This is a genomic window from Marinobacter sp. CH_CUG1437-1, from assembly GCF_037029655.1.
Classification (GTDB): domain Bacteria; phylum Pseudomonadota; class Gammaproteobacteria; order Pseudomonadales; family Oleiphilaceae; genus Marinobacter; species Marinobacter salsuginis.
Map to the genome: position 1 here is coordinate 689,262 of NZ_JAYMEW010000002.1, position 41,234 is coordinate 730,495.

General features: G+C 59.7%; 39 protein-coding genes (1 of these 39 only partly in view). 11 read left to right on the plus strand and 28 right to left on the minus strand.

Going from position 1 to position 41,234, the window contains the following annotated elements:
- Together mfd and WA411_RS08525 are read left to right on the plus strand one after the other, a co-directional pair.
- Positions 1–2,263 carry the 3' portion of a transcription-repair coupling factor gene (mfd, locus tag WA411_RS08520; protein ID WP_291906851.1) on the plus strand. It extends 1,271 nt beyond the left edge of the window, so only the last 2,263 of its 3,534 coding nucleotides appear in the window; its start codon lies off the left edge, out of view; its stop codon occupies positions 2,261–2,263.
- 29 nt (positions 2,264–2,292) lie between these two features.
- Complete coding sequence (locus tag WA411_RS08525) at positions 2,293–3,120, plus strand: CsiV family protein (RefSeq protein ID WP_291906847.1); 828 nt, start codon at positions 2,293–2,295, stop codon at positions 3,118–3,120.
- Here WA411_RS08525 and WA411_RS08530 read toward each other — a convergent pair.
- The 5 genes from WA411_RS08530 to WA411_RS08550 form a co-directional block, all read right to left on the minus strand.
- Positions 3,095–3,883: an S-methyl-5'-thioinosine phosphorylase gene (locus WA411_RS08530; protein ID WP_291906844.1), complete on the minus strand. Its 789-nt coding sequence runs from the start codon at positions 3,881–3,883 to the stop codon at positions 3,095–3,097. The genes WA411_RS08525 and WA411_RS08530 overlap by 26 nt on opposite strands.
- Positions 3,880–5,091 carry a mechanosensitive ion channel family protein gene (locus WA411_RS08535; protein ID WP_153633583.1) on the minus strand — a complete coding sequence of 404 codons (1,212 nt, stop codon included), beginning with the start codon at positions 5,089–5,091 and terminating at the stop codon, positions 3,880–3,882. Before WA411_RS08535 ends, WA411_RS08530 begins: the two co-directional genes overlap by 4 nt.
- A gap of 24 nt (positions 5,092–5,115) precedes the next feature.
- Positions 5,116–5,580 (minus strand): L,D-transpeptidase family protein, encoded by a 465-nt coding sequence (locus WA411_RS08540; protein WP_370686080.1) that lies wholly within the window; start codon positions 5,578–5,580, stop codon positions 5,116–5,118.
- Between the two features lie 84 nt (positions 5,581–5,664).
- Positions 5,665–6,342 (minus strand): TetR/AcrR family transcriptional regulator, encoded by a 678-nt coding sequence (locus WA411_RS08545; RefSeq protein WP_069183234.1) that lies wholly within the window; start codon positions 6,340–6,342, stop codon positions 5,665–5,667.
- A 60-nt stretch (positions 6,343–6,402) separates the two neighbouring features.
- Positions 6,403–7,296, minus strand: coding sequence for a hypothetical protein (locus WA411_RS08550; protein WP_222464836.1), 894 nt, complete (start codon positions 7,294–7,296; stop codon positions 6,403–6,405).
- 157 nt (positions 7,297–7,453) lie between these two features.
- Here WA411_RS08550 and WA411_RS08555 point away from each other — a divergent pair, with 157 nt between their 5' ends.
- Complete coding sequence (locus WA411_RS08555; protein WP_291906837.1) at positions 7,454–8,074, plus strand: riboflavin synthase subunit alpha; 621 nt, start codon at positions 7,454–7,456, stop codon at positions 8,072–8,074.
- A 13-nt stretch (positions 8,075–8,087) separates the two neighbouring features.
- Here WA411_RS08555 and WA411_RS08560 read toward each other — a convergent pair whose 3' ends face one another.
- The 5 genes from WA411_RS08560 to WA411_RS08580 all read right to left on the minus strand — a co-directional run bounded on the left by WA411_RS08560 (position 8,088) and on the right by WA411_RS08580 (position 16,502).
- Complete coding sequence (locus WA411_RS08560) at positions 8,088–9,236, minus strand: class I SAM-dependent methyltransferase (RefSeq protein WP_291906835.1); 1,149 nt, start codon at positions 9,234–9,236, stop codon at positions 8,088–8,090.
- A 165-nt stretch (positions 9,237–9,401) separates the two neighbouring features.
- Positions 9,402–10,448 carry a class I SAM-dependent methyltransferase gene (locus WA411_RS08565; protein ID WP_291906832.1) on the minus strand — a complete coding sequence of 349 codons (1,047 nt, stop codon included), beginning with the start codon at positions 10,446–10,448 and terminating at the stop codon, positions 9,402–9,404.
- Between the two features lie 124 nt (positions 10,449–10,572).
- Positions 10,573–10,746, minus strand: a complete 174-nt coding sequence (locus WA411_RS08570; RefSeq protein WP_167352692.1) for a hypothetical protein — start codon at positions 10,744–10,746, stop codon at positions 10,573–10,575.
- A gap of 120 nt (positions 10,747–10,866) precedes the next feature.
- Entirely contained in the window at positions 10,867–11,550 is a 684-nt protein-coding gene (gene can, locus WA411_RS08575) for a carbonate dehydratase (protein ID WP_069183229.1), read from the minus strand.
- A 65-nt stretch (positions 11,551–11,615) separates the two neighbouring features.
- The gene (locus WA411_RS08580; RefSeq protein ID WP_222464839.1) at positions 11,616–16,502 is read right to left on the minus strand and encodes an NAD-glutamate dehydrogenase; all 4,887 of its coding nucleotides are present in this window, start codon (positions 16,500–16,502) and stop codon (positions 11,616–11,618) included.
- Positions 16,503–16,665: 163 nt separating this feature from the next.
- Between WA411_RS08580 and WA411_RS08585 the strand changes: the two genes are divergently transcribed.
- The 6 genes from WA411_RS08585 to WA411_RS08610 are packed head-to-tail and all read left to right on the plus strand — an operon-like array spanning position 16,666 to position 23,627.
- Positions 16,666–17,628 carry an AAA family ATPase gene (locus tag WA411_RS08585; RefSeq protein WP_291906825.1) on the plus strand — a complete coding sequence of 321 codons (963 nt, stop codon included), beginning with the start codon at positions 16,666–16,668 and terminating at the stop codon, positions 17,626–17,628.
- 37 nt (positions 17,629–17,665) lie between these two features.
- Positions 17,666–18,607, plus strand: a complete 942-nt coding sequence (locus WA411_RS08590; RefSeq protein WP_069183226.1) for a DUF58 domain-containing protein — start codon at positions 17,666–17,668, stop codon at positions 18,605–18,607.
- Positions 18,604–19,074, plus strand: coding sequence for a DUF4381 domain-containing protein (locus tag WA411_RS08595; RefSeq protein ID WP_291906821.1), 471 nt, complete (start codon positions 18,604–18,606; stop codon positions 19,072–19,074). Before WA411_RS08590 ends, WA411_RS08595 begins: the two co-directional genes overlap by 4 nt.
- Entirely contained in the window at positions 19,068–20,099 is a 1,032-nt protein-coding gene (locus tag WA411_RS08600; protein WP_291906818.1) for a vWA domain-containing protein, read from the plus strand. Before WA411_RS08595 ends, WA411_RS08600 begins: the two co-directional genes overlap by 7 nt.
- Positions 20,089–21,897, plus strand: coding sequence for a VWA domain-containing protein (locus tag WA411_RS08605; RefSeq protein ID WP_291907386.1), 1,809 nt, complete (start codon positions 20,089–20,091; stop codon positions 21,895–21,897). Before WA411_RS08600 ends, WA411_RS08605 begins: the two co-directional genes overlap by 11 nt.
- Entirely contained in the window at positions 21,891–23,627 is a 1,737-nt protein-coding gene (locus WA411_RS08610) for a BatD family protein (RefSeq protein WP_291906815.1), read from the plus strand. The genes WA411_RS08605 and WA411_RS08610 overlap by 7 nt, the downstream gene beginning before the upstream one ends.
- A gap of 3 nt (positions 23,628–23,630) precedes the next feature.
- On the opposite strand, the gene ccmI is transcribed toward WA411_RS08610, so the two are convergent.
- From ccmI to ccmA, 9 genes are all read right to left on the minus strand, one after another.
- On the minus strand, positions 23,631–24,899 hold the full coding sequence (gene ccmI / locus WA411_RS08615) for a c-type cytochrome biogenesis protein CcmI (RefSeq protein WP_069183221.1): 1,269 nt from the start codon (positions 24,897–24,899) through the stop codon (positions 23,631–23,633).
- Between the two features lie 68 nt (positions 24,900–24,967).
- A complete protein-coding gene (locus WA411_RS08620) occupies positions 24,968–25,441 on the minus strand; it encodes a cytochrome c-type biogenesis protein (protein ID WP_209396889.1) in 474 nt (157 codons plus the stop codon).
- Complete coding sequence (locus WA411_RS08625) at positions 25,441–25,977, minus strand: DsbE family thiol:disulfide interchange protein (RefSeq protein WP_291906810.1); 537 nt, start codon at positions 25,975–25,977, stop codon at positions 25,441–25,443. Before WA411_RS08625 ends, WA411_RS08620 begins: the two co-directional genes overlap by 1 nt.
- A complete protein-coding gene (locus tag WA411_RS08630; RefSeq protein WP_291906807.1) occupies positions 25,974–27,980 on the minus strand; it encodes a heme lyase CcmF/NrfE family subunit in 2,007 nt (668 codons plus the stop codon). The genes WA411_RS08625 and WA411_RS08630 overlap by 4 nt, the downstream gene beginning before the upstream one ends.
- Positions 27,981–28,017: 37 nt before the next feature.
- Positions 28,018–28,488, minus strand: a complete 471-nt coding sequence (gene ccmE / locus WA411_RS08635) for a cytochrome c maturation protein CcmE (RefSeq protein WP_136629808.1) — start codon at positions 28,486–28,488, stop codon at positions 28,018–28,020.
- 14 nt (positions 28,489–28,502) lie between these two features.
- Positions 28,503–28,733: a heme exporter protein CcmD gene (gene ccmD / locus WA411_RS08640; RefSeq protein ID WP_069183216.1), complete on the minus strand. Its 231-nt coding sequence runs from the start codon at positions 28,731–28,733 to the stop codon at positions 28,503–28,505.
- 3 nt (positions 28,734–28,736) lie between these two features.
- Entirely contained in the window at positions 28,737–29,480 is a 744-nt protein-coding gene (gene ccmC, locus WA411_RS08645) for a heme ABC transporter permease CcmC (RefSeq protein WP_069183215.1), read from the minus strand.
- Positions 29,481–29,511: 31 nt separating this feature from the next.
- The gene (gene ccmB / locus WA411_RS08650) at positions 29,512–30,237 is read right to left on the minus strand and encodes a heme exporter protein CcmB (protein WP_209396886.1); all 726 of its coding nucleotides are present in this window, start codon (positions 30,235–30,237) and stop codon (positions 29,512–29,514) included.
- Positions 30,227–30,865 (minus strand): cytochrome c biogenesis heme-transporting ATPase CcmA, encoded by a 639-nt coding sequence (ccmA, locus tag WA411_RS08655; protein ID WP_136629812.1) that lies wholly within the window; start codon positions 30,863–30,865, stop codon positions 30,227–30,229. Before ccmA ends, ccmB begins: the two co-directional genes overlap by 11 nt.
- Before the next feature lie 132 nt (positions 30,866–30,997).
- Here ccmA and fliK point away from each other — a divergent pair, with 132 nt between their 5' ends.
- The gene (fliK, locus tag WA411_RS08660) at positions 30,998–32,380 is read left to right on the plus strand and encodes a flagellar hook-length control protein FliK (RefSeq protein ID WP_291906800.1); all 1,383 of its coding nucleotides are present in this window, start codon (positions 30,998–31,000) and stop codon (positions 32,378–32,380) included.
- Complete coding sequence (locus WA411_RS08665; RefSeq protein WP_291906797.1) at positions 32,377–32,694, plus strand: EscU/YscU/HrcU family type III secretion system export apparatus switch protein; 318 nt, start codon at positions 32,377–32,379, stop codon at positions 32,692–32,694. The genes fliK and WA411_RS08665 overlap by 4 nt, the downstream gene beginning before the upstream one ends.
- Here the strand turns inward: WA411_RS08665 and WA411_RS08670 are convergent.
- The 9 genes from WA411_RS08670 to WA411_RS08710 form a co-directional block, all read right to left on the minus strand.
- On the minus strand, positions 32,680–33,783 hold the full coding sequence (locus tag WA411_RS08670; RefSeq protein ID WP_291906794.1) for an ATP-binding protein: 1,104 nt from the start codon (positions 33,781–33,783) through the stop codon (positions 32,680–32,682). The genes WA411_RS08665 and WA411_RS08670 overlap by 15 nt on opposite strands.
- Complete coding sequence (locus WA411_RS08675) at positions 33,780–36,062, minus strand: ATPase, T2SS/T4P/T4SS family (protein WP_291906792.1); 2,283 nt, start codon at positions 36,060–36,062, stop codon at positions 33,780–33,782. The genes WA411_RS08670 and WA411_RS08675 overlap by 4 nt, the downstream gene beginning before the upstream one ends.
- 26 nt (positions 36,063–36,088) lie before the next feature.
- Positions 36,089–36,481: a DUF2802 domain-containing protein gene (locus tag WA411_RS08680; RefSeq protein WP_291906789.1), complete on the minus strand. Its 393-nt coding sequence runs from the start codon at positions 36,479–36,481 to the stop codon at positions 36,089–36,091.
- Positions 36,482–36,548: 67 nt separating this feature from the next.
- Complete coding sequence (locus WA411_RS08685; RefSeq protein WP_008173094.1) at positions 36,549–37,037, minus strand: chemotaxis protein CheW; 489 nt, start codon at positions 37,035–37,037, stop codon at positions 36,549–36,551.
- 134 nt (positions 37,038–37,171) lie between these two features.
- Positions 37,172–37,981: a chemotaxis protein CheW gene (locus WA411_RS08690; RefSeq protein ID WP_153633603.1), complete on the minus strand. Its 810-nt coding sequence runs from the start codon at positions 37,979–37,981 to the stop codon at positions 37,172–37,174.
- Positions 37,974–38,771 carry a ParA family protein gene (locus tag WA411_RS08695; protein WP_069183207.1) on the minus strand — a complete coding sequence of 266 codons (798 nt, stop codon included), beginning with the start codon at positions 38,769–38,771 and terminating at the stop codon, positions 37,974–37,976. The genes WA411_RS08690 and WA411_RS08695 overlap by 8 nt, the downstream gene beginning before the upstream one ends.
- A 197-nt stretch (positions 38,772–38,968) precedes the next feature.
- On the minus strand, positions 38,969–39,751 hold the full coding sequence (motD, locus tag WA411_RS08700; protein ID WP_064228817.1) for a flagellar motor protein MotD: 783 nt from the start codon (positions 39,749–39,751) through the stop codon (positions 38,969–38,971).
- Between the two features lie 18 nt (positions 39,752–39,769).
- Complete coding sequence (locus WA411_RS08705; RefSeq protein ID WP_069183205.1) at positions 39,770–40,510, minus strand: flagellar motor protein; 741 nt, start codon at positions 40,508–40,510, stop codon at positions 39,770–39,772.
- Positions 40,510–41,234 (minus strand): chemotaxis protein CheB (locus WA411_RS08710; RefSeq protein ID WP_336119308.1); only part of this gene is annotated, 725 nt, incomplete at its 5' end. The genes WA411_RS08710 and WA411_RS08705, both read right to left, overlap by 1 nt.

Consider the following 41,234-nt stretch of genomic DNA (forward strand, 5'->3'; position numbering starts at 1 on the left):
TGGCGAACAGGGCCTTGAGCTGAAAACCCTGGCCGGCTGGCAGGCTTTTCTGGACGATCACGAAACCCCGCTGGCCATTACCATTGCCCCGATGGAGCAAGGCCTGGTACTACCCGAGCATTCCATCGCCCTTATTACAGAAACGGCTTTATTTGGCGAGCGGGTATTGCAGCGACGTCGCCGGGAGAAGCCCACAGAAACCGACGATGCAGGTTTTCGGGACCTGTCGGAATTGCGGATCGGTGCACCGGTGGTTCACATCGACCATGGGGTGGGCCGCTATCTGGGCCTCGAAACCATAACCGTTGAGGGCGAGGCCAGCGAGTTTCTGATGCTGGAGTACGCCGGTGGCTCCAAACTCTATGTGCCGGTGTCCAGCCTGCATCTGATTTCCCGTTATGCCGGCAATGACACCGAGCACGCGCCACTGCATAAGCTGGGCACGGATCGCTGGAGCACAGCGAAACAGAAAGCCCTTGAGAAAATCCGCGATACCGCCGCAGAGCTTCTGGACGTCTACGCCCGCCGGGAGGCGCGCAAGGGTTTCAGCTTCGAGGATCCGAAGGAGGCGTACCGAGCGTTTGCGGCCGGCTTCCCCTTCGAGGAGACGCCCGACCAGCAGGTGGCCATTCAGTCGGTATTCGAGGACATGACCAGTGAGCGACCGATGGACCGCCTGGTCTGTGGTGATGTCGGCTTCGGGAAAACTGAGGTCGCCATGCGCGCCGCCTTCCTGGCCACATGGTCCGGCAAACAGGTGGCGGTTCTTGTGCCCACCACCCTGCTCGCCCAACAGCACTACGAGTCCTTCCGGGACCGCTTCTCAGACACCCCCGTGCAGGTCGAACTGCTCAGCCGATTCCGTACCGCCGGCCAGACCAGCAAAGCCCTCGAGGCGGTGGAGAATGGCAAGGCCGACATCGTGATCGGCACCCACAAACTGCTTCAGGGTGACATCAAATTCAAGAATCTCGGCCTGGTCATCATTGATGAAGAACACCGGTTTGGCGTCCAGCAAAAGGAAAGATTGAAAGCGCTGCGGGCCGAAGTGGACATGCTCAACCTCACCGCGACTCCGATCCCGCGGACCCTGAACATGGCCATGGGGCATCTGAGAGATCTCTCGATTATCGCAACACCTCCGGCCCGGCGACTCTCGGTGAAAACCTTCGTGCGCCAGAAAGACAATGCCATGGTCAAGGAAGCCATCTTGCGGGAAATTCTCCGCGGCGGTCAGGTGTACTTCCTGCACAATGATGTGGCAACAATCGAGAAAACCGCCGAGGATCTGCGGGCACTGATTCCCGAAGCCCGCGTGGGCGTCGCCCACGGCCAGATGCGGGAGCGGGATCTCGAGAAGATCATGTCGGACTTCTACCACAAGCGCTTCAACGTGCTGGTGTGCACAACCATCATTGAGACCGGCATCGACGTTCCCAGCGCCAACACCATTATTATCGAGCGGGCAGACAAGTTCGGCCTGGCCCAGCTGCACCAGCTTCGGGGTCGCGTTGGCCGGTCGCACCACCAGGCCTATGCGTATCTGCTGACGCCACCGCCGAAATCGATTACGACCGACGCCAAAAAACGGCTGGACGCCATCTCGGAGGCGCAGGACCTCGGCGCTGGCTTTATGCTGGCCACCCATGACCTGGAAATCCGCGGCGCCGGTGAGCTGCTGGGCGAGGAACAGAGCGGGCAGATCGAAAGCATCGGCTTTACCCTCTACATGCAGCTGCTGGACGAGGCCGTCAAGGCTATCCGGGAGGGCCGGACACCCAACGCCGACCTGCCCCTGAGCCACGGCACCGAGATGAACCTGAGAATTCCGGCATTGATTCCAGAAGATTACCTGCCGGATGTTCATAACCGCCTGATGCTCTACAAGCGAATCGCCAGCGTCGACAGCCCGGATGCATTAAAAGAACTTCAGGTTGAAATGATTGACCGGTTCGGATTGTTACCGGATCCGGCCAAGAATCTAATCCGCCAGACCGAGCTTCGGCTCCGGGCAGAAGGCCTGGGTATCGTGAAAGTTGACGCTGGCAAGGAATGGGCGCGCCTCGAGTTTGGCAGCTCGACGCCGGTGGACCCTCTGGTTCTGGTTAAAAAAGTGCAATCTGCACCGGACCAATACCGGCTCGAAGGTGCCAACAGCTTCCGTTTTCGGCTGAAGGATGCCACAACCGGTGGTAAACTCGACGGCATTTCCCGGATGCTTGGCGAGCTGGAGCCTGCGAAAAGTCACGCATCCGGCTCATGAACGGCCGACCAACATGTGGAGTACGACCCTTGCAGACTGACGGAATTCGCTGGTGCCGATACCCGACCCGGGCCTTCCTGGCCGCCCTCCTGCTGAGCTTCGCAGCCACAGGGGCTGCCCAACAGCCAGACCGGGCAACACTGCCCCTGGAGCCCGGCACCCCCATTCCCGACGATTACTACCGGGCCGAGTTCGTGATTCTTGAGCGGATTATAGAGCCCGAGGCCGTGAATGAGCGCATGTCTGGCCGCACGGTAGAGGAGCCGATAGAAACGGAGGAGGTTCTCTGGTCTGCGCTGGAGGATGGCACCACGGAAACCACCCTGGAACTGGCGCCCCGGGAAGACCTTCACCTTGCCAGCGCGGCGGCGCGACTTGAGCGCAGTGGACGGTACCGTGTGCTCCTGGCTGCCGGTTGGTATGAGGCGTTCCCGCCGGATTACGAGGGCACGCCCCTGCAGGTGGAAATTGGTGATTGGATTGACAACGCCCGTACCAGGGAGGTTGAAGGCCACATTACCATCGACCGGCAACGCTACCTGCACGTGAACGTTCACCTCAACCACTGGCAGCTGGCGGAAGATGCTCAAGCCCTGCCTGAAGACGAGACGACCGAGTTGTCACAGGAGACGCCCCCGCCTGCAGGGGCGACCGGCGCTGAAGACACCGCACCCTCTTCAACGACACTCGACGAATCTGCCGCTCAGCCACTTGCTGCAATGGCTGAGCCCGCCCCGCTGGAGTTATTGACCTGGATCCGGGAAACCCGGCGTATGCGCAGTGAGGAAATCCACTTCCTGGACTCCCCCACGATCGGCGTACTGGTGTTCTTCAAGAAGATTGAGGCAACGGAGTAAGCACTCCAAGGCCGGCCATCGACACTGCGAGAATCCGTTTAACACCGGACATTCCCTGCTCGATGGCCGCCTCGATCTCTTCCATCGTGATGATGTGATCGGATTTGCCAGCCGCCCAATTGACCACCAGCCCCAGACAGACATAACGCATCCCCAGTTCCGCTGCCAGCGCGGCCTCCGGCATGCCGGTCATGCCCACCAGGTCGCATCCGTCCCGTTCCATCCGGATGATCTCGGCTGAAGTTTCCAACCTTGGCCCCTGGGTTGCGCCATACACCCCGAAACCGGAAAACGGCACGCCCTCTGCGCCTGCGGCATCAATCAGGATCTGACGGGCACTCTCGTCATAGGGCCAGGTGAAATCTATATGGGTCACCGACTCCAGGTCACCCTCGAAAAAGGTGCTGGCACGCCCCCAGGTGTAATCAATAATCTGATCGGGAATAACGACGTGGGCAGGCCCCATATCCGGGTGGATACCACCGACGGCGTTGACACCCACTACCGTCCGGACACCGGCATCGTAAAGGGCCTTCAGATTCGCCCGATAGTTCACCTGATGGGGTGGAATACGGTGCGGATTACCATGTCGCGACAGGAAGATAACGGGCTGATCGCCAAGCCGCCCTTCCACCAGCGGCGCCGATGGACTGCCCCATGGCGTGCCAACCTGCCTTTCACCGGTGATTTCCAGGCCCGAAAGGGTGGTCAGGCCGGTGCCGCCAATAATGCCAACAGGGTGCATTTTCTCCGGTGACGTCATTCTGCCTCTCCTGAATCTTCTACATCTCCAGTGGTCTGGCGATTCTGCGACTTGCCGGATGAATCCGCCGCGCCCTTGTCTGACGAACCCTCGGACTGTGATCCGGACAGCCTCACGCCCTCCGGAAGATGCAATGTGCGGGTCGGGAAAGCCACCTCGGCACCGTAACCCTCAATGATGTCACTGATTTTCAGCAGCACATCCTGCTTCACCTCGTGGAACCGGACCCACTGGGTTGTCTTGGTAAAGGTGTACACCATGATATCCAGCGAGGAGGCATTGAACGCGAGGAAGTTCACGATCAGGGTCTCATCGCTGTCAATCTCTTCATGCTCTTGAAGCATGGCCTTGATGTCATCAACGATGGACGCCATCTGCCCGACATCGGCATACCGAATGCCGATGGTTTCGTAGATCCGGCGATTGGTCATGCGCGATGGGTTCTCCACCGCGATGGTGGTGAACGCGGCATTGGGCACATAAAGCGGCCGTTTATCGAAGGTTCGGATGGTGGTGAGGCGCCAGCCGATGTGCTCCACCGTACCCTCGATATTGCGATCCGGTGAACGTACCCAGTCCCCTACCTTGAACGGCCGGTCCAGATGGATAATAAAGCCGCCGAAAAAGTTGGCCAGCAGGTCCTTGGCAGCAAAGCCAACGGCAATACCGCCCACGCCGCCGAACGCCAGGACACCGGAAATGCTGTAGCCCATGGACTGCATCGCAATAAGCACTGCAGTAATGATGACCACCGCCCGGGACAATTTGCTCACCGCGTTGACGGTGGTGTAGTCCATGGGCTGCTTCATTTTCAGAGGCGATACCAGTATCCCCTCAGCTTCCTTGATCAGCCTAAGAACGGCCCACACCAGAACAAAGATGAAACCGATCTGAAGGACGGACTCGTTCGCCTTAAATATCTCTGCTTCCGAGTATTTATGAGCCACTTCCGCAGCCCAGTAGACCCCTTGCAGCCAGACAAACGCTACAACCGGTTTGCGGGCCGCGTGCAATAACGCATCGTCAAACAGGTTCTTGGTCTGACTGAATTTACGCTCCAGGGCAGCGATGATATGGCTGGCGATATACGCCACCGTGGCTGTCCCGAAAACCAGCGCAAACACGACAATTCCGACGCGCCAGGCTTCAGACAGCAGCCCGAAATTCTCGATCCAGCCATTCACCATGGCCATAACATCTCCGATCATCGGATCCCTCTGGTCTCGAAAGGTTTATCGAATGGAAACGGCCGTTCCCGGCGCGACGCGATCAAACAGATCAATAATGTCTTCATTGCGCATCCGCACACAGCCGTGGGACAGCGGCACTCCCATCGGCTCACTGTCCGGCGTGCCGTGAATGTATATGAAGCGACGGAAAGTATCGACACCCGGCCCCCGGTTTTCGCCCCACTGGCGGCCGCACAACCAGAGAATCCGGCTCAGGATCCAGTCGCGGTCAGGGTGCTGACGGGCAAGTTCGGAGCTGTAGATTTCTCCGGTGGGGCGCCGTGCCCGGAATACGGTTCCAACGGGAAGTCCTGCCCCGATACAGGCCCGGACATAGTGCTCTCCCCGGGGCGTACAGCCACTGCCATCGCTCTCTCCCGGCCCGTTCAACGCGGTGGAAACCGGATAGGAAGCAACAAGCTCTCCGCCTGCGGTTTCAAGCCGCAGGCGCTGGAGGCTCAGATCTATATCAATGCGGACTGATGCAGGATGCGTCAAAACCGGCCAGGCTCCCTTGGGGTAAAGGAGGAAGCCTAACCGAGAGAGTGGAACTCAGGCAACCGAGACCTTGCTGCCAACCGGTGGAACCAGCATGGCATCTTCCGCCTGCATGCCGGCGGCCAGGAAGGGGACCAATCGCGCGGCAATTTCCTGAACTGTGGTTTCCACACCCAACTTGTTCTGAAGGATGTCTCTCAATGCATCGCTGCTGGACATGGTGAAGGCTGTTGCTCCCAACATGAACTGGATGCGCCAGTATCTATCCACCGACGACAGCTGGGGAGTCGCTTCCTTGAGCAACCGCATGAAACGGCTGAAGGGCTCGCTGTATTCCTGTTCCAGGAACTTGCGCAAATGCCCCTGGGACTGGGTGTAGGCAAGCCCAAGCAAGCGCATGAAGATCGAGATGCCCTTCTCGTTGCGTTGAGGCATGCGCACCGCACTTTCGGTAAGCGCCCAGAGCGTCTGATTCAGCGTTGGCGGTTTGCCGTCACAGCGTTCCTCAAGCTCATCAAAGGCGTTCTCCAGGGTTGCAGAAAACGGCGTCAGAAAGCGTGCGAAAACGGCGTGAATCAGGGCGTTCTTTGAACCAAAGTGGTAATTGACAGCGGCCAGATTTACTTTAGCCTTACTGGTAATCATTCGGAGCGAGGTTTCCGAAAAACCCCGGTCGGCGAACAGCTCTTCGGCTGCATCGAGAATCCGGTCAACGGTATCAGACTGCGCCATTTTGTTATCAATGCCTCTAGCAAACGTCTGTTTGAAACATACGTTTGAAGCGCATCCGTGTCAAGTTCTGGGCTCAGGCTCTGCCGCCACTTCCTCCCAACCCCGGTCAATTGCTTCCTGGTTACCCTCGAAAAAGGCCTTCTGGACGCGGCTGTACGCCTTCTCTGCTTCCAGCAGATAGATCAGGTACAGACGCACATGCTCCCTGCGCGTCAACTGCCGGGACAGAACCCGGCTCTCGGACAACTTCAGGAGATGACTGAACCGGGTATTCTTCAGCGCAGGATTAAAATCTGCCATCCGGGCGCATTGCCAGATCAGGCCGTCCGAGCCTTCAAGGTGGGCAACGTGCTGCCGCGCTTCACGGATCATCCTCTGGCGGGTCATGATCAGGTCAAGATAGGAAGGTTTGGTGGTATAGATTCTGCGTACCGCCGGTATTCCCAGCAACAGAATGATCACGAAGGCGCCGAAGCCGCCGCCTGCAATCCAGGCAGGGACAAACCCGGTCAGCCCGCTCAGAAAGATGGCTGCGGCAATCAAGGCGCTGAACAACCACAGATCCCGCCCACGACGGGCTTCAGCCAACGTAAAGTTATCCGGCCAACCGTTCATGGCCAGCAGATCAAAATCCATCAGCAGAACCCGATCACATTGCCGCAGCATCAGCCGGAGCTTGCGCTGCCGGGATTCTGCCATCACTCTCTCGGCCCCGCTGCTACCTGCCTCCCGGGATTCCTGACCAGCTGACGCGTTATCGGGCTCTGAACCGGTGTCCGGGCCCTGCTCGGACGGTGCACCTTTGTCAGCCTGACTGTCGGATACTGGAGCCGAAGGCTGGGCATCCGCCGTTCTGGGGGCCGGCACAGGATCGGCCGCCCGCCCCGGCCTCAACACCGGCGCCTGCACCGGCTCATTCGCCTGGGTGGCAGCCTTACTCTGATTTTCAGCCATGGCAGATTGTCCGGATTAAAGGGTTTAAACAGGTATCGACCGTCACATCGGATACTTGAATTCCCTGCCCCGATCTTGGCATTCGCCAGTCCGGTCGCTATCCTTGGCGCACCTGCCAGAAAGGCATCCGAACACCACACTTTACGAGGTCAGGATTATGTTCACAGGCATTGTCCAGGGCATTGCAACCATCGACGACGTCAAGGCCGAGCCCGGACTGAGCACGTTTGCTATCCGGCTGCCCGCAGACAAGGCTAGCGGCGTGTCGATTGGCGCATCGGTGGCAATCAACGGCACCTGCCTGACCGTGACACGCCAGGAAGACAGCGTGCTTTACTTCGATGCCATGCAGGAAACCCTGAGACTGACTACCCTGGGGGATCTGAAAACCGGAGACGAGGTGAATTTCGAACGGGCCGCCCGTATCGGCGATGAGATTGGCGGTCACCTGCTGTCAGGACATATTCATACAACCGCCCGGATTGTCGAAATCCTGAGACCGGAAAACAACGTCACCCTGTGGTTCGAAGTTCCCGACGAGTGGACACGCTACATCTTTCCCAAAGGCTACATTGCCATCAATGGCGCCAGCCTGACCATCGGTGAAGTGCGGGGCAACCGGTTCAACATCCACCTGATTCCGGAAACTCTGAGGGCCACAACCTTCGGCACCTGTGAAGAGGGTCAACGGGTTAACATCGAAATAGATAGCCAGACCCAGACCATCGTGGACACCCTGGCCCGACTGGGATACGACCGCCCGGCCCCGACGCTCTGACTCATATGGCATTTCAGCGGTTGCCGGCCCGGAACACCACGAATTTGGGGCTGGCATCCAGCTGTTCTACCTGCGAAAAATACCGCCGCAGGCTTCGGTGATAACCCAGGTGGCGATTACCAACCATGAGCAAGTGCCCTCCTGGCTTCAGGTGCTTCGAGGCCTGCTCAAACAACCGCAGGGCAATATGATCACCGACCACGCCGCCCTCGTGGAACGGTGGATTCAGAAGGATCAGCTCGAAAGCGCCCGCACCGATATCAATGCCATCGCAGTGGGAAAAGAACGCGCTGGCCTCCGGGAAAGCCTTTTCGACATTATGTCGGGCACTGAGCACAGCGTGGCTTGAAACGTCACTGAAACCCAACTGCACATCCCCTCTCTCCGCGAGCGCCGTCAAGCCCAGCACGCCGTTGCCACAGGCCAAATCCATCACAGAGCTCCCAGCCTGCAAGGGGGATACCTCTCTCGCCACGTGGGGAAGGAGCAAGCGGCTACCGATATCCAACTTTTCCCTGGCGAACACCGCTGGCAATGCCTGGACTGCCAGCTCCCCGTTCCTGCCGGATAGTGCATACCCCTTCCAGCATCCCGGCCAGCCCGCCAGACTCTCAGTACCTTTCCGACACCGAATGACCCGAGCCTTTTTTCGTGCGGGAAGCACCTGTTCCGTCTGCACCGCTTCGCCAAATACCTCGACACTTTTGGACGGCAAATGCTTGATCATCCCGCCTGCCAGCAAGACACTGGAATCAGTTATCACGCCATTGAGCCAGCGCAGCAACCAGGCCAGATAGTCAGCCTGGCGCGGTATCCGCAACACCACCAGATCGAATGGGCCCGCAGGCGGATCGATCCAGCTATAAACCTGCTCTGCTGAAGAAAACGCGGGATTCAATGCAGCATTGCTTACCAGTGCGGCGGGCAGCACAGCACTATCGGCAACAACGATGGGCGACAGTCGCGAAAGCCCCAACGCAAGGGCCCCGAACTGATCGTCCACCACCAGGACCCGGGGCTCTTCTATACCCGCCGCAACGTCAAGAGCCTGTTCCAGCAAAAGCTCGTCAGCAGCATCCCACGCTCTCAGCGTCGGATCATCGGTCCCCGGGCGGGCCAGAATCAGCCTGCCTTCGGAAAAAACGAGTTCTGCAGTTGTCATTTCAGGCATCCTGGAGGCTTTTTGTCACAAAAGCGCCATTCTAGGCTGTTTATTCTAGAAATTAATCCTAACGTTGGAGGTGTTCACGCTGAACATCCCTTTTCCGGTTGGCTCCGTTGTTCTGGACGCAAACCTTTTGCCCCTCACCCCAGGGGCTTTTTTCGTTCAGGAACGCCGAAAAGCGCGATAAACCGAAAACCTGCGGTCTTCTCTCAGGCGCTCAACCGGGCCGATGCAGCGCTTCATCAATGGCTCATAGGGCAGAAAGCTGTTCGCGACCAGACGCACCTCACCACCCGGCGCCAGATGTCGCCCAACTTCCCGGAGAAAGCGCTCGGTCATCGACATGTCCGTTCTGACACCGGTATGAAAGGGGGGATTACTCAGAATAACGGGCCAGGTGCCCTCAACTGCGGAGAGACCATCCGAGGCCAGGATGCGTCCGGAAACGCCATTGCGCTCATAGGTAGCCCGGGCACAGATGACTGCCTGGGACTGAACGTCGATCCCGTCGACTGTGACCCGAGGTTGGTTCTGCTGCTCGTGCCAGCGGTGCAACCAGGCGCCAAGGACTCCGGCGCCACAGGCAAAATCCAGCACAGGGCCAGACCGCAATGGATTTTCGTCCAGCGTCTCCAGCAGCATGCGAGTACCCTCGTCCAGCTCGCCGAGGCTGAAAATGCCCGGCAGTCCCGCGACTTCCAGATGCACCGCTTTGCAGTCAATGCCGGTCCAGCTCATCCATTGCTCAAGCGAGAATTCAGGCAGTGGTTCGATCTGATCAGCACACCAGACCTGGCAGTGTCTTGCGCTATCGACCTTAGTAGCCCCAGGTGCCACAGCCTTGAGCTGTTTGACGGCGCCGGCAATCCCTTCTTTTTTTTCACCAACAAGCACCAGCCGCGCGCCCGCCGCCGCCAGCCAGCGCGCCAGGGCAAGACGTAGATCAAGTTCGGCCCGGGCCTTGGGCAGGAATACAACCAGGGTGTCGAAAGCGCCGGCTGCCAGTGCCGGATCATCGTAGCCGAAACAGATCTGCCAGCCCGCTTGCCCGGCGAGCGAGGCACAGACCCCGGCATGCTCGCTCATGGCCATGCCACCGGCAGGCAGGTCGGCCAGCAGCCCGGTGGCGGCCATGCCCAACAGGGCAACCCGCCCCTGCAACAGTTGGCGGTTTCGCAATAAGGCTTCATGGGAATTGGGCAATGACATTGATTAGCTGGTCCCGCGTGGTTGGTTCGCAAGCGGGATACTCTAACCGGAATGAGCCCTCGCGTCTCCCCTGCAAGGCAGAGGCTGGAGGGCTTTCAGAGGGTAACTACCACGGCAAACTCGGTCACTTGTAGCGGGCAACGGTGCCAACCCGCAAGGCATCTTCAGGGGACATACCCCAGTCTTCGGACTGGCTGGCATCAGAAGGTTTCCGCCCCCGCCCCTGTTGCTCCGCGCCGGCCGAGATGTCTTTACGCTGGCTCAGTACTGTCAGGGCTTTTTGCATCAGTTCTTTCATGGTCTACCTCCTCGCTTACTGCAGGATCCACTTTAGCAAAGCGGGAGGTGACCAACTGTGATGACGCCGAGGGTCAGGAAGTGACGCTCATCACGAATTTTTGACGCAATTTTACATTCTTTATTGGACGACTTTCTGACGCCCCGACCTTACCGGCCTTTGCACCAATTCGTCGATACTGTTCTGCCGGACCCGCTCACGATCCTCCTCGCTGGCGACCGATAGTCCCATATCCCGGAGAATCCCGTCGGCAACGTCATAAACAAAACCATGGACCGTTAGTGGCTGGCCCCGCCTCCAGGCTTCCTGAACAATGTTGTTCTGGCACACATGCCCTACCTGCTCAACGACGTTGAGCTCGCAAAGCCGATCCACCCGGTCCTGCACGTTAGGCAGATTATCCAGGACCTGCTGATGACGGTCACGGACATCCTGAACATGACGAAGCCAGTTGCTGATCAGCCCGAACCCTTCATTGAGCAAGGCCGCTCTTACACCGCCACAACCGTAGTGCCCAACCACCAGGATGTGCTTCACCTTCAACACTTCGATAGCGAATTGCAGCACCGACAGACAGTTAAAATCCGTATGGACAACCACGTTGGCCACATTTCGGTGTACAAACAGCTCCCCCGGCAGAAGATCGACGATCTGGTTGGCCGGCACGCGACTGTCCGCACAGCCTATCCACAGGTATTCCGGTGCCTGCTGGTTCGACAGGCGGTGAAAAAACTGGGGATCCTGGGCCTTGATGCCATCCGCCCAGGCCCGGTTTTTTTCAAGAAGATGGTCAAGCTGACCCATTATCCCACTCCATTTGATGGTTCCCGATCAGCGATTGAACGGGAATGCGGGTTTCAACGCAATACTCAGTTGGTCTCAACCTCTGCCTCAGCGTGCGGCTGATGCATTGTGCTCTGGGCCAGATCCAGCAATTCTCGCAATGCCACCGAGAACATGGCGTATTCCGGCTCTCGCACACCCTTGAGTTCGGACAGCATGGACTTCCAGCGCTCAATCATCTGCTGATGACGCGAGAGCCAGTTCTCAACAGAGGCAGGGACGTCCTCCGGCTTTTCCGCGAGCTTCAGAACCCCGGTGGTCAGCGCGCGCTGCTGCCAGTCGAGGTCCTCACGGAAACTCTCCCTGGCCAGTGCCTGCCAGTGGGAAGCCGGTTTGAGCGCAGCAATGGCGTTGGCAAACCAGTTCAGGTCCAGACGATCACCCAGCTCATAGTAGAGGTTGGCAACGGTTTTCAGCGGCATGCCAGAGGCTTCGTGGGCCTCAATAATGCCCAGGGACGAATACAGGTGTCCTGTACCCGAGACCACGGATGCCAGCTCCGAAGGCAGACCGGCATCTACTAGAGCCTGATGCCGTTTCTCCCAGTTGGTCCTGGCCTGATCACCCAGGTACTCAGGCAGCCCCGCAGTAATCGCCCAGACGCTGTCGGCAAAACGCTCCATATGGTGCTGGATGCTGAGCTCCGCTCGACGGTTGCGCAGCAGCCACCGCACCGAACGACGCATCAGACGCATCAGATCCTGCATCAGTTCCATCTGCAGCTGGGCCGGCACATGAAAATCCAGGGCCTCAATCCTGTCCCACCAGTTATCGATGCGGAACACATCCCGGGCAATGATCCAGGCCAGGGCAATGGAAGCCGCATCGGCGCCGGTAGACTGATTCAGACGCTCCACAAAGGTAATCCCCATGTGGTTGACCATGTCGTTGGCAATCTGGGTCGCGATGATTTCACGGCGCAGTTGATGCTCTCCCAGCTCCTTCGAGAATTTCTGGGTCAGATCCCTCGGGAACACCTTGTACATCTCGCCAGCCAGCAGCGGATCGTCAGGCAGAGTGCTGTCGATCAGGGTCTGCTTCAGATCGCCTTTCACATAGGAAATCAGAACCGACAGTTCCGGCCGGGTCAGCCCCTTCTTGTCGAGCTTGCGCTCGGACAGGGTTTCATCATCCGGCAGGAATTCCAGGGTGCGGTTCAGTTTGCCCTCGCCCTCGAAGGTGTTCATCAGCCGGCGATATTCCTCCAGCCGCGTCGCGGCATCCTCACTGGCAATACTGATCGCCTGGGTCTGCCGGTAGTTGTTCTTCAGCACCAGCTCTGCGACATCGTCGGTCATCTCCTCAAGCATGACGTTGCGCTGCTTGTTGGTGAGATCGCCCATGGCCACGGCCCGGTTGAGCAGGATCTTCATGTTGACCTCATGGTCAGAACAATCGACGCCACCGGAATTATCGATGAAGTCGGTGTTCAGACGCCCGCCCCGCAGGGCAAATTCAATCCGGCCAAGCTGTGTCAGGCCCAGGTTGCCACCCTCGCCGACCACCTTGCAGCGCAACTCCGAACCATTGATCCGCAGCCCGTCGTTGGCCTTGTCACCCACGTCACCGTGAGACTCGCTGGCGCCTTTCACATATGTGCCGATACCACCCACCCAGAGCAGGTCGACCTGGGCTTTGAGGATGTGCGAGATCAGCATGTTTGGTGGCACCCGATCCGATTTGATACCCAGCAGTTTCTTCATTTCCGGACTGACGGGGATCGATTTCGAATTCCGGCTGAATACCCCGCCGCCCTTCGATATCAGCTTGCTGTCGTAATCGGTCCAGGCGGATCGTGGAAGCCCGAACAGGCGCTTGCGCTCCTTGAAACTTTTCTCCGGATCCGGCGAGGGGTCAATGAAAATATGCACGTGGTTGAAGGCCGCAACCAGCTTGGTCTTCTCCGAGCACAGCATGCCGTTGCCGAACACGTCGCCGCCCATATCACCAATGCCGATGGCGGTAAATTCATCGAGCGCAGGGTTGATGCCCATCTCCCGGAAGTGGCGCTCCACCGATACCCACGCGCCCCGGGCGGTAATGCCCATTTTCTTGTGATCGTAACCATTGCTGCCACCGGAGGCGAAGGCATCGCCCATCCAGAAGCCGTATTCCGCGGCCAGTCCGTTGGCAATATCCGAGAAGGTGGCGGTGCCTTTGTCAGCGGCCACAACCAGATAATGGTCATCTTCGTCGTGGCGAATAACCCGTTCAGGGGCCACGATTCCCGAATCCACCAGGTTATCGGTAATATCGAGCAACCCTCGAATGAACGTTTTGTAGGCCTCGATGCCCTCAGCCTGGAACGCTTCCCGGTCTGACGGGTCCGGCAGGCGCTTGGCCACGAAACCTCCCTTGGCACCAACCGGCACGATGACCGCATTCTTGACCTGCTGGGCTTTGACCAGGCCCAGAATCTCGGTGCGGTAGTCCTCGAACCGGTCTGACCAGCGCAGGCCGCCCCGGGCGACCTTGCCACCCCGCAGGTGCACACCCTCAACACGCGGCGAATACACGAAGATCTCGAACATCGGCATGGGCAGAGGCATGTCCGGAATGCGGGACGGATCGAACTTCACACTGATGTAGGGTTTGGGGCCACCTGCCTCGTCCAACTGGTAGTAGTTGGTGCGCAGGGTGGCCTGCATCAGCTCCAGGTAGAGCCGAAGCACCCGGTCCTCACTGAGATTCTCAACGTTCTCGAGACCGGCATTGAATTCGATTTCCAGTTTCTGCTGGGCCGCCTGGCTCTTGCCGGGACTCTGGTAGCGCTCCGGATTGAAGCGGATTTCGAAAAACTCCAGCAACAGGCGGGTCAACTCAACATGGTTGACCAGCGTGTTGGAAATAAACGTCTGACTGTTGGAGAACCGAATCTGACGCATGTAGCGGGCATAGGTCCTCAGCAGCGCAATTTCCCGCCAGCTCATGTAAGAGGAGAGCAACATCCTGTTGAAGGCGTCGTTCTCCGCTTCGCCGTGCCAGACCCGACGGAACAGCTCCTCAAATATTGGCCGGATGCGGTGGATATCGACAACACTGCCGGTGTGGGCCTGGAGCGTGAAATCGTGGATCCAGACGGTTTTGTTGTGCCTGTCGGTCACCTCGAAGGGGTGTTCACCAATCACCCGGAAGCCCAGGTTATCGAATATCGGCATCACATCCGACAGGGGCAGCGGCTCGTCGGGATAGAAGAGTTTGAAATGCAGCGTGCTTTCATCCTCCTCCAGGGCCCGGTAGAAGCTCATGGCCAGATCGTGATTGTTGGCCGATGCCGCAATGTGGTCCAGATCGATGGCCGCCCGCCTGGGCGAGAACATGTCGGTGTAACTGGCCGGGAATCCACCCGCCCACAGCCGGTACAGCTCATTACCCTGCTCTTCGCCATAAGCCTCGCTCAGGGCTTCGGAAAGTCCGTCGCGCCAGGACTGCGCAAGCTCAATAACCTTCTCGCGAATCTCGGCTGTGGGCAATTGGCGGTTTTCAACCTGGGGGACCCGGATGGTGAACTGGACCCGCGCCAGTACCGACTCGGAAAAGTGCGTTACGAACTCCACGTCCTCGGCTTCCAGCCGGTCTACCAGCACCTGCTCTACCTTGAGTCGCAACTCGGTGTTGTAGATGTCCCGCGGAAAGAACGCCAGGCAGGTAACAAACTGGCCGTACACATCCTCCCGCATGAACAGCTCGATCCGGCGGCGCTCCTGGATGTACAGAATGCTTTTCGCCACCTTGAGTAGTTCTTCCGGTTCAATCTGGAACAGCTCGTCGCGGGGATACACCGTGAGAATCTGTTCGAGCTCCTTGCCGGCGTAATCGTCACGAAGGAACCCGGACCGCTTCATGACACTCTGGAACTTGCGACGCAGCAAGGGAATCTCGTCGGGCCGCTCGTTGTAGACCCGGGCGGTGTAAAGGCCGAGAAAACGGCGTTCACCGACCACCTCGCCCTTGTTGTTGAATTTCTTGACGGCAATGTAGTCCGGGTACGCAGGCCGGTGGACCCGCGAACGCTGGGCCGACTTGGCGAAGATAAAAATATCGTCGCTTCGGGTCATTTCATGGCGGGTGCGCTGGGGCAGTTCATTCAGGCGGACCCGGTCCGGGCGCTCGTTATTGACGCGGAGAATACCCAGTTCCGAGTTCTCGACCCGGCGAACCACCATTCCGCTTTTGTCCTTGGCGAAGTCGTACTCGTCATAACCAAGGAAGGTAAAATGATCCCGGGCCAGCCATTCGAGAAATGCCCGGGCTTCCTCTTTCTGTTCGTCATTGATGCCCGCCGTGGTGCTGTCCAGCTCGCCCAGGATCTCGTTTACCTTTTCGGTAACGACCGGGAAGTCGCTGACGGCAATCCGAACCTCATGGAGGACATTCTGTAGCGTGTCCTCCAGGTCTCGGAGATCTTCGGGATCACTGTGTCTGTCGATCTCAAGGACAATAAACGCTTCGTAGTCCGAGCCGGAGGCCTTCTTCTTGGTGGTGTGCAGTTTCTTCAGCTTCCCATCGCTCTGTCTTTCCACTTGCAAAATCGAGTGCTGGATGGAGTGGGTACCAATCTCCCGCTGGTTTATGGCGATACGAAGGGAATCGATCAGAAACGGGATGTTCGGGTGCAGAATAAAAACAACGGTGTGCGTCGACTGCCAGCCGTCACTCTCCAGATCGGGGTTGAATACGGCAACCGGCGTTTCCTCGGCAGACCGCTTCTGGAGAAACTGCCACGCGGCAAGAACTGCCCCATAGGTGTCGCCAAATCGTCGACTGACCAGTTCTTCAAGTGGGATATGCGCATAATGCTGCTTGGCAAATTCGCTGATTTTCTTGGCTTCGGTTTTAGAAATCTTCTTTGCGAAAGCGTCAGCCAACTGTTCAAAGAATTGATCCTTGCTGGCCACTGTCAGCGCATTCATGGTCGACCTCAGTTAGTGTGAAATAAACGTAATCGGCGTATCGTCACATAAGCATAGTCAAACCCTTGATTTTTGCCGGCCAGACGCCAAAACTTCGGCAACTACCTACGCACGATACGGGTTTCTCCGGAAAATCTTCAGATACAGAGAGCAGTCATTTCCAATGTCGCTACAGCATACGTTCGGTGAGTTACGGGAACAGTTAGCCAAACGGATAATCGGACAGGAAAAACTGGTGGATCGTCTGCTGATCGCGCTGCTTGCCGACGGCCACCTGCTGGTCGAAGGCGCACCGGGTCTGGCAAAAACCACCGCCATCAAAGCCCTTGCCGACCACCTGGACGGTGATTTTCACAGAATCCAGTTTACCCCGGACCTGCTGCCTTCCGACGTCACTGGCAGCGAGATTTACCGCCCGGAGACGGGGCAGTTCGAATTCCAGCGCGGCCCCATATTCCATAACCTCGTGCTTGCCGATGAAATTAACCGGGCACCCGCCAAGGTCCAGTCCGCCCTTCTGGAAGCCATGGGCGAGCGACAGATCAGCGTGGGAATGCGCACCTTTCCGCTGGACCGGCTGTTTCTGGTCATGGCCACCCAGAACCCCATCGAACAGGAAGGCACCTACCCGCTGCCCGAAGCCCAACTGGACCGGTTCCTGATGCATGTGGTCATCCATTACCCGTCGGCGGAGGCTGAAAAGGCCATTCTGCAACTGGCAAGGAACGATTATCGGCATGGCCTGCCCAAGACAGATCTGCGCCTGACGGCAGATCAGGTGTTCGAAGCCCGGGCGGACGTCGCCAACATCTACATGGCAGAGCCTGTTGAGCAATACCTGCTGGCGCTGGTGCTGGCCACCCGTGATCCGGCCGCCCTGGACCCGGAACTGGCCCGCTGGACCGCCTTCGGCGCCAGCCCCCGTGGCACCATTGCCCTGGATCGTTGTGCCCGGGCACTGGCCTGGCTTGACGGCCGCGACTACGTCACCGCGGATGATGTACGTGCCATGGCCTTCGACGTGCTCCGACACCGCATCCTGCTGACGTTTGAGGCAGAGGCCGAAGGCATGACCGCCGATACCGTCATCGAGCGGCTGATCGAACGTGTTCCGGTGAGCGCCTGAAGCCATCGACGGAAGCAATACACGGGAGCCGTCAGGCATGGGCAACAGCGAAGCCATTACCCACATCAGCCTACCGGATCTGATCCGCTTGCAGGCGGACGCCCGGGCATTGAAGCTGCCCTCCGCCCGTCCAGTGCGCTCCCGCCAGGCCGGTTTGCAACGCTCGCCCCAGCGCGGCCGCGGCATGGCGTTTGCGGAAGTCCGGCTGTACCAGCCCGGAGATGACATCCGCAGCATCGACTGGCGGGTCACCGCCCGCCGCCAGGAGCCACACACAAAGCTCTATGAGGAGGAGCGGGAAAGACCCGTGCTGCTCCTGTGCGATCTCGGCCCCAGCCTTTTTTTTGCCAGCACCGGCGCCTTTAAACAGGTCCGCTGTGCCCAGATCGCTGCCATTCTGGCCTGGCTTGCGCTGTGGTCGGGAGACCAGGTGGGAGGCATCGTATTCAATGATGAGACCCTGAGTGTTCTTCGCCCTGCCCGTCGTAAAAAATCGGTGCTGCGGTTGCTGGACACGCTGGACGAACAGCAACGACGGGACAACCAAGCGCCGGCACAGGACGAGCAACCCGCCCAGTGCAGGCTGGACATGGCACTTACCGAGGCCCGCCGGGTCGCCCACACCGGCAGCCGGATTTTCGTGATCAGTGATTTTCTGGATATTTCTGCAGAAACAGGCACGCTGCTCGGGGCCCTGGCCCGCCACAATTCAGTCAGCGCCCTGAGAATCGTCGACCCACTCGAAAAGGAGCTGCCAAAAAGTGGACGCTTCGCGGTTGCTGGCCCGGACGGTCCCGTGTGGTTCGACGCCGGAAACCCCCGGTTCCAGCGCGCCTGGCATGAGAAAGTCACCAACCACGAACACCGGTTGGAAGACTGTTTCCGAACCTCCGGGGTCACCATGGCAGAGGTGTCCACGGCGGAAGATCCGGCGGCGACCCTGAAACTACTGCTTGGGCCGGGAGGGCGCATCGGATGAACCCGCAGGATCCGCTCAGCCAGCTCCGGGACATACACCTGCCCGAGACTGGTGGTTTCTGGCCACCCGCTCCTGGCTGGTGGATGCTGGCCGTCCTGGTCATTGCGGCACTTGCAGCGCTGATCTGGCTAATCCTGAAGCGACGGAAACGAAACCGGTGGCTGCGATCCGCCCGCGCCCAGCTGGCGAGACTGGAAGGTTCAGCCAGCTCCGACCCCGCGTGGTTTGCGCAATTGAATACCCTGCTCAAACAAGCCGCCCGGGAGCGCTACCCTGACCAGCATCCGGAAGCGCTGACTGGTGATGCCTGGGTGAACTTCCTTCTGTCTACCGCCCCAAGGGACCGGGTTGCCTCCAGGCCGGTTGCAGAGGCACTGGTGCAGAGTGCCTGGCGGCCGACGGTTTCGGCGGAACCCGCGGAGGTACTGGCGTTCGCCCGGTTGTGGCTGGGAGGTCAGAAATGCTGACGCTTGCCTGGCCCTGGCTACTGCTTCTCGTACTGTTACCGCTGATCGTCAAATGGCGGAAGCCTGGGGGGCAGTCGGTGGATGCGCCGGTGCTGCCGGTCGGTCACTGGCTGTCGGACTTGCCCGGTGTCAGTCGTCGCGGCAATGCCGTTCCACTGTGGCAGCAGCTGTTACTATTCCTAATGTGGACGCTTCTGGTGATTGCCCTGGCACGCCCCCAACACGTGGGCGAGCAGGTGCAAATGCCGGTTTCCGGCCGGGATCTGATGCTGGTTGTCGACATCTCCCCCAGCATGGACGAGCAGGATATGGTCCTTCAGGGCCGGAGCATCAATCGCCTGCAGGCGGTCAAGCGGGTGCTTGATGACTTCATTTCCCGCCGCCAGGGCGACCGGCTCGGTCTGATCCTGTTCGGCACTGAGCCCTATGTTCAGGCCCCACTGACCTTCGATCTTGAAACCGTCAGGACCCTGATGCGGGAGGCGGGTCTTGGCATGGCCGGGCGCGCCACTGCCATTGGCGACGCGGTGGGTCTGGCGACCAAGCGACTGAGAGACAGGCCCCAGGACCAGCGCGTTGTAGTCCTGCTGACCGATGGCGCCAACACGGCCGGGGAAATCACTCCGGACAAGGCCACCGAAATCGCCGCCGCTGCCAGTATTCGGCTTTACACCATCGGCATTGGGGCCGAATCCATGGTTCAGCGGGGCTTGCTGGGCTCACGGAGGGTGAACCCGTCCAGGGACCTGGATGAAAACCTGCTGACCCGGATGGCCCAGCAAACCGGCGGAGAGTATTTCCGCGCGCGAAGCCTTCCGGAGCTGGAACTGATTTATGAGAGCATCGACCAACTGGAACCGATCGAGCTGGAGGGAAAGTTCTATCGGCCTGTGACCGAGCTTTATGTCTGGCCCGCCGGCCTGGCGGTCCTGCTGTGGCTGGCCCTGTTCCTTGTTCGCCACGGGCATGAGTTGTTTGCTGACTCCCGGCGCAACAGGAAGGAGGATGAAGCGAATGTGGGCTGACTTTCACTTTCTGCGGCCGTTCTGGCTCTTGCTGCTTCTGCTGCTGCCGATCCTGTACCTGGCGTTCCGGCAAATGCGCCTGGGCGACAGCGGCTGGTCCCGGCTTATTCCGGCCCGCTTGCTGTCGCCGCTGATTCGTCACAACGGCAGCTCGGGGAAAACGGCAAAGTCGCCTCTGGCCCCGGCCACCGCTGCCCTTGTCATCCTGTCCCTGGCTCTGGCCGGCCCCGCCTGGCGGGAGGCACCCACCCCGCTGAAACAGCCGGGCGACAGCCTTGTGATTGCTCTGGACCTTTCCCTGTCCATGCTGGCCACAGACGTTGAACCTGATCGCCTGACGCGGGCCAAACGGAAAATCCGGGATATCCTTGCGCTGCGGGAAGGCAGCCTGACCGGTCTGCTTGTCTTTTCCGGCGACGCCCACGTGGTCACACCGCTCACCGATGATGGCCGCACGATTGAGGGCATGCTCAATGTGCTGGACCCGGTCATCATGCCGGCCACAGGCAACCGGGCCGACCTGGCGGTTGCCCGGGCAAAAGAGTTGTTGCAGCAGGGGGCCCCGGGCGAGGGCCGGATCCTGCTGATCACTGACAACATCAACGATCGCTATACCGGGACGATCCGGGACACGCTTTCCGGGACCGGTTACGCCCTCAACACTCTCGTTGTCGGCACCGAGGAAGGTGGCCCCATTCCCCTGGCCCGGCGGGGATTTATCCGTGAAAACGACGACATCGTGATCAGTCGGGCCACTCCGCAAGCACTATCGCAACTCGCGGACAGCACCGGCGGCCGAAGCCACGAGCTGACCCTGGACGATACCGATATTCACTCCCTGAACCTGAGCCCGAAGGATAGTGACGACTGGCAGGAATCAGAGGAGGGCCTGACGGTCAGTCGCTGGCAGGACGACGGCTACTGGCTGCTCTGGCTAGCCCTTCCCCTGGTTCTGCTTGGCTGGCGCCGCGGAGCATTCAGTGCCCTCGCACTGATCCTCCTGCCGGTCTGGCCACAGCCCGCTGCTGCCATAAGCTGGGATGAGCTCTGGCAACGGGAGGACCAGAGAGCTCCCGAACTGATCGAGAAAAGTCCTGAGGCGGCTGCCCGGCAGATGGAAGACCCGGAATGGCGTGGGTCTGCACTGTATCGTTCCGGGCAATTCGAGGGCGCCGCCCAGGCATTCGCCCGGTCGCAGGGCCCACGTGCCAGTTACAATCGTGGCAACGCACTGGCCCGTGCCGGCAAACTACAGGAGGCTTTGGCCGCCTACGATGCCGCCCTGGAGCAAGCACCCGACATGGAGGATGCCCGACACAATCGCAAGATTGTCGAAGAGCTGCTGAATCAACAGCAGCAGGATCAGGAAGGCGGCCAGCAGGGCTCGTCTGACTCCTCCAGCAACGAGGAAAACCAGGGCAATCAGCAACAGAGCCGCCAGAACCAGGAAGGCAACGGTGAAAGCGAATCTTCCAGCGGTTCGGGAAACAATCAGCAGGATCCCCGGAACAGCCAGACCGCGTCCGGCAACGAGGATTCAGCAAACAATCAGGGCGATGAGCAGAATCAGCAAGAGCCAGGTGAGCAAGGCAATCCCGAGCAGGCATCCGGCGAGGGGGAATCTCCCGCAGGCCAGGCACAGGCGCCCGCCCCTATTTCCGAAACGCCGCTGACCCAGAGCCAGGAACAATGGCTCAGACGGGTACCTGATAACCCGGGCGGCTTGCTGCAGCGCAAATTCCTGCAGCAGTATCAACAACGCCAGACTCCATCCGATGAGGGCGATACACCATGGTAAAACGGCTGATTACACCCGCCGTCTGTCAATTTCTTTTAGCCATGCTTCTGACGGCAATCTGGCTGCCGGCCCAGGCACAGTCACAGCAGCTGACGGTCGAACCCGACCGTACTCGCCTCTACGAAGGCGAGGTGCTGACATTGACTGTGAAGGGTAGCATGGAGATCGATATCAACCTGGGCAACCTGTTTGACTTTGACATGTCCAGCCTGCCCAAGCCGGATATCGAGAAAGTGGAGCCGGATTTTGAAATCCTGGCCCAGAACCAGCAATACAGCATCCGCACCGTGAACAGTCAGATGGTGGGCGAGATTACCTGGACCTACCAGCTTGCACCGAAGAGCACCGGCGAGCTGACCATCCCGTCGCTCACCTTTAAAGAGGCAGTATCAGCACCGGTTACCATAGAGGTGGTGGATGGCTCACCACCGGATCAGGCCAGTCCCGGCCGGGACAGCTTTATCGAGTTGTCTACCGACAAAGATGAAGTGTATGTCCAGGAGCAGTTGATCCTGACGGTCCGGCTTTTCTTCCGGGGTAACCTGATTCGCGGAGAGCTCTCCGAGCCCACCCATCCCCATGTCATTATCGAATCCCTGGGCAGGCAACAGGAATTCTCCCGCTATCGCGACGGAGTCCGATACCGTGTTGTGGAACGCCGGTATGCGATCTTCCCCCAGCGTGCGGGTACCCTGAAACTGCCGGCGATCCGTTTCGAGGGCCAGGCCAGGGACGCTTCCGGCAACCTTCGTTTTCTGCGGGACAGCGAGGAGCTGTTTGAAGTTCCGGTGAAGGATGTGCCTGCACAATTCAGTGGCGAAACCTGGCTGCCGGCAACCGGCGTAGCGCTTGAGGAATCCGGGCTTCCGCCATCGCTGGAGGTGGCCACCGGTGAAAACATGACCCGCGAAATCAAGCTGACGGCAGCGGGCCTTCCCGGGGAGGCACTACCACCGCTACCCGATGCGGTACCGAACGGTTTAAGAAGTTACCCCGAAGAGCCGGAGCGACAGACCGAGACCACACCCGCTGGCCTCACATCCTCACTGACCCAGTCTGTGGCCCTGGTACCCGTGGAGCCCGGCCAGATGACCCTGCCAGCCATACGCATTGTCTGGTGGGACACGGAAGCCGATCAGGAGCGGGTAGCCACGATTCCACAGAAAACACTGACAGTGACAGACCCGACTACCGCTGCCGCGACTCCATCCCCGCAAAACGATCAGGGCAATGCAGGCCCGGAACCGGATGTCAGCAGCACGGAATCTACGGCTAGCCCTGCATCCGACCGAACCCGGCTGTGGCAATGGCTCGCCCTGCTGCTGGGAATACTCTGGGCAGGCACGCTAGTGGCATGGTGGTGGTCAGGAAAAAACCGGAAAAGCACGCCAGCACAAACTGACAACCGGGACGAAGATGCCGCGTTCGACCGTCTGATCAGGGCGGCGAGGGACGGCGCCGCGGTAACACCGGAACTGGTCGTGGAATGGGCCAATCTCCACGTGCCCGGCCACGGCTTCCGCTCGGCGTCTGACGTTGTCAATCATTTCGATGACGAGACGCTGGCAGCAGAGCTCAGAAGGCTTCAGGCCCGGCTTTTTGCCCCCGGCCACGAGAACGACAGCTGGGACGGCCGACCACTGGCGCGGGCCCTTGAACAGGTCCGGAGGCACCGGCGGACGGAAACCAGCGCCGATCTGCCTCCGCTCTACCCCAAAGGCCTGTCCTGAGGATCAGTCGATAAGCTGCTGATCAATCACAACGGCGACCGGCGCGTCCTGACCTTCATTGACCGCGATGGGCAGGTCGGTGCTGCCCTGCCAGTCACCCGCCTGGGCGCTGACACTGCCGGAACGACTGAGACGGGCCGTCACGACAACCTCATCAACACTGGAAATGGTAGCCTGGGGTGACATCGCGTAGCGGTCGTCCAGACGGATTTCCACCGGCAGTTGCTCGGCCGTAAGCCGCGCCACGGCGAGTGGTGGACCCTGCCGGACATTGGCCTCGCGGGCGAACAGGAATAGCGTCGTATCAGCGGGCACCTGATCGCGCAGGTCCTCGGCAAGCGTCACACGAACGGTGACTCCGGCTCCGGATGCTTCGGCTTCCGCCACCGATGCCGGAGGCTCCTCCCCGAGACGCGTGTAAGCTTCGCGAATCCCCTCGCGAATGGAGCCAATCTGCGGGTGATCCGGAGCAACCGTTTCGATTCGCTCCCAGTATTCGATGGCTTCACGGTAGTTCTGCTGGCTGAAAGCGTTGATGCCCAGCAACCCCAGGGCGTTCACCTCATCCGGATTCAGCTGGCGGGCCTGTTCAATAGCTGCGGTTACCTCCTGTGTCATGGCACCCTGGCTACCGAAGAACAACGCCTGCGCAGACAGACCATAGGCGACGGCTTCTGCCCTGTCATCGTCATTCACGCTGTCCGCCAGCTGGCGGAATGCCCAGGCCGCATCGTCGTATTGTTCCAGGCGCATGTAGGTGCGACCCAGCATTGCCCAGCCCTCCGGATTATCCGGGCTGGCTTCCAGCCGTTCCCGAAGCTGGCCCGAAAGTTCAATCATCTGGGCCTGTCTCGATCCGTCAGTAGCACCCATTTCCTGCATGGTGATGAACTGCTCGACCCGGTCCATCGCGCCCCAACGCTCATACAGGTATACGGTAGCCGCCGGGATCAGGAGAATCGACACCAGTGCCACTGCCATGGCACTCCTGCGACCACTGATCACCGGCCTGACCTGTTCCTGCTCCGGCACATCGTCCAGCATGCTTCCAGCGAGCTCTTCCTTGAGCTGGCGATAATTCTCGTCGTCCAGAATACCGGCCTCGTATTCGCTATCGAGCTCCTTCATCCTGGAGCGATAGGCCATCAGATTCTGGTTTTTCAGGTCCGTCTGCTTTCTCGCGCCCAGCCGGTGAAAAAAGACCGGGTACAACACAAACGAAAGGGCAAGAATGATCAGTACCGTTGCGGCAATCCAGAAAGTGTCAGTCATGGAGTTTCAGTCACAGGTTCAGAATTTAGAATGAGGTAGCAACCAAGGCATCCCGGGCAGGGCCAGCTTCAGGACGGTTTGTCCTGGTCTGCCAGCATTTTGTTGACCCGGGCCTGCTCTTCGGCACTCAACGCCGGGCTTTCCGGCCCTGCCCGCCGGGAGCGGATGACCACACCGGCCACCACCAGAAGCCCACCCAAGACCGCAATGGCTGGTGTCGCCCATAGCAGAAAGGTCCGGCTGTCCAGCTCGGGTTTGTAGCGAACGAACTCACCAAACCTGCCAACCAGGGATTCAACAATCTCCTCGTTACTGGCACCGTCTTTCATCATCCGGTAGACCGCATCCCGCATATCCTTGGAGATCGGCGCGTTGGAATCGGCGATGTTCTGGTTCTGGCATTTCGGGCAGCGCAGTTCTTCGATCAGGTTCTGGTAGCGTTGCTCCTGGGCCCGATCCGAAAAATCGTAAACATCGGCTACCTCGGCCGCAGCGCCTCCGGAAAGCAAGAGCACCAACAGGAAATTAACGATCCGTAGCATCAGCCGTTCCCCTGAACATCGTTGATCACGGGCAGCAACGTCTGTTCCCAGACCGTCTCATTGACCACACCCACGTGGCGATAGCGAACCACGCCACCGGCATCAATTACGAAGGTTTCCGGCGCACCGTACACACCCAGATCAAATCCGAGGGTGCCGCGGGGGTCATAGATGATTTTCCGGTACGGGTCGCCCAGACGGTCGAGCCAGACCAGGGCATCGTCGCGGTTGTCCTTGTAGTTCAGGCCGATGATGTTGACGCCTTTCTCCTCGGCCAGCCACATCAGGTCGTCGTGCTCATCCTTGCAGGCTGGGCACCAGGTACCCCAGACATTCAACAGCGAAACCTGGCCCCGGAACAGGCTCTGGTCCAGCATGGCATCCGGGTTATGCAGATCCCGCAGGCTGAACTCAGGAACCGGTTTGCCGACCAGGACCGATTCAAGCTTGGTTGGATCCTTGCCGATGCCCGCGAACAACACTACGCCGACAACAAGGGCGACCAGTAACGGCAGAAAAAGCAGGAACCGCTTCATGAGGTCGCTCCGGCGGACGTCGCAGGGCCGGGCTCAGGAGAGGCTGTACCGGCCTGCGCCTTTTTGTCAGCTCCCTCCCGGATTCGATAGCGGCGATCGGCAATCGCCAGGAAGCCGCCAGCCGCCATAAAGAGCGAGCCCAGCCAGAGCCAGCGAACCAGTGGTTTGTACTGCAGCCGGATGGCCCAGGCCTCGTCGGTGATGCGTTCACCAATGGCCACGAAGATATCCCGGAACAAACCGGCGTCGATGTCCGCCTCGGTCATGACGCTCATACCAACGGAGTACTGGCGTTTCTCGGGATGAAGCACGGATACACGCTCACCATCCAACATGACATCGAAAGTGCCATATTGAGCCGTAAAATTGGGACCCTGGCGGGCACCGATATCCCTGAACACAAATTGATAATCGCCGACGGTCGCGACATCGCCGGGTACCATACGTACGTCACGCTCGATGCCGTAGTTGGAAACCACCGTAGCCCCAGCCATGGTAATTGCCAGCCCCAGATGCCCGAGCACCATGCCATAATAGCTGCGGGACTGCCGCTTGAGGCCGTGAAGGCGACCTTTCCGGGAAGAAGACTTGTCCCACAGATCCCAGAACGTGGCAACGGTTACCCACAGGGCGGAGAAAATGCCCAGGAACGCCCAGGGCTTGAAGCCCCCGTAGCCAATCAGAACCGCCGTGGTACCCACAATGCTGATTGCCAGGGGCCACAGAAGCTTTCGCGCCAGCCAGCCGCCATCGGTTTTCTTCCAGCGGGAGAAGATACCGGCGCCCAATAACAGGCCTGTTGCCACCGCCAGGGGGCTGAACGTCAGGTTGAAGAAGGGCTCGCCAATCGACAGTTTGCCGAGTTCCAGGTAATCAAGCACCAACGGATACAGCGTGCCGACTGCCACAAGAAGCGTGGCGGACACCAGCAACACGTTGTTGAGCAGCAGGAACACTTCCCGAGACAAAGAGCCATACCGGGAGCGGACATGCACCACCGGCGCCCTGAACGCATACAGTGCCAGACTGGCGATCACTGTGACCGCCAACAGGCCCAACAGGAAAGTGCCCCGCTCCGGATCAGATGCGAAGGCGTGAACCGAAGTCAGTACGCCAGAACGGACCAGGAAGGTACCCAGCAGGCTGAGTGCGAAGGTGACAATGGCCAGCAGCACGGTCCAGCTCTTGAACACACCGCGCTTTTCGGTGACAGCCAGCGAATGCATCAGGGCCGTCCCGGAAAGCCAGGGTAACAATGAGGCATTCTCAACCGGGTCCCAGAACCACCAGCCACCCCAGCCAAGTTCGTAGTAGGCCCACCAGCTTCCCAGGGCGATACCAAGGGAGAGAAACGCCCAGGCAACTGTGGTCCAGGGCCGCGACCAACGTGCCCAGGCGGCATCGAGACGGCCGTTAATGAGAGCGGCAATGGCAAAGGCAAAGGCCACCGCAAACCCGACGTAGCCCATGTAAAGCATGGGCGGATGGACGATCAGTCCGAAATCCTGGAGCAAGGGGTTCAGATCCGTGCCATCGGCAGGCACATTGGGCAGCAGACGGTCAAAGGGATTGGAGGTGATAACGATAAACAGCAGGAAGCCGACACAGACCATGCCCAGCACCGAGAGCACCTGGGAAATCATCACCGCCGGCAGGCGACGGCTGAAGATAGCCACCGCCAGAGTCCAGCCCGCCAGCATCAAAATCCAGAGCAGCAGTGAGCCCTCGTGCCCGCCCCATACAGCGCTGAACTTGTAATACCAGGGCAACAGACTGTTGCTGTTATTGGCCACATAGGCCACTGAAAAGTCATCAGTCACAAACGCATGGGTCAGGACGGCAAAGGCAAGCCCCACAAACACAAACATGCCGGATGCCAGGGGCCTGGCAAAGGCCTGAAGATTGTCCCTGCCGGTCAGGGAACCGGCCAGGGGGACTAAGGAAAGGAGCACTGCCAACAACAGCGCGAGAATCAGTGCAAGCTGTCCGAGTTCGGGATACATCAAAGGCCTCCAGAAACCAGGCTGTCAGATAAATTGATTAGTAGGACACGGTTTCCGCACTACCACTGGCTTTGTGCTGGCCCTTGGAGGCCTTCTCCAGTGCGTCGGCGACTTCCGGCGGCATATAGTTTTCATCGTGCTTGGCAAGCACCTGATCGGCCACAAAGCGACCGTTTTCATCCAGCCGGCCCATGGCAACCACGCCCTGACCCTCGGCAAACAGATCCGGAAGGATACCGGTGTACTGGACCGGCACAGATGCGTTGAAGTCGGTCACCTTGAACTCAACCTTCAGGCTGTCCGGATCACGCCGAACCGAACCCTCCTCGACCATGCCACCGGCCCGGATTCTGACATCGACCGGAGCTTCACCGGCAGAAATCTGAGTGGGGTCGTAAAACAGGTTGATATTCTGTCGCAGCGCGTAGGTGGTCAAACCCACGGCAATGCCCAGTCCCACCAACAGGAACAGGACAATGGTCAGCCGCTTTTTTCGGATTGGATGCATCAGTCATCTGCCTTTCAGTCTTGGGAAACCTTGACGCGGGTGAAGGACGCTGCCGAAGCCGATGCATCCTGCCGGCCTGCCTGAAACTCATAACCCCGACGGCAGGCCTCAATGGCAGCTTTGCGGCGGCGCAGGGACCACACCATGAGGCCAATCATCAGCAGGAAGAAGGCAGCGTAACAGGACCAGACGTAGGGCCCATGACCTTCCATCACCATAAATGCCGAAAAGGAATCAAATGCCATACTTCAGCCCCTCCCGGCCAACACGTAATCTTTAACCCAGCGCGTTCTCTGTTCGCGTAAGAGAATCTCGGTCTGCATGCGCAAACACGCCAGCCAGCCGAAGAGCAGGTACAACCCGAGGACAGACAACAGCAACGGGACCCACATCTCTGCCGGCATGGACGGCTTTTCCGTCAGCTTGAACGTCGACGGCTGGTGTAACGTATTCCACCACTCAACGGAGTACTGGATAATCGGTATATTCACCACCCCGACCAGCACCAGCACCGCTACCGCCCGAGCAGCAGATTTTTCGTCGTTAATCGCCCTGTCCAGCGCAATCACGCCCCCGTACAGGAACAGCAGGATCAGCATCGAGGTCAGTCGGGCGTCCCAAACCCACCAGGTGCCCCAGGTGGGCTTGCCCCAGACAGCACCGGTGAACAGGGAAAGAAAAGTCAGCACCAGGCCCACCGGAGCGACCGACTTCACGAACACATCGGCCAGTTTCATACGCCAGACCAGAGTGACAACGGCTGCCACTGCCATCATTACGTAGACAGATTGGGCGAGAAAGGCCGTCGGCACGTGAATGAAAATAATCCGGTAGCTGTTGCCCTGCAGGTAATCCTTGGGCGCAAAGGCCAGCCCCCAGACAATGCCCGCCATCAACAGCAGGATCCCACCCGCCAGCAGCCAGGGCATCAGCCGGGTTGCAATCCCGAAGAACCATTTGGGAGAACCCAGCTTGTGAAAAAATTGCCACATCAGATGGTCACCGTCCTACCGTTACCTTGTTTTACCCGTTAGACAGGCTGATACGCAGCGCCGCTGCCGATGCGAAGGGCGCCAGAGTCAGCGCGAGCACCAGAAATGCGCCCATCAAAGCGAGATAGGCGCCCACGGGAGCGCCCTCCGCGGCCGAAGCCACTGTTCCCGTGCCAAAGATCAGGACGGGAATGTACAGCGGAATGATCAGCAGGGACAAGAGTACCCCTGCCGACCGTAATCCAAGTGTCAGTGCCGCGCCGATTGCCCCTATCAGGCTCAACACCGGTGTACCGATCAGCAGCGTTAGACACAAAACTCCGATGGAGTTCCCGTCGAGATGAACCATTACGCCCAAAACCGGCGTGAGCACCACCAGTGGCAAGCCTGTTAGCACCCAGTGCGCCGCCGTTTTGGCCAATACCAGCAGAAACAGGGGCTGGGGCTGAAGCACGAGCTGCTCAAGCGTGCCATCATCGAAATCATGGCGAAACAAATGGTCCAGCGACAACAGCACCGATAGCAATGCCGCCACCCACAGGATACCGGCTCCGGACTCGCGCAAAAATGCCACTTCCGGACTGACCCCGAGGGGAAAAAGACTTACAACCATCACGAAAAACAGGAGCGGATTGAGCAGATCCTGGCGCTGCCGGAAGGCCACCTTCATATCCCGGGCAAACACAGCCTTCATCGCTGCCAGTGCACCGACGCTGTCCTGTTGCAAACTCAGTACCGGCCGACAATCAGCATTCATTGGCCGCACCTCCACCCAGAACAATGCGCTGCATACCGGGCAAATTCAGATCGTGGTGCGTCGTCACAACCACTGCACCTCCCTCGGAGGCGCGCTGTTGAAGCAGGTTCTCAATGGCGCTGACACCGGCCGAATCAATGGCGGTAAAGACCTCATCGAGCAACCAGAGAGGCTCATCGGCAATCAACAGGCGCGCCAGGGCCACCCGCCGTTGCTGACCGGCAGAGAGATTCCGGCAGGGCACATCCTGAAACCCCGCCAGACCGGTACCTTCAAGCGCCTGACGCAAAACGGGGTCCGGCAGCGGACGCCGCCCCGCCGTCAGTGCCCGAAGATTTTCCAGGGGTGTCAGCAATGGCTTGATGCCCGGACGATGGCCAAGGTACAGGGTATTCCGGAGAAACTCCTCCCGCTGAGCTGACCTGGGTTGGCCGCACCAGAAGAGATTGCCCGACCAGGCATCGTTCAGACCGGCCAGCATCCGCAGCAACGTGGTCTTTCCAGAGCCGTTCGGCCCCTCGACACGGGTGACCGTACCGGGCAGTATGGAGAACGACAGGTCACGGAACAGGATCCGTTCATCCCGTTCGCACTGCAGTTCGACAGCCTGTAATAACGGCTCAGACATCAGGTCCCCGTAACCAGGACGATGCACGTGAAGACGGCATCGGGTGCATTCGTGACATCGACGGCCAAGAGCATTGTTCGCGCGTGACCTGCCGGCGCGGCGTATTATAACGAAAGCGCCGGCGGATTACTCTTGCTCAACATCAAATCAGTGACCATGAAACTACCCAGCGGACAACAGCCCCCGACACCCCCGGCCCAGCCAGCAACGCAGACTTCCCGGCCCTCGGTCACAACCGAATCGGCCCGGGAGCCCCTGCCGGCCTCTGCCAGGCAGCTGCTCGACCAACTACAGTTGAAAAACCGGGAAACAACCCTGGCCCGGGTCGCAGAGATCATCAACCGTCAGGGCGGCAACAGCGCAGACCTTTTGCTGGACATTCGCGGCAAGTCACTTCTTGTCCAGGCCGCCGTTGGCAAGACCGAGCTGGCGACCGGTGACTGGGTAAAGGTAATGCGGGCGGGCAATGAGCTGCAGCTGATGGGCAAACTGGCGCCCGCGCCGGAGGCCGGGATCGCCCGGGCCCTGGCCCAGCGGCTGCCCTGGCAACAAACCCTGGACGCAGGCCTGGCAAGGCTGTTGGGCACACTGACACAGGGAGTCCGTCAGGAACCACTACCAGGCCAACTGCCGTCATCCCTAAGTCCCCAACCTCTTCCGTCGGCCGCCCGGCAGGCTATTGAACAAATAGTGGCAAGGCTGCCATCGGGGAACAGCTTGACCCCCGGTGCCGGCAACCAGGAAACGACACCGCAGCAGGTCCGCCAATGGCTGTCGGAAAGCGGCCTGTTCGCCGAGTCACGCCTGTCCCAGACACCCTCTGCCCAGTTACCCGATCTCAAGCTGGCACTTGGCAGGGTGATTTCCGCCTTGCTTGCCCACCAGGGCAGCACACCGGAACACTTCAACCGGCTGACCCCTATCTCAACGCCGGAACTCATGCAGGCACCCTTGCAGTTTCCCCAACCCCTCGCCACACCCCAGCCCCCCGGTAGTGGTGATGCGCCGACCGTGGGCCAGATGCTCCGCCTGCTGGCCGGGATGCTTAACCGGATCACCGTCAACCAATTGCACAGCCAGGTACTCACGGCCCGTGGTGGCGGCGAGGCGCCGGGGCCGGCACCTGCTTCCACCCTGGTACTCGATCTGCCCTGGCTGACACCCCAGAACGAGCCAAGACTCGCTCAGGTTCGGATCGAACAGTACCCTGAAGACAGGGAATCAGAGGGCAGATCCGGGAAAACCACCACGGCCGAGTGGCGTCTGTCGCTGACCATGGATCTGGATGAGGCCGGCCCCCTGCACTTCGATGTCGCCCTCCGCCAGCAGGCAGTGAGCGCCCGGGTGTGGGCAGAGAAACAGGCAACCCTGCGCCAGGTGAACCAGGAACTGCCCGCATTGCGCCAGAGCCTGACCGACCTCGGCCTGGAAGTGACCGACCTGGACTGCCGCCGCGGGACGCCCCAGAGCAGCGCCACCCGACTCGAACACAGACTGGTGGATACCCGAGCATGACAACAGAGACAGAACACCCGGGCAGAGCGGCGGTTGCGCTTAAATACGATGGCGAAAAAGCGCCCACCATCAGCGCCACCGGCACTCACGAACTGGCCGAGGAAATCATCCGCATTGCCCGGGAGCACAATGTGCCTCTTTACGAAAACCCGGAGCTGGCCAGCATTCTGGCGCGCCTGTCGCTAAATGAAGAAATCCCCGAGTCGCTGTACCGGGTGATTGCGGAAATCCTGGCGTTTGCCTTTCACATTCGGGGCCTGACTCCCGAGGACCGCAAACCCGGTACGCCAACGGACGACTCAGTGAATGAGTGAGCGCAGCGCCCAGGCCTGCTGCCAGTTGTCACCCCGTCTGGGCGCCACTGTTGTTTCAAAGTAATGGCGCAGCCTGCGCCGGTCTTCAGGCTGGTCCTTGAGTGCGGAGCCTACGATGTGATGCATCAACTGCTCCACCGTGATGCTGCCCCCACCGTAATACCAGGCATTGAGACTGGCCGCGTGGGCGACCGATACGGCTTCTGCCGTAGACAGCGCCGAGCCGGCGAGGCGATCGGTACTGCGTCCGTCCAGGGTCTGGCCGTTGCGTAACTCGTGGAACATGGTCACGAGGATCTCGATGACCGACTCCTCCAGCGCCACCTCAATTCCGGCCCGACCATTGGCCCTGCGAACCTCCCGCAGAACGACATCCATTTCGTCGGACAGGTTTCGGATCGGCCGGATTTCCTCAAAATCCATCCGCCGTTTAAGCGCGGCACTCATGCGGTGAACACCCTCATCGATGCTGTTGGACGTGGCGATCACGTTGAAACCTTCCCGCGCGAGTACCACGCCGTCATCACCTGCCAGCTCGGGAATCACCACCACCCTGTCGGAAAGAACCGACAACAGCGCGTCCTGAAGCGCCTGGGGACAGCGGGCAATCTCTTCAAACCGGACCATTCGCCCCTCTATCATGCCCCGCAGCAAGGGGCTGGGCACCAATGCTTTCAGACAGGGACCATCGGTACGCAGCACCGCCTCGTTCCAGCTGTACAGCAGTTGGCCCACACTGTTCACCGCCCCACCCTGCAGGGTCAGTGTAGAGTTCCCCGAAATGGCGGCGGCCAGTAATTCCGACAACCAGGATTTGGCCGTGCCAGGCTCGCCCACCAGAAGGCAGCCGCGGCTGGTACACAGGGAAATGATGATCCGGACCACCATGGCCCGTTCGGCAACGAATTTCCGCTCAATGCCGAGTTTCTCATCCCCCATCACGAACTTTTCCACCGCCCGCGGAGACATTAACCAGCCGGGTGGCACCGGACCATGATCAAGGCCTCTGAGCTTGTCCAGCTCAGCGCCATAGACCACTTCCACGGGTTCCCGCTGGGCCGCCTTGTTAACCGATTGCTTGTTGCTCATTGCTGACTCCTGCGGCCGCCACGGACTTCCGGTGCCATGCGCTCCCTGGGGAGAATCCGCGGCAGTTCGGAAAGCGGGATAATGCCTTCAATCACATGATCCAGGGCGCTGTCGCGCATGGTCACCAGGCCGGCATCAAGGGCGCGCCACCGCAGTTCCCCGATGGGCGGTTGGCTCGAAATGGCGTTGCGGATGTCCGAATCGACTTCCATATACTCAACAATCGCCACCCGGCCCTGGGTGCCACGCCCGTTGCATTTATCGCAGCCGGCGCCTTCAAAACAGCGGAAATCCGCCGGCGGGCCATCGGGAAACACCTCGGACAGAATCACCGGATCTGGCTCGGCAGGCTGGCTGCAATGCTTGCAGATACGCTTCGCCAGGCGCTGGGCAATAACGGCCAGCAGCTCACCGGCGATGGAGTTGGGATGGATCCCAAGATCGTAGAGGCGTTGCAGTGAATCCACCGCGTCGTTGCAGTGCAGCGTCGACAGAACCACGTGCCCGGTCTGGGAAGCCCTGATCGCCTCCAATGCCGTTTCCTGATCGCGGATCTCGCCCACCAGAATGACATCCGGATCTTCCCGGACAAACGCTCTCATGGCGTCGGCGAAACCAAAGCCGATTTCCGAGCGAACCCGGGTCTGCTGGATGTTATCGATGGAATACTCGATGGGGTCCTCCACCGTAATCACTTTCCGCCGCCCATCATCGGCAAGAGTCTGCAGCCCGGCATACAGGGTGGTGGACTTGCCGGAGCCGGTCGGCCCCACCACCAGCACCAGCCCCGCCGGGTTGTCGAGCAATCGCTGGTAGCGGGCACCGATCATCGGTGACATGCCGAGCTCGGCGATGGTCATGGCCCGGCCTGTCTGCGGCAACAGCCGGATAATCGCGTGCTCGCCATGCAGCGAGGGTTGGGTCTGGATTCGCAGGTCGTAGGCCATATCGCCAAGCTGAAGTCGGGATCGCCCGCCCTGAGGCAGCCGGTGCTCGGCGATGTTCAGTTCCGCCCGCAGCTTGATCACGTTGATCACCCCTTTTATCTCCCGGGGCGATAACTGGTACTGGGGCAGATCATGGAGATCACCATCCACCCGCAGGCGGATGCGAATCCGGTCACCGTACTGTTCGATGTGAATATCGCTGGCTTTTTCGCTCACGGCATCCAAAAGGATGGCCTCGTAGACAGACACCAGATAGGGGCTGACATGCTTGTTTTTCGGATCGTTGCCCAACAACTGATCAGCGCTGCCGTTTGGATGGTCTGACTGTTCCGGGCCAGGTCCATGATCCGCCACGAAACTGCGACCCTTCGCGGTCAGATCAAGTGCTGACCAGAGACGGCGGAAGTCTGTAGGAGTCACCAGCAGGCAATCAACCACCTGGTTGGGGCTCAGGCGCTCAAGCTGATCGGTGCGGGCATCCGGATCATCGGTCACAACTGTGATCCGGCCATCTTCCTCGGCGATGGGGATCAGTCGCGACAGGTCCAGAAACGTCCGGGAAAACCTGCGGAACAGCGCCGGGTGGAGCTCAGGCAGAATCTCGTCGGCATCGGTGAACGTCATGCCACGCTGGCTGGCAAGAGATCGATAGAGATCCATCTCTTCAAGATTCAGTTTGCGCCGGAGAACTTCAAGCAGGCGGCAATTCTGCTTGGCCGCCTCCGCCTTCGCTTCGGCCAGGATCTTGTCATCCACAAGGCCCTGATCGATGAGGATCTGCTCAACATTGCGATTGAAATCGACCCACCCCAGTGTCCTCACCCGCTCCAGTCCCGCGTCACGGCGCACAAACATGGCGAGGCTCGGAACAGGTCCGGCGCGCCCCTCCAGGCAAACCAGGTGCCCTCCTTGCCGCACCAACCGGGCCAGAACGTGGCGCTCGGTGATAAACGTTGTGCACAAAACGAGATCACAAAGGGGATCCGGTTCCGGTGCGTCTTCCGCACTGGCCACCAGAACATCCACATTATGCATACCAAGCCGGAAGAATCGCTCCCTGGCGGCCTCGGCGACAACGGCGTTTTTTTCCAGATAGATTACCCGATGGGCCAGGCCTGATAGCACAGCGGCGAGATATCCGGAGCCACCACCCACGTGCATCACCACCTGATCCGGTTCGATCTCTGGCAACAGGGAGAGAATGTGGCTGACGGTTTCTTCGCGGGGGATGGAATGGCCGGTTATCGATGGAACCAGATCAGAACCGGAAACAAAATCATGGCGGGATACAGATCGGAGGGCCTCAAGGGCCCTCGGATAAACTCTCTTCATTCAACAGCGTCCGTAACGGCATGGTATCAGGCCGCCTGACGTTTTCTGAGTGCTGACACCAGCTCGGCCTCGGGACGGGAAATTCCGCACGTGTTCATAAGATCGTCGATATCGGCGCCGAGATCAACCAGTCGAGAGGCCTCATCATAGGAGATTCGCAGCGGATCGTTCTGGCGCATTTCATCGAGTGTGGTTCGCAGCTCGTGCAACTGGCGTTCACAAGTGACGAGCCGCTGCCCTACACCCATGCTTCCGCTGGTGGTGGCATGCAGCTCCCGGCCAAGGGTATCGCACCGTTCTTTCAGGTTCGCTCTGAGGCTACGTACCTGGCGCCGAAGCACGAGGCCCTGCACGAATACCAGCGACAAGGCGGCAACAGTCAACGCCCAGGGAAGATACGAAGGAATTTCTGCAAACATGACGGATGTCTCCCGTTAATTGCCACGGAAGGCATCCATCTTCAGGCCCGCAACGGGTTGCCCCGGATTACAGTGCCGCGATTTCAGCCCACTCGTGGTCTGACAGCATCTTGTCGAACTCGACCAGAATGATCAGTTCGCCATCCTTGTTGCACACGCCCTGGATAAACTTGGCACTTTCCTCGTTACCCACGTTCGGTGCGGTCTCAATTTCGCTGGCTTTCAGGTACACCACCTCAGCCACGGAATCCACCAGAATGCCCATGACCTGGTTGGCCGATTCCATCACCACAATCCGGGTGGCATCGGTGACTTCAGCATCCGCCAGGCCAAAACGCCGGCGGGTGTCGATGACCGTAACCACGTTACCCCGGAGGTTGATGATGCCGAGCACGTAATCCGGAGCTCCCGGAACCGGAGCAATCTCCGTGTATCTCAGCACTTCCTGGATCTGCATGACATTCAGACCGTAGGTCTCATCATCCAGCCGGAAGGTAACGTACTGCAGTACCTGATCGTCCTGGGCCTGATTGGTTTGTCCGCTCGGGGATGCCATTGCGATGTTTCTCCTCTTGGGCTGCCCGGCGGGCAACCTGATCGTCAAAAAAATATCATCAGTGCCCAATACTATAGTTAAGGGCACAAACCGTGCCAGCACGGCTCGGTTTCATTCAGTAACCGTTGTTTGCGTCAACTAAGATCCAGATGGTGCTCTCTTTCCGCCCGCTCCAGCAAGTCTGCCATGGTGCGCACATCAATCAGTGCGCACATATGGTCAATCACCGTGCCGGCTAGCCAGGGCCGTTTGCTGCGGGCGCTGCGCCAGCGCACTTCGTCGGGCCGGAGGGTGAAAGACTGGGCCACATCGTCACAGGCCAGCCCCCACTCACTGTTATCAAGCCGGATCACGAAGCGATAGTTATCACGGGCGCCAGGGGGTACCCGCCCCGCCATGATCCATTCAGCGGAATCCACAACCCGCAGGTTCTGGTCCCGATCCGGGCGAATACCCATGTACCAGCGTGGACTGCCCGGGATCGGCCGGATCTCTTCCTCAATACGATGGATGGCGCCCAGAAGAATCAAAGGCACCGCCAGTTGCAGCCCGGCAACCGTGAATATCAGGCACTCGAAGGGCTGCTCCGACCACTCGGGGCGCGATGGTGGCGCAGCCGGCTCCGGCTCGGGCCGAACCTCCTCTCTCTGCTTTGGCACAGGCACTTCCGGAGCCTGGCGTACCACTGGCCTCGCTGGCTCTGCCGGCTTTTCGGGCGCCGGGCGCCGCGGCTCGGGTCTCGCCGCCGGTTTTTCGACGGTTGGTGCCGGAGCTGGACTCGGTCGGGTTGCTACCCGGGGCTCTTCACGCACCGGTTTCACGGGCGCCGGCGTCTCGGTTTCCTCCCGAAGTGCGGTGTCAGTGGCCGTATGCAGCAGTTCGTCAAGGTAACTGGCAATGGCGGTTTCCGGATCCGCCAGCCTTGTCAATTTATCGTCAGCCATGCTGACGCTCCTTGACCGTGCCCACCCGACTCATGAGGTCGTCCAGCAGGTGACTGTACGCCCGGACACCGTGGGTTTCCGCATCCAGTGCAGAGGGCGTGATACCGCCCTGGCTGGCATCCCGGAACTTGGTGTCCACTGGAATGGCAAATTGCCACAGGGAGTCACGGTAGGTTTTTCGGAGCAGATTAAGGCTCTTCACCGACGCCTGGGTACGGCGGTCAAACAGGGTTGGCACAATGGTGTAGGGCAGCTCGTTTTTCTGGGAACGCATGATCATCTTCAGGGTATGCAGCATGCGCTCCAGGCCCTTGATGGCCAGAAACTCGGTTTGCACGGGAATAATCAGATGCTGCGCCGCCGCAAGGGCGTTGACCATCAGAACCCCGAGCGAGGGGGTATTGTCCAGCAAGACATAGTCGAAATCGTCCCAGAGCTGGGCCAGGGCCCTGGAGATAATCAGCCCCATGCCCTCAACCCCGATCATCCTGCGCTCAAGGGTAGCCAGAGCCGCACTTGCCGGTAGCAGGGACAGCCCCTTGCAGCTGGTTTCGGTAATCAGCTGGGCCGGAAGACCCTCGGGCACCTTACCCTGATGCTGGAACAGATCGAAAACGCTGTGGGCGATGGTATCCGGGTCATACCCGAACCAGCTGGTGAGCGAGCCGTGTGGGTCCAGGTCTACAACGAGAACACGCTTGCCTCGCTCGGCAAGCAAGCCGCCCAGCGCGACAACACTCGTGGTTTTACCGACACCACCTTTTTGATTGGCTACTGCCCAGATTCGCACGCTTCGATTCTCCAGAGAACACGTCGGTGTGGCCGAACTTTAGCAATAGCCACAGACCGGTTATCGGCCACTCCCCGGGCAACTTGAACGAATTGCATTGGGGAGTGCCGGCAAGCTCTTGCCGGCGCCTTTTTGTTAACGGGGATTAATACAGGAACCGTGCCAATGGCTCTATACGCATCTGCCGACGATGCCATTCAGCGCATAGCGCCGCGGATACTGGCGTCACGGGAAATCAGCAATACCACCCGCCGATTTCTGCGCCGTCCCTCTTCCGTGTCATTCCGGGCAACCGGCTGATACTGGCCATAGCCCACAGCCGCCAGACGCTCCGGCTCGATGCCCTCCATCACCAACATCCTTACCATCGAGGCGGCCCGGGCGGCAGACAATTCCCAGTTGGAGGGGTAGCGCGAGGTACTGATCGGCTGGTTATCAGTGAAGCCTTCCACTTTAACCGCGTTGTCCCGGTTATTCAGGACGGTGGCAATCTTCTCGACAACATCGAACGCGTCGTAATGGGGCTCGGCGTCACCGCTGCCAAACAACAAACTGTTGGGCAGATTCAACTCCAGCCACTCGTCACTGGTCTCGAGTGACACGACCCCCTGGTTGATCAGTTCATCGAATTCCATGGACAGCTGGTCGGCCATGGCCCGGAGCGCTTCCGTTCGGGCCTGGGCGTCCATTTCCGGATTACGGGGGGCTTCGGTCACTGCTGGCGGAATGACGTTTTCCGCAGGGGCGTTCAATGATCGTTGGGGCTGATCGCCAATCTCGATGGGCTGAAAGGACCTCTGGGGCGCGTTAAACACACCGGTCAGGGTTTCCGACAGGACTTTGTACTTGCCTTCGTTAACAGATGATACCGAGTACATCACCACGAAAAAGGCAAACAGCAGCGTGATGAAATCCGCATAGGAAATCAGCCACCGCTCCTTATTGTGCAGATCATCCTGGGGTTGCCTACGGCGCCGCATAAGTTGGCCTGCGCATGCTTACTGCAGGAAGCCCCGCAGCCGCAATTCGATGGATTTCGGGTTTTCGCCTTCGGCGATGGCAATAAGACCGTCGATCATCATGTCCTCATATCGGGTCCGTTCCCGCACGATGCCACGCATCTTGTTGGCAACTGGAAAAAACAGCAGGTTGGCCAGGGCCACACCGTAAATAGTGGCGACAAAGGCGGTCGCGATCCCGCTGCCCAGAGACTGTGGATCCTCGAGGTTGGTCATTACCTGGATCAGCCCCATCACCGCGCCGATGATGCCGATGGTCGGCGAGTAACCGCCCATGGCCTCGAACACTTTGGCGGATTCCAGATCACGCTGCTCCCGGGACTCGAGATCCACCTCCATGATGCCCCTGATGGTTTCCGTTTCTGCTCCGTCCACCAGCAGTTGCAACCCCTTGCGGGCGAAGGGTTCAGGTTCCCGCTCAGCAAGCCCTTCAAGACCCAGCAATCCCTGCTTTCGCGCTTTGACACTCCAGTCGATGACCTTGCCAATGCCATCTTCGAGATTGATAAACGGCGGGACGAACACCCAACGCACCTGTACAAAGGCCCGTTTCAGCATGGGCCAGGAGGTCTGCAGGATAGTGGCCGCCAGGGTACCCCCAATGACGATGATGGCTGCCGGCCCATTAAACAGGGAGCTTACTGCACCGCCTTCAAGCAGATTGCCGCCAAGTATCGCGGCAAAGGCCAGTATGACCCCCAGCAAACTCAGGATATCCATCAGCAGACACCTTCGACCAGACGCGGACCGATTTCGTCCAGGGACAGGACATCGTCAGTCAGTCCTGCCTTGGCAACGGCCATGGGCATGCCATAGATAACCGATGACTTTTCATCCTGGGACCAGATGTCCGACCCGCTCTGCTTCATCATCCGGCACCCTTCCTTGCCGTCCGAGCCCATGCCGGTGAGAATGACGCCGAGCGTCTTGCCCGGGAAACTCCGGGCCAGGGAACCGAAGGTTACGTCGACACAGGGCTTGTAGTTGAGCCGCTCGTCGCCGGGGAGGATGCGGATCCTGGCCTGCCCACCCCGGTTCTCAACCATCATCTGCTTGCCACCCGGTGCCAGAAGAGCAAGTCCCGGCCGCAACACATCGCCATCCGCGGCCTGCCGGACTTCAATCCGACAGAGCTTGTTCAGGCGTTCAGCGAAAGCCGGCGTGAAGCTGGCAGGCATGTGCTGTACCAACACGATGGGAGCCGGAAAGGTTGCGGGCAACGCCGTCAGTACCCGTTGCAGGGCAACAGGTCCACCGGTGGAGGTTCCGATGCCAACCACAGCGTAATGCTTTGCCGGGCCTCGACGGGTAGGACGCCTCGGCGCCTCGGGTTCAGGAGCAGCCGCAGGGATGTGGGCGCCTGGCCGCTGGCGCGGCGTGACTTCCGCACGAGGACGGGCCGGCGTGGCGGGAGCGCGGGACGTGGGCGCCGACGGTTCGGGGC

Coding starts and splice junctions, on each gene's coding strand:
- can (WP_069183229.1), bottom strand. CDS start 11,550: ATGGGTCAGCTTGACCATCTTCTTGAAAAAAACCGGGCCTGGGCGGAT.
- ccmE (WP_136629808.1), bottom strand. CDS start 28,488: ATGCATCCAATCCGAAAAAAGCGGCTGACCATTGTCCTGTTCCTGTTG.
- ccmB (WP_209396886.1), bottom strand. CDS start 30,237: ATGAATGCTGATTGTCGGCCGGTACTGAGTTTGCAACAGGACAGCGTC.
- WA411_RS08580 (WP_222464839.1), bottom strand. CDS start 16,502: ATGAATGCGCTGACAGTGGCCAGCAAGGATCAATTCTTTGAACAGTTG.
- WA411_RS08680 (WP_291906789.1), bottom strand. CDS start 36,481: ATGTTTGCAGAAATTCCTTCGTATCTTCCCTGGGCGTTGACTGTTGCC.
- WA411_RS08610 (WP_291906815.1), top strand. CDS start 21,891: ATGGTAAAACGGCTGATTACACCCGCCGTCTGTCAATTTCTTTTAGCC.
- WA411_RS08690 (WP_153633603.1), bottom strand. CDS start 37,981: ATGGCTGACGATAAATTGACAAGGCTGGCGGATCCGGAAACCGCCATT.
- WA411_RS08665 (WP_291906797.1), top strand. CDS start 32,377: ATGACAACAGAGACAGAACACCCGGGCAGAGCGGCGGTTGCGCTTAAA.
- WA411_RS08560 (WP_291906835.1), bottom strand. CDS start 9,236: ATGACAACTGCAGAACTCGTTTTTTCCGAAGGCAGGCTGATTCTGGCC.
- WA411_RS08600 (WP_291906818.1), top strand. CDS start 19,068: ATGCTGACGCTTGCCTGGCCCTGGCTACTGCTTCTCGTACTGTTACCG.
- WA411_RS08670 (WP_291906794.1), bottom strand. CDS start 33,783: ATGAGCAACAAGCAATCGGTTAACAAGGCGGCCCAGCGGGAACCCGTG.
- ccmC (WP_069183215.1), bottom strand. CDS start 29,480: ATGTGGCAATTTTTTCACAAGCTGGGTTCTCCCAAATGGTTCTTCGGG.
- WA411_RS08685 (WP_008173094.1), bottom strand. CDS start 37,037: ATGGCATCCCCGAGCGGACAAACCAATCAGGCCCAGGACGATCAGGTA.
- WA411_RS08530 (WP_291906844.1), bottom strand. CDS start 3,883: ATGACGTCACCGGAGAAAATGCACCCTGTTGGCATTATTGGCGGCACC.
- WA411_RS08705 (WP_069183205.1), bottom strand. CDS start 40,510: ATGGATATCCTGAGTTTGCTGGGGGTCATACTGGCCTTTGCCGCGATA.
- WA411_RS08605 (WP_291907386.1), top strand. CDS start 20,089: ATGTGGGCTGACTTTCACTTTCTGCGGCCGTTCTGGCTCTTGCTGCTT.
- motD (WP_064228817.1), bottom strand. CDS start 39,751: ATGCGGCGCCGTAGGCAACCCCAGGATGATCTGCACAATAAGGAGCGG.
- WA411_RS08675 (WP_291906792.1), bottom strand. CDS start 36,062: ATGAAGAGAGTTTATCCGAGGGCCCTTGAGGCCCTCCGATCTGTATCC.
- ccmI (WP_069183221.1), bottom strand. CDS start 24,899: ATGACTGACACTTTCTGGATTGCCGCAACGGTACTGATCATTCTTGCC.
- WA411_RS08630 (WP_291906807.1), bottom strand. CDS start 27,980: ATGTATCCCGAACTCGGACAGCTTGCACTGATTCTCGCGCTGTTGTTG.
- WA411_RS08550 (WP_222464836.1), bottom strand. CDS start 7,296: ATGGCTGAAAATCAGAGTAAGGCTGCCACCCAGGCGAATGAGCCGGTG.
- ccmA (WP_136629812.1), bottom strand. CDS start 30,865: ATGTCTGAGCCGTTATTACAGGCTGTCGAACTGCAGTGCGAACGGGAT.
- WA411_RS08535 (WP_153633583.1), bottom strand. CDS start 5,091: ATGATCGGAGATGTTATGGCCATGGTGAATGGCTGGATCGAGAATTTC.
- WA411_RS08590 (WP_069183226.1), top strand. CDS start 17,666: ATGGGCAACAGCGAAGCCATTACCCACATCAGCCTACCGGATCTGATC.
- WA411_RS08595 (WP_291906821.1), top strand. CDS start 18,604: ATGAACCCGCAGGATCCGCTCAGCCAGCTCCGGGACATACACCTGCCC.
- WA411_RS08585 (WP_291906825.1), top strand. CDS start 16,666: ATGTCGCTACAGCATACGTTCGGTGAGTTACGGGAACAGTTAGCCAAA.
- WA411_RS08545 (WP_069183234.1), bottom strand. CDS start 6,342: ATGGCGCAGTCTGATACCGTTGACCGGATTCTCGATGCAGCCGAAGAG.
- WA411_RS08555 (WP_291906837.1), top strand. CDS start 7,454: ATGTTCACAGGCATTGTCCAGGGCATTGCAACCATCGACGACGTCAAG.
- ccmD (WP_069183216.1), bottom strand. CDS start 28,733: ATGGCATTTGATTCCTTTTCGGCATTTATGGTGATGGAAGGTCATGGG.
- WA411_RS08565 (WP_291906832.1), bottom strand. CDS start 10,448: ATGTCATTGCCCAATTCCCATGAAGCCTTATTGCGAAACCGCCAACTG.
- WA411_RS08625 (WP_291906810.1), bottom strand. CDS start 25,977: ATGAAGCGGTTCCTGCTTTTTCTGCCGTTACTGGTCGCCCTTGTTGTC.
- WA411_RS08570 (WP_167352692.1), bottom strand. CDS start 10,746: ATGAAAGAACTGATGCAAAAAGCCCTGACAGTACTGAGCCAGCGTAAA.
- WA411_RS08620 (WP_209396889.1), bottom strand. CDS start 25,441: ATGCTACGGATCGTTAATTTCCTGTTGGTGCTCTTGCTTTCCGGAGGC.